This is a genomic window from Stenotrophomonas sp. YJH_SMC_43 (assembly GCF_059372535.1).
Map to the genome: position 1 here is coordinate 1,067,881 of NZ_JCAFVQ010000001.1, position 57,671 is coordinate 1,125,551.

The 57,671-nt window shown below is 66.1% G+C and carries 48 protein-coding genes (2 of these 48 only partly in view); 31 read left to right on the top strand and 17 right to left on the bottom strand.

The genetic code is table 11. The features are described 5' to 3' along the window. A protein-coding gene (locus AC5QAH_RS04980; protein ID WP_049455191.1) for a FadR/GntR family transcriptional regulator crosses the window boundary here: on the top strand, positions 1–156 show its end. It extends 588 nt beyond the left edge of the window; only the last 156 of its 744 coding nucleotides appear in the window; the start codon falls outside the window, past its left edge; its stop codon occupies positions 154–156. Between the two features lie 68 nt (positions 157–224). On the opposite strand, the gene AC5QAH_RS04985 is transcribed toward AC5QAH_RS04980, so the two are convergent. Beyond that, on the bottom strand, positions 225–1,151 hold the full coding sequence (locus AC5QAH_RS04985) for a hypothetical protein (RefSeq protein ID WP_053443073.1): 927 nt from the start codon (positions 1,149–1,151) through the stop codon (positions 225–227). 192 nt (positions 1,152–1,343) lie between these two features. On the opposite strand from AC5QAH_RS04985, the gene AC5QAH_RS04990 reads away from it, so the two are divergent. The 3 genes from AC5QAH_RS04990 (at position 1,344) to AC5QAH_RS05000 (ending at position 4,136) form a co-directional block, all read left to right on the top strand. Next, positions 1,344–1,496 (top strand): hypothetical protein, encoded by a 153-nt coding sequence (locus AC5QAH_RS04990; protein ID WP_162257677.1) that lies wholly within the window; start codon positions 1,344–1,346, stop codon positions 1,494–1,496. An 84-nt stretch (positions 1,497–1,580) separates the two neighbouring features. After that, the gene (locus AC5QAH_RS04995) at positions 1,581–2,282 is read left to right on the top strand and encodes a lasso peptide biosynthesis B2 protein (protein ID WP_164191251.1); all 702 of its coding nucleotides are present in this window, start codon (positions 1,581–1,583) and stop codon (positions 2,280–2,282) included. An 81-nt stretch (positions 2,283–2,363) separates the two neighbouring features. Continuing rightward, on the top strand, positions 2,364–4,136 hold the full coding sequence (locus AC5QAH_RS05000; RefSeq protein ID WP_495232139.1) for an asparagine synthase-related protein: 1,773 nt from the start codon (positions 2,364–2,366) through the stop codon (positions 4,134–4,136). Here the strand turns inward: AC5QAH_RS05000 and AC5QAH_RS05005 are convergent. From AC5QAH_RS05005 to AC5QAH_RS05020, 4 genes are all read right to left on the bottom strand, one after another. Beyond that, entirely contained in the window at positions 4,133–4,843 is a 711-nt protein-coding gene (locus AC5QAH_RS05005) for an ABC transporter ATP-binding protein (RefSeq protein ID WP_010485620.1), read from the bottom strand. The two genes, AC5QAH_RS05000 and AC5QAH_RS05005, sit on opposite strands and share 4 nt — an antisense overlap. Positions 4,844–4,855: 12 nt before the next feature. Continuing rightward, positions 4,856–6,214 carry an ABC transporter permease subunit gene (locus AC5QAH_RS05010; protein ID WP_495232140.1) on the bottom strand — a complete coding sequence of 453 codons (1,359 nt, stop codon included), beginning with the start codon at positions 6,212–6,214 and terminating at the stop codon, positions 4,856–4,858. Continuing rightward, positions 6,211–7,590 carry a DUF3526 domain-containing protein gene (locus AC5QAH_RS05015; RefSeq protein ID WP_495232141.1) on the bottom strand — a complete coding sequence of 460 codons (1,380 nt, stop codon included), beginning with the start codon at positions 7,588–7,590 and terminating at the stop codon, positions 6,211–6,213. The genes AC5QAH_RS05010 and AC5QAH_RS05015 overlap by 4 nt, the downstream gene beginning before the upstream one ends. A gap of 94 nt (positions 7,591–7,684) precedes the next feature. Continuing rightward, a complete protein-coding gene (locus tag AC5QAH_RS05020; protein WP_495232142.1) occupies positions 7,685–10,069 on the bottom strand; it encodes a TonB-dependent receptor plug domain-containing protein in 2,385 nt (794 codons plus the stop codon). A gap of 171 nt (positions 10,070–10,240) precedes the next feature. Here AC5QAH_RS05020 and AC5QAH_RS05025 point away from each other — a divergent pair, with 171 nt between their 5' ends. Beyond that, the gene (locus AC5QAH_RS05025; protein ID WP_495232143.1) at positions 10,241–11,890 is read left to right on the top strand and encodes an ABC transporter ATP-binding protein; all 1,650 of its coding nucleotides are present in this window, start codon (positions 10,241–10,243) and stop codon (positions 11,888–11,890) included. A gap of 137 nt (positions 11,891–12,027) precedes the next feature. Beyond that, positions 12,028–12,627: an NADPH-dependent FMN reductase gene (locus tag AC5QAH_RS05030; RefSeq protein WP_495232144.1), complete on the top strand. Its 600-nt coding sequence runs from the start codon at positions 12,028–12,030 to the stop codon at positions 12,625–12,627. Positions 12,628–12,646: 19 nt separating this feature from the next. Here AC5QAH_RS05030 and AC5QAH_RS05035 read toward each other — a convergent pair whose 3' ends face one another. Further along, a complete protein-coding gene (locus AC5QAH_RS05035; protein ID WP_241885136.1) occupies positions 12,647–14,293 on the bottom strand; it encodes a fatty acid--CoA ligase in 1,647 nt (548 codons plus the stop codon). A gap of 129 nt (positions 14,294–14,422) precedes the next feature. On the opposite strand from AC5QAH_RS05035, the gene AC5QAH_RS05040 reads away from it, so the two are divergent. Next, positions 14,423–15,097, top strand: a complete 675-nt coding sequence (locus AC5QAH_RS05040) for a response regulator (protein WP_197653989.1) — start codon at positions 14,423–14,425, stop codon at positions 15,095–15,097. Between the two features lie 4 nt (positions 15,098–15,101). Here AC5QAH_RS05040 and AC5QAH_RS05045 read toward each other — a convergent pair whose 3' ends face one another. Genes AC5QAH_RS05045 through AC5QAH_RS05060 form a run of 4 tightly spaced genes read right to left on the bottom strand, consistent with a single transcriptional unit; the run spans position 15,102 to position 22,026 of the window. Then, the gene (locus AC5QAH_RS05045; protein ID WP_241885135.1) at positions 15,102–18,431 is read right to left on the bottom strand and encodes a PAS-domain containing protein; all 3,330 of its coding nucleotides are present in this window, start codon (positions 18,429–18,431) and stop codon (positions 15,102–15,104) included. A 36-nt stretch (positions 18,432–18,467) separates the two neighbouring features. Continuing rightward, a complete protein-coding gene (locus tag AC5QAH_RS05050) occupies positions 18,468–18,944 on the bottom strand; it encodes a MaoC family dehydratase (RefSeq protein ID WP_495232145.1) in 477 nt (158 codons plus the stop codon). Then, on the bottom strand, positions 18,941–19,819 hold the full coding sequence (locus AC5QAH_RS05055; protein WP_241885133.1) for an alpha/beta fold hydrolase: 879 nt from the start codon (positions 19,817–19,819) through the stop codon (positions 18,941–18,943). Before AC5QAH_RS05055 ends, AC5QAH_RS05050 begins: the two co-directional genes overlap by 4 nt. A gap of 32 nt (positions 19,820–19,851) precedes the next feature. After that, positions 19,852–22,026 carry a TonB-dependent receptor gene (locus AC5QAH_RS05060; RefSeq protein WP_495232192.1) on the bottom strand — a complete coding sequence of 725 codons (2,175 nt, stop codon included), beginning with the start codon at positions 22,024–22,026 and terminating at the stop codon, positions 19,852–19,854. 221 nt (positions 22,027–22,247) lie between these two features. On the opposite strand from AC5QAH_RS05060, the gene AC5QAH_RS05065 reads away from it, so the two are divergent. From AC5QAH_RS05065 to AC5QAH_RS05080, 4 genes are all read left to right on the top strand, one after another. Further along, positions 22,248–23,252: an extracellular catalytic domain type 1 short-chain-length polyhydroxyalkanoate depolymerase gene (locus AC5QAH_RS05065; RefSeq protein WP_043395915.1), complete on the top strand. Its 1,005-nt coding sequence runs from the start codon at positions 22,248–22,250 to the stop codon at positions 23,250–23,252. Between the two features lie 130 nt (positions 23,253–23,382). Next, positions 23,383–23,694 (top strand): excalibur calcium-binding domain-containing protein, encoded by a 312-nt coding sequence (locus AC5QAH_RS05070; protein WP_100064738.1) that lies wholly within the window; start codon positions 23,383–23,385, stop codon positions 23,692–23,694. Between the two features lie 134 nt (positions 23,695–23,828). After that, a complete protein-coding gene (locus AC5QAH_RS05075; protein WP_019337731.1) occupies positions 23,829–24,644 on the top strand; it encodes a S1 family peptidase in 816 nt (271 codons plus the stop codon). Between the two features lie 78 nt (positions 24,645–24,722). After that, complete coding sequence (locus tag AC5QAH_RS05080; protein WP_495232146.1) at positions 24,723–25,292, top strand: hypothetical protein; 570 nt, start codon at positions 24,723–24,725, stop codon at positions 25,290–25,292. On the opposite strand, the gene AC5QAH_RS05085 is transcribed toward AC5QAH_RS05080, so the two are convergent. The 3 genes from AC5QAH_RS05085 to msuE are packed head-to-tail and all read right to left on the bottom strand — an operon-like array spanning position 25,249 to position 27,944. Next, on the bottom strand, positions 25,249–26,283 hold the full coding sequence (locus AC5QAH_RS05085) for a methionine synthase (RefSeq protein ID WP_010485652.1): 1,035 nt from the start codon (positions 26,281–26,283) through the stop codon (positions 25,249–25,251). The two genes, AC5QAH_RS05080 and AC5QAH_RS05085, sit on opposite strands and share 44 nt — an antisense overlap. A gap of 39 nt (positions 26,284–26,322) precedes the next feature. After that, entirely contained in the window at positions 26,323–27,300 is a 978-nt protein-coding gene (locus AC5QAH_RS05090) for a DUF1852 domain-containing protein (protein WP_010485654.1), read from the bottom strand. 56 nt (positions 27,301–27,356) lie between these two features. Beyond that, on the bottom strand, positions 27,357–27,944 hold the full coding sequence (msuE, locus tag AC5QAH_RS05095; protein ID WP_049409695.1) for an FMN reductase: 588 nt from the start codon (positions 27,942–27,944) through the stop codon (positions 27,357–27,359). Positions 27,945–28,019: 75 nt separating this feature from the next. On the opposite strand from msuE, the gene AC5QAH_RS05100 reads away from it, so the two are divergent. The 4 genes from AC5QAH_RS05100 (at position 28,020) to AC5QAH_RS05115 (ending at position 30,922) form a co-directional block, all read left to right on the top strand. Beyond that, positions 28,020–28,934: a LysR family transcriptional regulator gene (locus AC5QAH_RS05100; protein WP_010485658.1), complete on the top strand. Its 915-nt coding sequence runs from the start codon at positions 28,020–28,022 to the stop codon at positions 28,932–28,934. Further along, entirely contained in the window at positions 28,934–29,818 is an 885-nt protein-coding gene (locus tag AC5QAH_RS05105) for a methylenetetrahydrofolate reductase (protein WP_043395907.1), read from the top strand. Before AC5QAH_RS05100 ends, AC5QAH_RS05105 begins: the two co-directional genes overlap by 1 nt. A gap of 18 nt (positions 29,819–29,836) precedes the next feature. Further along, positions 29,837–30,433 (top strand): DUF6622 family protein, encoded by a 597-nt coding sequence (locus AC5QAH_RS05110; protein ID WP_329760415.1) that lies wholly within the window; start codon positions 29,837–29,839, stop codon positions 30,431–30,433. A 108-nt stretch (positions 30,434–30,541) separates the two neighbouring features. Next, positions 30,542–30,922 carry a hypothetical protein gene (locus AC5QAH_RS05115; RefSeq protein WP_019337724.1) on the top strand — a complete coding sequence of 127 codons (381 nt, stop codon included), beginning with the start codon at positions 30,542–30,544 and terminating at the stop codon, positions 30,920–30,922. A 61-nt stretch (positions 30,923–30,983) separates the two neighbouring features. Here AC5QAH_RS05115 and AC5QAH_RS05120 read toward each other — a convergent pair whose 3' ends face one another. Continuing rightward, positions 30,984–31,886: a LysR family transcriptional regulator gene (locus AC5QAH_RS05120; RefSeq protein WP_010485668.1), complete on the bottom strand. Its 903-nt coding sequence runs from the start codon at positions 31,884–31,886 to the stop codon at positions 30,984–30,986. Between the two features lie 109 nt (positions 31,887–31,995). On the opposite strand from AC5QAH_RS05120, the gene AC5QAH_RS05125 reads away from it, so the two are divergent. From AC5QAH_RS05125 to AC5QAH_RS05145, 5 genes are all read left to right on the top strand, one after another. Beyond that, positions 31,996–33,117, top strand: coding sequence for a 4-oxalomesaconate tautomerase (locus AC5QAH_RS05125; protein ID WP_049409699.1), 1,122 nt, complete (start codon positions 31,996–31,998; stop codon positions 33,115–33,117). 75 nt (positions 33,118–33,192) lie between these two features. Continuing rightward, positions 33,193–34,251, top strand: coding sequence for an ABC transporter substrate-binding protein (locus tag AC5QAH_RS05130; protein WP_049409879.1), 1,059 nt, complete (start codon positions 33,193–33,195; stop codon positions 34,249–34,251). Between the two features lie 14 nt (positions 34,252–34,265). Next, positions 34,266–35,099: an ABC transporter ATP-binding protein gene (locus AC5QAH_RS05135; RefSeq protein WP_005416613.1), complete on the top strand. Its 834-nt coding sequence runs from the start codon at positions 34,266–34,268 to the stop codon at positions 35,097–35,099. Next, the gene (locus AC5QAH_RS05140; protein ID WP_005409726.1) at positions 35,083–35,859 is read left to right on the top strand and encodes an ABC transporter permease; all 777 of its coding nucleotides are present in this window, start codon (positions 35,083–35,085) and stop codon (positions 35,857–35,859) included. The genes AC5QAH_RS05135 and AC5QAH_RS05140 overlap by 17 nt, the downstream gene beginning before the upstream one ends. A gap of 134 nt (positions 35,860–35,993) precedes the next feature. After that, on the top strand, positions 35,994–37,427 hold the full coding sequence (locus tag AC5QAH_RS05145; RefSeq protein WP_495232147.1) for an OprO/OprP family phosphate-selective porin: 1,434 nt from the start codon (positions 35,994–35,996) through the stop codon (positions 37,425–37,427). Between the two features lie 24 nt (positions 37,428–37,451). Here the strand turns inward: AC5QAH_RS05145 and AC5QAH_RS05150 are convergent, their stop codons facing one another. Further along, a complete protein-coding gene (locus tag AC5QAH_RS05150) occupies positions 37,452–38,699 on the bottom strand; it encodes an arsenic transporter (RefSeq protein ID WP_495232148.1) in 1,248 nt (415 codons plus the stop codon). 294 nt (positions 38,700–38,993) lie between these two features. Between AC5QAH_RS05150 and AC5QAH_RS05155 the strand changes: the two genes are divergently transcribed. Together AC5QAH_RS05155 and AC5QAH_RS05160 are read left to right on the top strand one after the other, a co-directional pair. Beyond that, positions 38,994–40,175, top strand: a complete 1,182-nt coding sequence (locus AC5QAH_RS05155; RefSeq protein WP_043395886.1) for a serine hydrolase domain-containing protein — start codon at positions 38,994–38,996, stop codon at positions 40,173–40,175. A gap of 106 nt (positions 40,176–40,281) precedes the next feature. Next, positions 40,282–40,494 (top strand): hypothetical protein, encoded by a 213-nt coding sequence (locus AC5QAH_RS05160; protein WP_010485683.1) that lies wholly within the window; start codon positions 40,282–40,284, stop codon positions 40,492–40,494. A 96-nt stretch (positions 40,495–40,590) separates the two neighbouring features. Here AC5QAH_RS05160 and AC5QAH_RS05165 read toward each other — a convergent pair whose 3' ends face one another. After that, positions 40,591–41,151: a fasciclin domain-containing protein gene (locus AC5QAH_RS05165; protein WP_313123403.1), complete on the bottom strand. Its 561-nt coding sequence runs from the start codon at positions 41,149–41,151 to the stop codon at positions 40,591–40,593. A gap of 423 nt (positions 41,152–41,574) precedes the next feature. On the opposite strand from AC5QAH_RS05165, the gene AC5QAH_RS05170 reads away from it, so the two are divergent. The 8 genes from AC5QAH_RS05170 to AC5QAH_RS05205 all read left to right on the top strand — a co-directional run bounded on the left by AC5QAH_RS05170 (position 41,575) and on the right by AC5QAH_RS05205 (position 55,206). After that, on the top strand, positions 41,575–44,703 hold the full coding sequence (locus AC5QAH_RS05170) for a TonB-dependent receptor (RefSeq protein ID WP_099559329.1): 3,129 nt from the start codon (positions 41,575–41,577) through the stop codon (positions 44,701–44,703). Positions 44,704–44,833: 130 nt separating this feature from the next. Further along, positions 44,834–45,592, top strand: a complete 759-nt coding sequence (locus tag AC5QAH_RS05175) for a SapC family protein (protein ID WP_043395877.1) — start codon at positions 44,834–44,836, stop codon at positions 45,590–45,592. Between the two features lie 3 nt (positions 45,593–45,595). Then, a complete protein-coding gene (locus AC5QAH_RS05180; protein ID WP_019337715.1) occupies positions 45,596–46,618 on the top strand; it encodes a cupin-like domain-containing protein in 1,023 nt (340 codons plus the stop codon). An 11-nt stretch (positions 46,619–46,629) separates the two neighbouring features. Further along, the gene (locus AC5QAH_RS05185) at positions 46,630–48,162 is read left to right on the top strand and encodes a tryptophan halogenase family protein (RefSeq protein ID WP_043451980.1); all 1,533 of its coding nucleotides are present in this window, start codon (positions 46,630–46,632) and stop codon (positions 48,160–48,162) included. A gap of 163 nt (positions 48,163–48,325) precedes the next feature. Further along, positions 48,326–49,819, top strand: coding sequence for a xylulokinase (gene xylB, locus AC5QAH_RS05190; protein WP_049455212.1), 1,494 nt, complete (start codon positions 48,326–48,328; stop codon positions 49,817–49,819). Between the two features lie 43 nt (positions 49,820–49,862). Continuing rightward, a complete protein-coding gene (gene xylA / locus AC5QAH_RS05195) occupies positions 49,863–51,197 on the top strand; it encodes a xylose isomerase (protein WP_049481186.1) in 1,335 nt (444 codons plus the stop codon). A gap of 44 nt (positions 51,198–51,241) precedes the next feature. Next, positions 51,242–52,651: a sugar porter family MFS transporter gene (locus AC5QAH_RS05200; RefSeq protein WP_010485699.1), complete on the top strand. Its 1,410-nt coding sequence runs from the start codon at positions 51,242–51,244 to the stop codon at positions 52,649–52,651. Beyond that, positions 52,648–55,206 (top strand): glycoside hydrolase family 3 protein, encoded by a 2,559-nt coding sequence (locus AC5QAH_RS05205; RefSeq protein ID WP_495232149.1) that lies wholly within the window; start codon positions 52,648–52,650, stop codon positions 55,204–55,206. The genes AC5QAH_RS05200 and AC5QAH_RS05205 overlap by 4 nt, the downstream gene beginning before the upstream one ends. 8 nt (positions 55,207–55,214) lie before the next feature. Here AC5QAH_RS05205 and AC5QAH_RS05210 read toward each other — a convergent pair whose 3' ends face one another. Further along, positions 55,215–56,273 carry a LacI family DNA-binding transcriptional regulator gene (locus AC5QAH_RS05210; protein WP_019337710.1) on the bottom strand — a complete coding sequence of 353 codons (1,059 nt, stop codon included), beginning with the start codon at positions 56,271–56,273 and terminating at the stop codon, positions 55,215–55,217. Between the two features lie 92 nt (positions 56,274–56,365). On the opposite strand from AC5QAH_RS05210, the gene AC5QAH_RS05215 reads away from it, so the two are divergent. Continuing rightward, positions 56,366–57,671, top strand: partial view of an alpha-glucuronidase family glycosyl hydrolase gene (locus tag AC5QAH_RS05215; RefSeq protein WP_495232150.1) — the 5' portion only. Its footprint extends 869 nt past the window's final position; 1,306 of the gene's 2,175 nt are visible here — the first part of the coding sequence; it begins with the start codon at positions 56,366–56,368; the stop codon falls past the right edge of the window.

Below are 57,671 nucleotides of genomic sequence, written 5' to 3' on the forward strand. Positions count from 1 at the left end.
GCGCGTGATCCGGTGGCCGCACGCAATGCGATGCGCCATCACTTCCAGCGCCTGTTCGAAGCCATGCTGCAGGCGACCGAAAGCCAGGCGCTGGAGGAGATTCGCCGCCGCACGCAGCAGGACCGCGAACGGTTCATGGCGACGACGCGTATCTGAAAGGCGTTCTGCGGGCGACGACCTGATGTGGCTGGCTACCGCCGTCGGGCGTGATGCCCACGGCCTTTCTACACCGCTGGAACCGTGATCCGCTGCAGATCCAGCTTGGCCCTGAGCGCATAGTGCTTGCGGGTGACCGGCACGGTGCAGGTCAGGCGTGGATCCAGGTAGTCCTTGAACATCGGCGGTCGCGAAGCGCCCAGATAGAACGGCCGATCCTGCTTCACCGCGGCGGGCAGCAACACGTCGGACAGATCGCTGTCGGACGCATCGGTCACCAGGCAGGGGGCATGGCGGAAGCCGAGCCTGCGCAGCAGGTACAGCCGGTGCGAGCCGTTGGTCAGGATGATCCGGCGGCCAATGCGTGTGGCGCTGATCAGGTTGTCACTGAAACCGAGATAGACGACAAGGGCGTGGCTGGCTGCGCCGAACGGCTCGTAACCGGCGATGGTGCGAGGGTCGATCGTCGCCACGTCGAGGAAGCGCAGGTCGTTGGACGCAGATGCGAACGTGTAGATGCCATCGGACTGGGTAAAGCGCACATCCGGATGTGCGTGGCGTCCACGTCGCGCCACCAGCTCCATGATCTCGCTTGCATCGGGTGACGCGGCCGTGGCCGCTGCAAGCTGATCGATGTGGCGCAGGTTGATGCACTCCTGGAAAACCACCAGCCGGTCGATCTCCACCATCTGCCAACTGCGGGGCACCACGCTCGTCATGCGGTGCATCGAGGGTTGGCGAAGCGCCTGCTCGGCCAGTGGCCGCATCTCTTCGGGCAGGTCGAGGACGTCCATGGCATCGGCGTCGTCTGCTTCGTCGTGATGAAGGTGACGCACGAGGGCGCGGGCATCCCGCCACTGCTCCACCAGCATCGCTTCATCAAAGCTTCCTGGTGGGCAACGCTCCCGGACGAAGCGGATGAACTTCGGCAGCGGAAACAGGCCCTTCAGCAGAAGGGTGGAATCAAGGCCATCGTCATTGATCTCGGTGGGCATCCATCTCGCTCTCTTGGGAGTCGCTGCAGCGGCGTCCGATCACGGTCGGCCGTCACACCAAAATAATATGTTATATCGTAACATTTGCGTGCCTTGGCGGCAATCGTCTTGAAACACGTGGGGCGAGGCTGGCCTGGCCGCTGTGCATCCACTGCATCGCGTGGGTGCATCCACTGACTAGAGGAGATGTTCATGAACGAACTGATTGAGCTGGGCGTAGTGGCTGGAGAGCAGAATCACGAAGATCCGAGTGAACTGATCGAGCTGGGCTCGGTGGTTTCCGAAACGAAGGCGCACAACCACGGCACGTTGTGGGATGGCGTCTTCCCGACCACCTCGCCCTGATCCATCGCACCCTGCATGACCTGCGGTGCATGCCCCCCGCATGCACCGCTCTGATGCCTGCAGCAGCATGAGATCACGCTCGCGATGGACCAGCCTGAAACCACCTACTTCCTTTCGAAGCACGCACATGTCTGTGTGACCGGTGACGCAATGGTCATTCTTGATCAGGCCTCCGGCAGCTATCTCTCCATCGATCGGCGCGGAGCGGCGGCGCTTGGCGGGCTGGTGCAGGACTGGCCCCTGGCTTCCGATGGAGCGCCGAGGCCGAGGATGCTGCAGTCGCTGCTTGATCGGCGCCTGATCACCCAGGATCCGCTGCGTGGCAAATCCGCAGCAAGTGCCGAAATCGCGTTGCCCCGGCACTGGGTGCGCGAGGGCGAGTCCCGAGGATGTCCGCCGATCACGGCCTGCGATGTGCGCCGCTTCCTGGCCTCGGTCACGCGCGCGGCCTGCAGCAGGACGTTCCTGCCTTTCAGCTACACGGTGTCGGCAGCCCGCAGGCGCGGTCAGGCCTCCGTGCCGGGCGAGGTGGATCTGCAGCAGCTGGCCCTCCTGGTCCGGGTGTTCGATTGGTTGCGACCGATCGCCTTCAGGAAGACCGATGAGTGCTTCCTCTACTGCCTGGCCATGCGTGAGTTCCTGTCGCGGTACGGCATCGTTCCCGCGTGGGTGTTCGCGGTGCGCACCCAGCCGTTCGCAGCGCATTGCTGGTTGCAGCACGGCGACCAGGTCCTGACCGACATCCCCTTCAATCTGCGCCGGATGACGCCCATCCTGGTGCTGTAGCCGGCTTGAGGCATGTACCGATACATCGCTCTGTTCTGGAACGAACATTCCGAATCCGCTCGTGCGCAGGCTTTGCAGGCCATGGAACGGATCGAAGCGGGCCGCCCCGGAATCGCCTGCGTGATGAAGGGCTGCGGCGGCGCCATCTATGCCCAGACCGACAACCCGGGCTACTTCGAGTACAGCCGGTCCGGTCCGCTGGTGGTACTCGGCAAGCTGTTCCACAAGGTGTTCGCCGCCGATACCGTTCCCGCACAGGCATTTCCCGATGCTGCATCGGCAGACAGCGCCTGCAGTACGCAGGGCAGGAGCCTGGTGGAGCAGTACTGGGGGCGCTACGTTGCCGTGGGCTACCAGCCGGATACCACCCGCTGGTTCGTGCTGCGCGATCCGACAGCGGAGATTCCGTGCTACATGACCACGGTCGATCAGTTGACGGTGGTCTTTTCGAACATGGAAGACTGCCTGCTGCTGGGAGTGGGTGACTTCAACGTCGACTGGTCGTTCCTGTCCTATTCGCTGCTGTTCCCGTTCCGTGACGGCCTGCAGACAGGCTTCGAGGAGGTCACCGCGCTCGAAGCGGGCGAGGCAGTGACGATCCGTGATGGCCGGCCGATCGGCCGGCACTACCAGTGGGATGTGGTGCGGCAGGCCAGTGAAGCGCCCATCGAAGATCTGGAGGAAGCCGTGCAACTGGCACGTGCAACGCTGCTGGGCTGTATCGGTGCGCTGGCGAGCCAGCATCGATGCATCCAGCTTCAGTTGTCCGGCGGGCTGGACTCCTCCATCGTCCTCGCCGGCCTGCTGCATGCGCCCTCCGCACCGGAGGTGAAGTGCGTCCATCACTACGATGCCGGCATTGGTGCCGATGAGCGCATGTTCGCGCGCATGGCCGTTGCCGGTGCCCGTGAATCCTCCGGAAGACGCTGCGAGTTCGTCGAGTACCTGCGGCAGCCGCACTGCTCGCTGGAAGAGATCATGGATTTCCCGCGAACCGCGCGTCCTGCGCATTGCTCGGGTTACCTGCTGCATCGGCGCGACGTGGATGTCGACGTGGACACGGTGCAGTTCACCGGTGTCGGCGGCGATGCGGTCTTCCTCCGCTTCAAGGGCAATGCCGCTGCCATCGACTATGCGTGGCGGCGTGGGATCGACCGTGACTTTTTCCGTGTCGCGTTCGAAACCGCGCAGTCGGGCGATTCGCTGTACGGGGTATTCAAGGATGCCTTCGTCCACGGCGTGCTCAAGAAGCCGGGCAACATCAATGGCCGCTGGGGCAACCCGTGCGAATGGGTGAAGGTGGATGCGTCCGAACAGGATGGCGTGCCGCCGGCCTGGCTGCGGCATGCACGCGCACAGGGGCACAGGCTCTCTCCGCACAAGCTGGCGCACATCGGCCGGATGATCTTCCCGACCAGCGTGCTCGATCCCTTCGAGGGCGCCGGACGCTGGCACGGCGTATCACCCATCAGCGCACAGCCTGTGGTGGAACTGTTCGCCCGCCTGCCGCTGCACCTGCTGATGGCCGGCGCGGAAGACCGGACGATCGCGCGTCGTGCACTGCAGGGCCTGCTGCCGCAGGCGCTGCTGTCGCGCAAGGTGAAGTCCTACCTCGACGATCACTCGGTGGCGGTCACCCAGCGGCATCAGCAGTTCATCAGGGGCCTGCTGGTGGATGGTCTGCTGGCGCGGCGGGGCTACATCGACAGCGCATCGGCCGACGCGGGCATCCGCAGGGTCAGCCCGGATCACTCATCCCAGGTGCTGGGCATCTTCGGTCCACAGGTCAACATCGAAGCCTGGCTCAGGCGCTGGATGGGCCGGCCAGGCGCGCCTGCGGCCGGCGTGGCCTAGGCGCTCCGGCTCATTTCCTCAAGGTAGAGGCTCTCCAGGTCATTGGCGGTGATCGTGCTGGCATCCAGTGTCCTGCACAGCCTGCCGGCTTGCATCAGCCCGATGGTCGTCGCCACTTCGCGGGCACGGAACAGATCGTGGGTGGCCATCAGGATCGCCGTGCCGCGGTCGCGCTGGCGCACGATCAGCTCGTGGAATTCGGCCGAAGCGGTCGGGTCCAGGCCGGACGTCGGCTCATCAAGGAGCAGCGCCCTGGCTTCCTTGATGATGGCCAGCGCGATGCCCACCTTCTGGCGCATGCCCTTGGAGTAAAGCCCGACGCGTCGCCCGAATGCCTCGGGCGCCAGCCCGGCAGACCTGAGCGCGTCCTTCAGCCGTGCGGGCGAACGCTGCTCCACCGCAGCCAGGCGCGCGAAGTAATCCAGGTTTTCATAGCCGGTCAGTTCGTCATACAGCGCCACGTTCTCCGGGATGTACAACAGGCGCCGGCGTACCTCCTGTGGCCGCTGCCAGGCACTGAGCCCATCAACCTCGGCGGATCCGGAGGTGGGTTCGAGGAAGCCCAGGAACAGCTTGATCGTGGTCGACTTGCCGGCCCCGTTGGCACCCAGCAGGCAGAAGATCTCGCCGGGAGCTACCGTGAAGCTCACATCATCCAGCGCCCGATGCGTGCCGTGTTCCTTGACCAGATGCGTTGCAGTCAGCATGAGTGGTGTACCTCAGGGGGTGGCCAGCCGACGCCGCATCGACCAGGCTGCGATCAGCAGAAGCAGGGTGGCGACCGCCAACGCGGCCAGGTCGATCATTACACCGCGTTGCAGGGCGCCCGCCGTGTCCTGGAATTCGAAACGGGGCAGGGCGTCGTACTCGGCCAGCGTCTGTGGCACGTCACGGTCCAGATAGGCCTTGTGCAGCTGCCGACGTGCGTGCCAGTACATGAGGACCTGCTGCTGGAACGCCAGCGCCCGGTCGGCGTCGGATCCGGCAAGGCGGTCCAGTGCATCCTGCACCGCGACCGACGGCAGTAGCAGGCGCGCCCGGTCGAGTGCCCGGCGTCGCACGTCCTCAGCCTCCGTATGCGCGGCGATCAAGGGCGCGATGGCCTGATCGGCCTGGACAAGATCGGCATAGGCCACGCGCACGGCGTCCGCAATGCGCGGTGCTGGCGAACGGGTGGCGGGGGAGGCTGCCGCGTGGCGCTGCTGCTGCTGGCGGGCAGTGCCGGCCAGCTGCGCCTTCAGTGCGGTCGCCAGTTGCATCTGCGAGGGCGGTGGAACCATCAGGTTCACCGCTGCCAGGACCAGTGATGGGGCCATGACAACGATCAGCAGCCACAGTGCGCCAGCGGCGATCGCGGCCTCGGTGGTGCGCCGGGCGAAGCAGCCGATAAGCACCGCCAGTGCCAGCCAGAAGCTGCCGTAGGCGAGCACGATCAGGGCAAGCACGGCCAGGCCGGAAGGGCGTATTGCGCCCGAGCCAGCGGCAACGGCAATGATGATCGCCAGCGCAGGCAGCAGCACGATGGCACCTCGGGCCAGGGCCTTCACCGCGATCAGCCGTCCTGCCGCGATGGGCTGTGACAACACCAACGCTGTGATGCCGCGCTCGCATTCGCGCGACCAGAGATCGAAGGTGGTCGCCAGGATGACCAAGGGCAGCAGAAACACAATGACGAAGGCCAGGTCGAATCGGCCAGCGGCCTGCACGGCAGGATTGCCGATGTCGGACCACACATGCCTGAGCAGCTGGGTACGGTCACCCAGCGCAACCACATCGGCGGTGTAGGGGTAGGCGTCCGCCTGTCCAATCGACAATGCCGCCATCGGGCCGGGAGGGAGCACCGGCTGGACGCGGGGCAGTACCGACGGCGCCTTGCCAACGAACCCCCGGCTGCGGTCCATGGCATCCTGTTCTTCCGCGTTGATCAGGCTGATGGCTGCCTCGCGCTGCCCGACCCACGCACTGCCATTCCATGCTGCATAGGCCGCCAGCACCACCAGCAGGCCAAGCAGCACCGGCAACGCCCGGTCACGAAGCAGGCGACGGATCTCATGCCCTGCGATCGACAGGCTGCTCATGGGGCACTCCCGAGATGCCGCGCCGACGTGAACACCAGCCCCAGGGCCAGCAGCACCCAGGCCAGCAGGATGGCGAAATTCACCGACTGTGCCGCGGCGATGTGGCCCAGCGGCGGTTGTTGCGGGCTGTACGCCACGGAGCGGGTAAGGGTCGCGATATCGGCCAGATGCTTGCTGCCGTTCGCGGCCTTGTGCTGTTTCACTTCCAGGTTGAGTGCCTGGATCAGCCGGTAGCGATAGTCTTCGACTCCGCGCAGGAACGCCAGTTGTGCAGGGAAGTCGGTGCGCGCCAGTGCCCGTGACGCGGCCTGCAGCGCGAGGGTGGGCGACAGCGCCGCGAAGGCGCGCTGCGTGATCGCCTGCCGCTGGTAGGTAGCGTAGATGCGTTCGAAGTGGCGGTTGTAGGTCTCGGTGGAATTGGCTTCGGCGAACTCCAGCGCCACGCCGCGGAAGTTGACCGGAAGATCGTCCACGTCCTTCACCTGATAGCGTGCCAGCATCTCTGCTTTCAGTGCATCCAGCCGCTTGTCCGCCGGGTCGTGGCCATCTGCGCCGTGCTCTGCGTCCTCGCTGACCGCCGCCCGGAACGCGGGGGCAGTAGGCGTGGGATACAGTGATTCGGCCAGTGCGGGGGCCACCCGCGGCGCGAGCAGGGTGGCTACCACCCAGAAGCCGAGCAGCACCACCAACGACGTGCGTGCTGCGCTGAAGCGCGCCGAGACGCCGATGGTCATGGCGCAGAACACCAGGAGATAGAGCGCATACGCCGCGAACATCGCAATCAGCGCCATGATGTCGGCCGTGCCGAGGGTGCGTCCGGCCATGCCGGGAACACTGACCACCAGCAGGGCGAGCACCAGCAGCAGCGATGCCGTTGCCAGCGCGATCAGCCGGCCGCCGATCAGGACGTGGGCCGATGCACCACTGCCGAGCTCCTGGCGGAGGGTTTCGCGGGCGACATCTCCGGAGAGGCTGGCGAATCCGGCAAGGATGATCAGCAGAGGCGCCACGACCTGCAGCGCCCATGCGGCGGAGAAGCCATCGAACCGGCTGAGCGCGGTGCCGGCGTCGATGGGTCGGTGCCGGGCCGGGTTCTGCGCATGGCCTTCGATGAACACCGAGGTGCCGACGAAATCCGTGATGCCCGGGTCGAGCGCCGCCAGCGGCCGCACCGGCGCGGGAATGGCGCGGCCGACGTGCGCGGCAGCATGCGGGTCGATCGTGCCCTGGCTGTCCCACAGCCCGGCCTCCTGCTCCGCTACGATCTGGCGCTCCTGGGCCTGCTGGGCCAGCCGTGCTGCGCCCGTGGTAACCGACGCTCCCGCAAGCAGCAGCAGGGTCAGCGCGAGCCACAACAGGCGCCGCTCGCGCCACATCAGCTTCAGCTGGGTCGCGGCAACGACCAGGGTCTGGCGCACGGCGGATGCGGGTCTGGAGAAGGTGGGGGAGGCATCGCTCATGGCGGGCGCCCTACCAGCGATGGGTCAATGTCATGGACAGGAATCGGCCGAGCGCCGTTGCATTGGTCGGGTCGAAACCGGTGTTGATGCTGTTGACGATGAAGGGCGGATTCCGGTCGAACAGGTTCTGCACGTTGAAGGCCAGCGAAGTGCCCTGTCCGGCACCGGCAGCACCGCTGAAGTCATACCTGAGATTGAGGTCGACCGTCGTCCACGAGCTGACATGGGGGTCGGCGCGGTTGGCGGGATCGCGATAGCTGTCCACGTAGTTCACGAACAGCCCGCCGGCAACCTGCCGGTGGCTCATGGCGAGGCCGCCGCGCACCTTCAGGTCGACCGGGAAGTACACCGCATTCACCGCGTCCACCTCGGGCGAGGTGGCGGTCACGCGGCGCTTGGAATCGATGATGTACTGGCCGGCAAGGTTCAACGCGATGCGGGTCTGGCCAGCGTCGAAATCGTAGGAGGCATTGAAATCGACGCCGCGCTGCGAAGTGAACGCGTTGTTGCGAAAGCGGTTGTCCAGGATGACTTCGCTGCTGGTTTCATCGGTTCCTGGTGCCAGGGCATAAGGGCCCACCCGCGATACGAACAGGCCCAGGCCGGAGGCACCCAGCTGGCGCGCCTGCTGGATCTGCTGCGGCGTCGGGTTGACGGTCAGCAGGTCCGCATAGGGCGCGGTGGACTGCAGGAACAGCGACGGGAAACTGCCGCCGAAACCGCTGCCGATCCGGTCGGCATACTCGATGTGATAGTAGTTCGCGTCGATCTTGAGGCCCGGCAGCGACGGGGGCGCGAACGAGACGCCGCCGGTCCAGGTCTTGGCACGTTCGGGCCCCAGATCCGGGTTTCCGTTGGAGAGCATCATCAGCACCGTGCTTCCGTTGGCCGCGCTCGGGTTGGGTACTTTGGCCACCACCACGGTGTTGTTCAGCTGCATGTCCTGGTAGACCGGCGCCCGGTAGGAGCGGCCGTAGCTGGTGCGGAATGAAAGTCCTTCCGTTGCTTCCCACAGCAGGCCGAGCTTGGGATTGAGGGTGGAACCAAAATCGCTGTAGTCGTCGTAGCGTGCGGCCGCAGTCAGCGACAGCCGACGAACGCCAGGCATGTCTGCCAGCAGCGGAATGTTGAGCTCAGCGAAAGCGGAACGGATCGTGCGCTGCAGATCCAGCGGCTTCTCAAGCCCGCGGTGGTCGAGCAGTTCATAGCCATCGCGGCGGTAGCCCGCACCGAATGCCGCGCGTACGCCGCCGGCCGGAAGATTGAACAGCTCGCCGTCGGCGATCACTTCCAGATAGCGCGATTCGGAGTTCGTATCCGTCGGCGGCGCGGTGCTGACCGAGCTGCCGGTGATGGTGGTTCTCTCGTAGGAGACGTCGCTCCTGCCGAATCCGGAATTCAGGCGGGCCTGCCACTGGCGCGGAAGCTCGAGAGTAAGCCCGGCGAACACATCGAACTGCCGCGTGTGCGGGAACAGGCGGGTCTCGTCGGCGGTGCCGGAAATGGTGGTGTCCATCTCGCGCTTGGCAAAGGAGCCGGTCAGGTTGAGCGTCAGCACATCACTGAGCGCCTGCACGCCGTCCAGATACAGGCTGTGCCGCTTCGAACCGGGATAGATGTCGTAGGGCTTGACCGTAACGTTCCGGGAAAAGTCCTTGTCGACGGCGGCGAGGTTGCCCTGCTTCAGGAACTCGTAGCTGGCCATCAGGTGGCCACCCTCCCACGACCAGCCGGCCGACTGCGAGGCCTGGTACTCGTCCATGTTGCCGCGGGTGACGCTGCCATAGCGCAGCGAGGTCTCATAGCCGGTGAAATCGCGGCGCAGGACGATGTTGACCACACCGCCGACGGCGTCGGTGCCGTAGATGGCAGAGGCGCCATCGGTGAGGATCTCCACGCGCTCGATGGCGCTCAGCGGAATCAGCGAGATGTCGACGTATTGGTAGCGGTTCGAGGAGGTCACGCGGTGGCCGTTGATCAGCGTCAGCGTGGTGCCCGTGCCGAGGCCACGCAGGTTGATGGCGGTGCCCTGGCCGAAGTTGTTGCCGGTATCGCGGTCGACGCCGAGGTTGCCGACGTTGGCGCCGTTGGCACCACCGCCGAAGTTCTGCGGCAGCTTCTCGAAGAGCTGCTGCAACGAGGCTACCCCGGTTCGATCAATGGCCTCCCGGTCGATCACGATGACCGGAGAGGCGCCGCCGCCAATGGCATCGCGGATATTGCTGCCAATGACCATCACCTTGTCCAGCGTGGCGGTATCGGATCGCCGGTCGCCCTGGGCAGTACTGCCCAGAGCGCTGGCATCCTGCGCCATTGCCGGCGCGTTGAGCTGCAGAGCAGCGGCCAGACTGACGACCACCAATGCCGCCGGCCTGGCAGTGGATGCGTTGTTCATGCCCCGGTCCATCGATCTCATCGGATGTTGGTCTGCGGCACGAGCCATCGCGCCTTCAATGGAGATGTTATATCATATCATTCAACGTGCGCGGCGATCTTGCTGTGCCGAGGGGCGAGGGCAGGCGCACCGCCACACACGAGTCACTGCACAGATGCCGGACCGACGCTGATGAGAATGTTCGCGCTGCCGCCGCCGGTCACCGAGATCCTCGCCGCGTACTGGAAGGCGGACCGCAGGCTGCTGCTGTTGATCGCCGCCATCGTCATGCTTTCCGGCCTGGCCACGGTGGCAGCGCCGTACCTGTTCTCGCGCCTGATCGACCGCATCAGCGCGGAAGGCATCCGTGAACTGGCGGGATGGTTCCTGCTCTACGCGGTGATGCTCGGCGCCGCCAGCATCCTGCAGAACACCGTGCAGTACCTGTCGTTCCTCAGTGGCGAGAACCTCGGTTTCATCACCAGCACCCGCTACTTCGCGCGCCTGCTGAAGAAGACCCACAGCTTCTTCCTGGATTACAACGCAGCCGAACTGCAGGTGGCCGGGGAGAAAGGCCGCAACGCGCTGAAGATCGTGGTGCAGCTCGGCCTGGTGGTGTTCATTCCCAGCGCACTGCAGATCCTGCTGACCCTGCTGACACTGGGCGCACTGATCAACCTGCAGATGGTGGCGATCGTGCTGGGCTATGGCTCTGTGGCCGTCACGCTCTCGGCCATCGCCACCCGGCGAGCACGGATCCATCGTGAGGCGGCGGTCGAGGCGGGCCAGCAGAATGCGCGCTTTGTCGGCAATGCGATGAACGCGATGGAGACGTTGCGCCAGTTCGGCGGCAGCGCGTGGATGATCCAGCGCTTCGAACAGAAGGCCCAGGAGGTGCGCGACAGTTGGCGTGCCTACGTGCTGCAGCGGATCGGCTTCATCGTGCTGCTCGGCATCGGCCTGGCGGTCGAGTTCATCGTCACCTTCGCACTGCTACTCCCACGCTACCAGAGTGGTGACCTGAGCGTCGGCGATATCGTGCTGTTCAACCTGCTGTTGCTGCAGCTCAACATGCCCTTTGAAATGATCGCGCGCTCGATTGATGACGTTGCCCGTTCGTGGACGCTGCTGACGCCGCTGTCGGCCCTGTGGGCGGCGCCCGAAGAACGGCAGGCGGCGAACGCCGGCCGATTCCGCGGAAAGTGCGGCCGGATCGAGTTCCAGCATGTCAGCCATCGCTACGGCAATGGCCGCGGCGTCCGGGATGCGTCCTTCCACGCCGGGCGCGGCGGCATCAACTTCCTGATGGGGGAGACCGGGGCAGGGAAGTCGACGCTGTTCAAGCTGGCACTGAAGTCGATCGAGCCCCAGCACGGTCGCATCCTGGTGGATGGCACCGACCTGGCCCACATCGACCGTGCCGCGTGGCACGCCGCCGTCGCCGTCGTTCCCCAGGATGTCATCCTGCTCAACGAGAGCCTGGCCGACAACATCCTGCTGGGGCGCCCGCGCGACGACACCCGGTTGCGTCACGTGACCCACAAGGCGTCGATCCTGGCCTTGATCGACGCGCTACCCGAAGGGTTTGAAACCAGCGTGGGCGAGCGTGGCCTGAAACTTTCCGGTGGCGAAAGGCAGCGTATCGCCATTGCCCGTGCACTTTATGGAGAGCCCACCATCCTGTTCCTGGATGAAGCCAGCTCGGCGCTGGACGAGGCGACCGAGCGCGAGATCATGGGCCATATCCGCGCGCTTGCCGGTGATGTCACGATCGTGGCCATCACCCATCGCCGCAGCGTGGTGACCGCAGCCGACCAGGTGATCGTGCTGGCCACGGGCTGACGGGACCTGGCGGACACCTGCACCTGCCGCTGGGGCGCGATGCTTCTGGGGTACGCTGTGCGCGACCGTTCCCGGTGCCTCCCGCGCTGTCGATGCCTGGCCCGTGACCCCGCACCGACTCATTCCAGGAATCCCGCATGTCCGACAACCCTCCACCGCTGAACATCCTGGCGTTTGCCGGCAGCCTGCGTGGCAACAGTTACAACCGGCGCCTGGTCAGGGCTGCAGCAGGCGCCGCGCCTGCGGGCCTGCTGCTGACCGTGCATGACACCATTGCCGATATTCCGCTGTTCGACGAAGACCTGGAAGCCGCCGACCCGGCCGGTCCTGCCGGGGTCAAGCGCCTGCGCGCGGCCATTGCAGCCGCTGACGGCGTGCTGATCGCCACGCCGGAGTACAGCCAGTCCCTGCCCGGCGTACTCAAGAACACGCTCGATTGGCTGTCCCGCGACGATGCCGAATACCGCACGGTCCTTTCGGCCAAGCCGGTGGCGATCATCGGCGCCACGCCGGGTCACTGGGGCACCAAACTGGCACAGTCGCAGCTGCGCCATACACTGACCGCCATGGGGGCATTGACCATGGCCTCGCCACAGCTCTACGTGGCCGAAGCTGCGGCAGCCTACGACAACGATGCGGACGATTTCGACGCGGCGACGCGCAAGCGCCTGCAGCGCTTCCTGGAGGGATTCCAGGCCTGGGTCCAGTTGCTGCAGGGCAGGGTATCGCGCGGTTGAGCCGTGCCGGCAGAGGGCGTCAGCGCCCGCCGGTGCCAGCGCCCGGATCATGCAGCCCGCGCAGTTTTTTTTTGTTGATCTTGCCCACGCTGGTCCGCTCGATCGCATCCACGAAGCTGACACACTCCGGAATCGCATAGCGTGAGATGTCTCCGGAACGGCTGCGCGCTGCGACAAGTTCGATGATCTCCGCCTCTGACACATCACGGCCGGGCTGCCTGACCACCAGTGGCAGCGGCCGTTCGCCCCATTTCGCATCGGCGATACCGATCACCGCGACTTCGCTGACTGCCGGGTGCAGCGCGATGATGTCTTCCAGCGCGAGCGAGGAGATCCATTCGCCACCGGTCTTGATCACGTCCTTGATGCGATCGGTGACGCGCAGGTAGCCACCTTCGTCGATGTTGCCGATGTCGCCGGTGTGCAGGTAGCCGCCCACCCACAATGCTGCCGAAGCGTCGGGATCGTGCAGGTAACCCTGGGTCAGCCAGGGTGCTCGTGCCACCACTTCGCCGGTGGCGACGCCATCGTGGACGACATCGCCCATGTCCGGGTCGACAATCCGCAGGTCCACCAGCGGCACCGGAATGCCGGCCTTGGTGCGCAATGAAAGCACCTCGTCGGCATCGGTCACGCTGTCCACGTCGATCTGGGCGATGGTGAGCAGAGGGCAGGTCTCGGACATGCCATAGCCGCCGAAGATGTCGATGCCCCGTGCCAGTGCACGCTGCGCCAGGGCACGGGGCAGGGCGGCACCGCCGATGATCACCTTCCAGCCCTCCAGGTCGGTCTGCGTCGCGTCCGGGTGCTCCAGCAGCATGTGCAGGATGGTTGGCACGCAGTGCGAGAAGGTGACCTTTTCGCGGGCGATCAACGCCAGCAGCTTCGCAGGCAGGTAGCGCCCCGGATAGACCTGCTTGATGCCCATCGCGGTAGCCACGTAGGGCAGGCCCCACGCGTGCACATGGAACATCGGGGTCATGGGCATGTAGACGTCGTCACGGTGCAGGCGGCCCTGGCGGGAGGCACCGCCGAGCGCGGCCATCGCCGCCAGCGAATGCAGCACCAGCTGCCGGTGGCTGAAATAGACCCCTTTGGGTAACCCGGTGGTTCCGGTGGTGTAGAACACCGTGGCACGGGCATTCTCGTCGAAGTCCGGGAAGCGGACGACCGGCGTAGCAGCGCGCAGGCCCGCTTCATACTCGGTGGCGAAGCCTGGCGGCAGCGGGCCATCGGCATCGTCCAGCAGAATGCGGGTGCGCAGGTCCGGCAGCTGCTCGTCGATGGCGTCCAGCAGCGGCAGGAACTCGCGGTTGGCCAGGATCGTCCGCGCGCCGCTGTGGTTCAGCGTGTACGCGATCTGCTCGGGGGCCAGGCGCACGTTCACCATCATCAGCACCGCACCGATCATCGGCACCGCGAAGTAGGCCTCCAGGTAGCGGTTGCTGTCCCAGTCCATCACCGCCACCGTGTCGCCGTGGCCGACTCCCAGCGAGGTCAGCAGGCCTGCCAGCTGGCCGATGCGCGCGTGCAGGGTGCGGTAATCGAACCGTACCTGGTCGCCGTAGACGATTTCCTGTCCAGGGCTCACTGCCAGCGGCATCAGCAGCAGCTGCTTGATCAGCAGTGGATAGGCATGGGCATCGGGAGTGGGGGCGGATGACATGGCATTTCCTCGTGGGCGGCGTTGCGGTCGCCGGCCTTCTCCGCCCCACACTAGCAAGCCCTTCCCGCTGTACCAGCGTACCTAGGTACCTGTTCCCGCGCGCACCCGATTTGATAATCTCGCCAGGACATGCCCACCCTGCTCATCGCCGATGATCACCCCTTGTTCCGTGCGGCACTGCATCGCGCGGCGGAAGAGGCGGTCGACGATCTGCAGATCAGCGAGGCTGATTCGCTGGACGGCGTGCTGGAGGTGATCGAGAACCAGTCGATCGACCTGATGCTGCTGGACCTGCACATGCCCGGCAACCATGGGCTGGCCGGGCTGGCCACGATCCGTGCCCTGCAGCCGGGCCTGGCGATCATCATCGTCTCCGCCAACGAGGAGCCGCAGGTCATCCGGCGTGCCATCGACCTCGGTGCCGCAGGCTACCTGCCCAAGAGCTCGGGCTTGAACGAACTGCAGTCCGCGCTGCAGTCCGTGCTGGAGGGTGAGCGCTGGATTCCAGCGTTGCTGCGCGAGCCGGTGGCGCGGGTGGCACCGTTCAGCAGGGATGCCGACCTGGCCGCACGCCTGGCCAGCCTGTCGGCACATCAGTACAAGGTGCTGGGGCTGGTGGCCGAGGGCCTGCTCAACAAGCAGATCGCCGACCGGTTGGGCGTACAGCTGCGCACGGTCAAGGCGCACATGACACGCATCATGGAGCGGCTGGGCGTGCGCAACCGCGCGCAGGCCATCCGCGTGCTGCACGAAATGGGGTTGGCCGATCCGTCCCGGCAGATCGAAGAGCTTCCCGAGCCCTGATGGGTCAGGGCGTGGCAGTGGCCGCCAGCAGGTGGTTGATCGCCCAGCGCAGCGCCAACGGCTTGAATGGCTTGTTGAGCAGGGACAGCCCAACGCCGCGCACCGCCTCGCGCGTATGGCTGCCGGTATCCGCGCTGAGGATCACCGTCGGCCGCGACCCATGCATGCCCACCATCCGCTTCCACAGCGTAACACCGGTATCGCCGTCATCCAGGTGATAGTCGAACAGCCACAGCGCCGCCTCGTTCGCTGAGGGCCCGATGTCATCGGCGCTGCCTGCCGCGATCACATCGCAACCCCAGGAATGCAGCAGCTGCCGCATCGCCTCCAGTGCGTCCGGGTCGTTGTCCACCACCAGTACACGAATTCCCTTCAGGGCGCTGCTGCCGCCCGTCGGTGGTGGACTGCGCGGGGTCACAGGGGGTGCTGCGCGTTGCACGCTGATCGAGAAGGCCGAGCCATGCCCGGGTACGCTGCGCAGGTGCAAGGGTGCATGCAGCAGGTCGGCGATGCGGTGCGCGATGGTCAAGCCCAGGCCCAGTCCTTGCCCGTTGCTGCGATCGATCCGGTGGAACTCCTCGAACACCACCGCCTGCTGCTCCGGAGCAATGCCGGGGCCGGTGTCATGCACGCCGATCATCAGTGCCTGCCCCTGGCGGCGCGCACCCAGCAAGACACCGCCATGGCGGGTGTAACGAATGGCGTTGGCCAGGAAGTTCTGCAGCACCCGGCGCAGCAGCAGCGGGTCGCTATGGACCCAGGCCTGGCTCCGCACGTGGCGGAACTGCAGGCCACGCGCCGCCGCCAGCACCGCGAACTCCTGCGCAAGCGGATCCAGCACGGTCGACAGCGCGAAGGGGCGCGGATCGGCCACCAGCCCACCGGCTTCCAGTCGCGAGATATCCAGCAGGCCGGACAGCAGGTCATCAGTGGAATCCAATGCGCCGCGGATCTGCCGCAGGAAACTGTCGAGGAACTCGGACTCGATGTGCTGCGACATCGCCTCGGTCAGCAACTGGGCCGCATGCAGGGGCTGGATGAGGTCATGGCCGACCGCCGTCAGGAAGCGCGTTTTTGCCGCGTTCGCGCGCTCGGCCTCCTGTACCGCCTGCTGCAGCCGCGCGGTGCGGTCCTGTACCCGGCGTTCCAGATTTTCATTGCTGCGCTTGAGCGCATCCTCCGCGCGGCGGAACGCCGTGACATCGGTGAAGGTGGCTACATAGCCGCCGCCCGGCATCGGGTTGCCGCGGATCTCGACGATGGTGTCATCGGGGAAGATCCGTTCGGACAGGTGCGGCGTGCCACGGCGCATATGCGCGACGCGGCGCTGCAATGCCTTGGTGGGCGTGTCGCCGGGGCCATCGCCGATCTTCAGCTGCCCCAGTGCCCATGCCGTGAGGTTGACCACCGGCTGCCCGACCTGCAGCAGCTCAGGCGGGAACTTGAACAGCGCGGCGTAGCGGCTGTTCCAGGCTACCAGCTGCAATTGCGCATCGACCACGCTGATGCCCTGGCTCATGTTCTCCAGCGCGGCTTCCAGCAGGCGCTGGTTGAAGCGCAGCACCTGGGTGGCCTCGCCGACGGCGCGGGTCACCGCATCCAGCGGCGCGGCGCCGCCTTCGCGTGCGGCTTCGACCAGAAGTCGTGCCATGCCTGCGCCGACCACGGCCGTCAGCTCACGCTCGACGGCGGTGACCCGGTCGTCATCCAGCATCTGCCCGGCGTGGCCCTCCAGCAGCTGGCGCGCACGCTCCTGGCCAAGGAAGCGTCCGGCGGTCCTGCGCAGGGACACCGCAGCCACCGCATCCCGCCTGCGCGGCAAGGACGGACGCACGGCCCGTGACACCAGGGCCACGGTCAGCAGGTTGACCGCCAGGCTGGCTCCCATGCTGATGGCGATATGGCCTGGCTGCACGCGCAGCGAGACCACCGCCAACCAGTGCAGCCCGTCGGCGCTGACCGACGGCGTCGCGGCCGGGATCACCATCGGCAGCAGTACCAGCCACAGCCAGGCCAACGAGCCCAGCACGATGCCGGCCATGATGGCCGCGGAGGGCGTACGTGGGCGATACACCGCCAGCAGCACAGCCGGTGCCAGCTGCGAGAGAGCGGTGAAGGACATCAGGCCGAAATCGCTGAGTGCCTCGGTGTCGCTCATCGCGCGGCTGTACAGCCACGACATCAGGAACACGGCGAGGATGCCGGCACGGCGGAACGCCAGCACGCGCGGGCGCAGATCGGCGTTGGCCACGCCGCCCCCGATGCCGCCGAGCAGGCGCGAACCGAACCCATGGTTGCCAAGCATGATCGACAGCGTCAGCCCGGACAGGATCATCATGCCGGTGGCCGCGCTCAGGCTGCCCAGATAGGCCAGCAGCGCCAGCAGATGATGGCCACCGGCCTGCGGCAGCGCCAGCACGTACAGGTCCGGTGATACCGAGGCCGGCAGCTGCGCGGCGCCGGCCAATGCCATCGGCACCGACGGCAGGCCGATCAGCAGCAGGTAGACCGGGAACATCCAGCGTGCCGTCTTCAGGTCCGAGGTCTGGCGAAGCTCGACCACGCCGACGTGGAACTGGTGCGGCAGGGTGAACGCGGAGATCGCCCCCAGCGCGACCATGGTGAGATAGTCCGGCACGATGGCCGGGGGTGGCAGCTGCGCCATCTTCTCCAGCAGCGGTGTGCCGGCCGTGTGCACGGACAGCGCCGCATACAGGCCAATGGCCAGCAGCGCCACCAGTTTCAACACCGATTCCAGGCCCAGCGCGACCACGATGCCGCGGTTGGGCTCGGTGGCCGAGGCCTTGCGTGCACCGAACAGCAGGGTGAACGCGGCCATCGTCAGCGCGAACCAGAACGACATGTCCAGCTGCGCACCGGCAGGCGCGAACCGATCACCCAGCAGGGCACCCAGCCCCTGGCTGACGGCTTTCAGCTGCAGTGCGATGTAGGGAATGATGCCGAACAGCGCCACCAGGGTGATGGTGAAGCCAAGACCACGATCGCCACGCAGTCGTGCAACGACCAGATCGGCGATGGTGGCACTGTTGTGCTGTTTGGCCAGCCGCCCCAGGCGGAGCAGGAACGGCAGGCCCAGGGCGAAGATCAGCGCCATGCCGGCCAGGGTCGGGGGAATCGGGAAGCCCCATTGCAGCCCCTGCGAGGCGGCGCCGTAGTAGGTCCACGCGGTGCAGTGCACGGCCAGCGACAGTGCATAGATGAGCGGCCATGCCTTCGAAAGCCGGTGCCCCCGGCGCTCGCCCCACAGCGCCACGCCAAACAGCAGTGCGGTCCATGCAATGCAGGCGAAGAGGACGATGGAGGGCGTCAACATCGCTCCAGTGTAGGGAGAGAAGCGGGCAGGGTGGTGCTAGGAGGCGATCACAATCAGTGACAGCTGCTCAGCGACCAGTGCCAGCTCGCCATCGGCCACCCGCTCAACGGCCTTGCGCTGGGTCAGCAGCCACTGGCCGGGATGGCGCGCATCCAGTGACACCAGCTGCGAGCGTACCCGCACCTCGGACCCGCTCGGCACCGGCGCCAGGAAGCGGACCTTGTTCAAGCCGTAGTTGAGCACATGGGCGATGCCGGGGAAGCCGGCGAGGGCGGCCACATCGTCCTCCACCATCAGCGAGAGCAGCAGGAAGCCGTGTGCGATGGTCTGCCCACCCGGCATCTGCGCCTGCGCCCGCGCCGGATCGACATGGATCCAGTTGTGGTCGCCGGTGGCGTCGGCAAAGGCATCGATACGCGTCTGGTCCACGCGGGTCACGCCACTCAGCCGCTCACTGGCGGCCCACTGCTGCAACGCCAGCAGGGCGGGAGGCAGGTCGCTGTCCGCACTCACGCCACACGCTCCAGCAAGGTCAGGATCGCGTCACGCGCCTCTGGCTCGGACAGCATCGGCGCGTGCCCCACATCGGGCACCTCCACCAGGCGGGCACTTTCCGAGGTGGCCGCCATCTGTCGCGCGACATCGGCTGGCAGGATGTCGGACAGCGCACCGCGCACCACCAGCACCGGCACCCGTGCGGTCAGCCCGCGAACCGCACGCCATAGCAGCGGACGCAACAGCCACAGCAGCCATGGCCGGGTGGTGCGGATCACCGCCGGGTCGTAGTCCAGTTCCAGCAGGCCATCGTTTCGTGGGCGGAAGGTGCGCACCGCCATCTGCCGCCAGTCGTCGGTGCTGAAGCGAGGGAACGCGGCCTTGCCGATGGATTCCACGTAAGCCGTGGCCTGCACCAGGTCCATCGGCGGGACCGGCTTGCCGGCGTACTTGCCGATCCGTGCCAGCGCCTCGCGTGGCACCTTGGGGCCGGCATCGTTGAGCACCGCGCCCGCGATCCGCTCGGGCGCGCGCGAGGCGAGGGTGATGGTCACCAGTACGCCCAGCGAGGTGCCGACGAACACCGCCTTGTCGATGTTCTGCGAGCGCAGCAGCGCGACCATGTCATCCGCATAGGCACGTGGGTTGTAGCTGGACGGGTCATATGCGCGTTCCGACCCTGCGCGACCGCGCAGGTCGACCGCGATCACGCGCCAGCCCTCGGCGGTGAGTACATCGGCCAGCGCGTCGAAATCGGCGCCATTGCGGGTCAGTCCTGGAATGCAGACCACCGTGCCACGCGCTGCCTGCCCCGCATCGGGTGCATGGTCGCGCGCGTGCAGGCGCAATCCATCATTGCTGTTCCAGTACAGGTCGTCGTAAGACTGCGTCATGCAGAAGCTTCCTGAAGATCGTAACGGATGCGCTAGAAATCGTACCGGACGCTGAGGCTATATTGGCGCGGCGGGCCATAGAAGCCAATCAGCGTGCCGACCGCCGGGATGTTGTAACCGGTGGTGCGGTATTCCTTGTCGGCCAGGTTGGTGCCCTGCAGCGAGAAGGTCCACGCATCATCCAGGCGCCAGATGACGCCGGCATTGACCAGCCCGTAACCCTGCTGTCGGATCACCGGGCTCAGGTCAGTGGTCGGCCAGACCTCGCTCTGATAGCTGTAGCTCACCCGTGCCGACAGGTTGCTGCCGTTGGCCAGGTCGGTGCGGTATTCCACGTTGACCGCACCGGAGAATTCCGGGGCATTGGTGAACTTCATCTGCCTGGCCACGTTGATGCCGCGGTCCATGTACTCGTCGTACTTGGTATCCAGCCACGCCAGGTTGCCGGAAATCAGCCAGTGCTGGCTGGGCAGGTACTGATACTCGACTTCCAGGCCTTTGACGGTACCGGCGCCGGCATTGGTGAAATCGCCGAAGAAGGAATCATCGATGCCGTCGCCATTGGTATCCAGGCCGGTGAACACCGACAGCTGGATGTCCTTGTACTTGTTGTAGAACGCCGACAGGTTCAGGAACAGGCGCTGGTCGAGGAAGGCCATCTTGCTGCCGACTTCGTAACTGTCCACGGTCTCGTCATCGAACGGCTCCGCCGAGCGCGGAACCGCCACCGCGTTGGCGCGGATGTTGTAGCCACCGGACTTGAAGCCACGCGTCGCCAGGCCATAGACCATGATGTCCGGGGTGATCTGGTAGTCCAGCGAGACCTTGGGCGAGACGTTCTTGAAGTTGGTCTTCTTGTCGAAATCGGCGGTCACCGCCACCGGCCGGATGAAGCCCGGGTCCGCGTAGAGGCGATTCAGCACGATCGCGCGTTTGTCCTCGTCGGTATAGCGGGCGCCGACATCGAGCTTCAGTCTGCTGGTCAGGTCGAAGGTCCAGTCCGCGTACAGCGCGATGCTGTCGGTCAGCACCTTGCCCTGGTTGTCGGCGAACTGCGCACTGAAGTAGTTGTTCTGGATCTGCCCGCCAGCTTCGCCGCTGAACTGGTACAGGCCGACCACGCCGCGCACCCGGCCGCCGGCATCGTAGTTCAACTGCACTTCGTTGCTGACCTGGTCGTCGTGGTAGGTGCCCCCCACGTCGGCGAGCTTGACCGGGGCGGTATCGAAGTCGATGTTGGCCTCGCTGTCCGATTCACGCTTGGCGACCACGTATTTCAGAGCGATGTCTTCGTTCGGCCGCCAGTTCACCGTGGCCGAGGCGCCCTTGCTCTCCACGTTGTTGAGGTTGCGCATGCCCGAGCGGATGTCATAGCGGCTGTCCATCGGCGGGTAGGCGCGCAGGAACGGATTGGGCGCCAGCATCTTCGAGCCGCGCATGCCGGACTGATCGTCGATCCAGTCCAGTGCGAACTGCACGTCGAAGTCATCGCCCGCATACGCGCCCAGGTTCAGGCGTGCCGCGTTGATCTGCTTGTCGCTGACCGGCTGGCCGTTGAAGGTGTTCTCGCCAAACCCGTCGTGGTTCATGCTGGCCACCGCCACACGGGCGCGCAGGCCGCTGTCGGCACCGCCGATCGGGCCGCCGATGGCCGCCTTCGCATCCAGCTGGCTGTAGTTGCCCACGGTGATCTGGGCGAAGCCCTCGGTCTGGGTGGGCAGGCCGCGCGAGATGTACTTGATCGCGCCGCCGATGGTGTTCTTGCCATACAGCGTGCCCTGCGGGCCGCGCAGCACCTCGATGCGCGAGACATCGAACACATCCAGCAGCGCACCCTGCGGACGCGCGATATAGACGTCGTCCAAGTAGATGCCCACGCCCGGATCGGCGCCCCAGGTGGGATCGGACTGGCCGATGCCACGGATGTAGGCGGTGACCGTGCTGCTGGCGCCGCGGGCAGCGTAGATGGTCAGGTTGGGCACCTGCGCATCCAGGTCGCTGATGTCCTGGACATTCATCTTGTCCAGCGCCTCGGAGGTAAACGCAGTGACGGCAACCGGCACCTCCTGCAGGGTTTCCTCGCGCTTGCGTGCGGTGACCTTGATGCTGTCCAGGTTGGTGGGTGATGCAGTCCTGCCCACCGTCGGCGTGGCCTGGGGCGCTTCCTGTGCCAGTACCGGCCCAGAGGCCAGCAGCGCGCCGATCATGAGACTCAAACAATTCCGTTTCATTCGGTCCTCCCCCAGGCAGGTGCTTGCAGATGGCCCATTGCCACCCCTGCAGCCAAGGCTAGCGGTGTCATCGGGCAGCGGCGACTGGACCTAGGTCCAGTCGGCAGCGGCCGCCGGATGCGGATACTGGGCGCGCCCCCAGCCGGAAGCGCATCCCGGTACCCCTTCATCCACGACTCACGCATGAGGATCTGGCCATGAAATCCGGAATCGATTCGATCAAGGTTGTACTGCTGATACTGTGCAGTTGGCTGGCGATGGCGGGCAGCGCCGTTGCCGCAGGCCCGGCCGGGCATTGGGACATTGGCCTGTACGGCAATCTGTTCGGCGCCCGCGAATACCAGGTGTGGGTGCCCGCCGGCTACGACGACACACAACCGCTGCCCCTGCTGCTAGTGCTGCACGGCTGCGTGACCGGGCCGAACCTGATGGGCGAGGCCTCGGGCTTCAACGATGTGGCCGACACCGAAGGCTTCATCGTGGTCTACCCGCGGCAGAACGTCACCTCCAATCCGGCCCGCTGCTGGAACTGGCAGCTGCCGATCAACCAGGCACGCGACAGTGGCGAGCCCTCGCTCCTGGCCGGCATCGTGGAAAAGGTGAAGGCGGCTTACAGCGTTGATCCGCATCGCGTGTACGTCACCGGCATTTCGGCGGGCGGCGCGATGACCTCGATCATGCTGGGCTGCTATTCGGACGTGTTCGCCGCAGGTGCCATCCATTCCGGTGGCATGTTCAAGGGCGCGACCACGATTTCCGGTAGCGCCTACGCACTGTTGGCTGGCAGCATCTACTCGCCGGACAGCAACGGTCGCCTGGCATGGCAGTGTTCGGGTTCGCCGTCGCCGCGACCGCTGCCGGTGCTGGTGTTCCATGGCAGCGCCGACCTCACCGTCAACCCGGTGAACGGGCAGCAGGCCGTGCGCCAGTTCCTGCAGACCAATGACCTGGCCGACGACGGCATGGACAACGATTCGGTGAAGTACGTGCCGACCAGCACCTATCACGGCCAGGTGCCGGGCGGCCGCGCGTATACCGTCGACACCTACGCGTACGGCGGCAGGACGCTGGTCCAGCACTATGTGGTGCAGGGCATGGGGCATGCCTGGAGCGGCAGCCAGTCGGGCCTGCCATTCACCGACCCGAAGGGGCCGGATGCCACGCTGATCACCTGGCTGTTCCTGAAGGACTACCAGCGCTGAGTGGTCGCCGCTGCAGCGTCAAGCCTGGCGGTCGAGACACCATGCTAGCCTTCCCTTTGGCAGGATTGCCTGACAGGGGGAAGGCATGGATACCCGGCGCCGAGATTCCATCGTATTGGCTGCATCCGGCATGCTCGCACTGGCACTGTCCGCCAATGTGCTCGCGCATCCGGGCGGGCTCGACAAGCAGGGTTGCCACGCCAACCGGAAAACGGGTGAGTATCACTGCCATCGAGGCGCTCCAGCTGCCCCTCGATACGTCGACACTCCGCGCAGCAGTTTCGCCCCCGCCCCCGCGCGCGGTTCCCGGGCATTTGCCAACTGCGCGGAGGCCCGCGCCGCCGGGGTTGCGCCGGTACGGCGTGGTGATCCGGGGTATGGCCCGCACCTCGATCGTGACAATGACGGCGTGGGCTGCGAACCCTATCGGGGCCGCAGGTAGGGCATGCCCCACCTGGCTTCAACTCCCGTTTCCCCGGGTTCGTCGGCCATCGCCGGGAGTGGTCGCACGATCTCCCCGTATTGCAGGGATATCCCCTAGGCTGTTGTGATCGAACTGCAAGGATGAAAGCAATCATGAAGCGCTGGATTTTCCTGGCATTGGCCACGCTCCCGTTCGCCGCCGGTGCCGTGGTCATCCGCGATGATGTTGACGATGCCAGGTACCGGATCGACGCATCGGTGTTCCCGGCACTGGCAGACATGCCGGGCGAGGGGCACGGCGTCCTGATCGCACCGCAGTGGGTGCTGACTGCCGGGCATGCCGCGCCGATGGAGGGGATGGATGCCACGATCACCATCGATGGGAAGGGCTACGGCGTCGAGCGTGTCTTCCTGCACCCCGGCTACCGGAGGATGCCCGAGGCGCTGGGCAAGGAAGCGATGGCAACCGGGAGCGCATCGAAAATCCATGCGTTTCTGGCAGCGTCGGACGACATTGCACTGATCAGACTTGCCGCCCCGGTGAGCGGTGTGCCGCCGGTCGCACTCTACCGTGGCGCCGACGAGGTCACGCAGGTCGCCTCCCTGATAGGGAAAGGCGCCACCGGCAACGGTGCCGTGGGGCTGGCGCCCGGCGGGCCGCATCGTACGACGCTGCGGCGAGCCTGCAACGCGATCACCGGCGGCAACACGCGCTATCTCTGGTACCGGTTCGATCCACCTCCGCAGGGCCTTCCCCTTGAGGGCGTGCTCGGCAACGGCGACAGCGGCGGCCCGCTGCTGATCAGTAAGGAAGGGACCTGGCAGCTGGTGGGCCTCGGCTCCTGGATCACCGCCGTTCCCGAGCATGCGCTAGAGGCGGGCTTCTATGGCCAGGTGGTTTACAACGTCCGCGTGTCCCGCTACCTCAACTGGATCGAAAGCATCATCGAGCGTGACGCGTCACGTTAATAGTGCATCCGGGCAGCCTTCCGCGCAGGTGTTCGCCCGGTCTCAAGTCATGCGACGGGTGTTCGTATCCTTTCCGCCATGGCCTCTTCGTTCAAATTTCCTGCGTGCGTGACCGCCTCCCGGCCATCCGGCTGGGCGCAGAGCGGTGAGCGCTGGGATCTGTGGTGGAACGGCCGTTCGGTGGCCAGTATCGTGCCGCATGCCGTGCTCGGGTTCCGCCTGTATCTGGACGCACGCAAGATGTCACAGGCCAAGGTCGTGTCCGCCGCCAGCGCCCGTCAGGCCAAGCGCTACGCCGAGCGCTGGTGTGCTGCACGGCTCTGCCCGCAGTTGCCTCTGCGCGATGCGGTGGCGCGGTTGGTGGCTGTTGCGCCCGGCGCGGGCGCCGTGCCCTCGCAGGTGCTGACGCGGGAGCAGCGGCAGCAGGCCCGGCGCCTGGCTGAAGCCGGGGCAGGGGAGATGGGGAGGATCAAGGAAGCGCTGACACCAAGGCCGCGCATGATGGCCGCCAGGCCCGAGGTGCAGGGACGAGGTGGAGCCTGGTCTGTACCCGGCCAGATTCCATCCTCCCCGCGCCGAAACGGGAACACATCTCCAGCCAGGGCTACACCGAAAGCTCCTCACGCACGATCCGGGCCCCTTCGCTGAGCGCACGCAGCTTGCCCCGTGCCACTTCACGGGCCAGCGGCGCCATGCCGCAGTTGGTGCTCGGGTAAAGCTTGTCGGCATCCACGAACTGCAGGGCCTTGCGCAGGGTGTTGGCTACTTCATCGGCGGTCTCCACCGTGCTGGAAGCCACGTCGATGGCGCCCACCATCACTTTCTTGCCACGCACCAGCTCGATCAGGTCGATCGGTACGTGCGAGTTGTGGCATTCCAGCGAGATGATGTCGAGGTTGGAGGTCTGCAGCTTGGGGAACGACTCTTCATACTGCCGCCATTCCGACCCCAGCGTCTGCTTCCAGTCGGTGTTGGCCTTGATGCCGTAGCCGTAGCAGATGTGCACGGCGGTCTCGCACTTCAGTCCTTCGATCGCACGCTCCAACGCGGCTACGCCCCAGTCGTTCACTTCGTCGAAGAACACGTTGAAGGCCGGCTCGTCGAACTGGATGATGTCCACGCCAGCGGCTTCCAGCTCCTTTGCTTCCTCGTTGAGGATCTTCGCGAATTCCCAGGCCAGCTTCTCACGGCTCTTGTAGTGCGCGTCGTACAGCGTGTCGATCATCGTCATCGGGCCAGGCAGTGCCCACTTGATCGGCTGCGTGGTCTGCCGGCGCAGGAACTTCGCATCCTCCACGAACACCGGCTTCGGACGGCTCACTGCGCCGACCACGGTCGGCACGCTGGCATCGTAGCGGTTGCGGATGCGCACGGTCTCGCGCTTCTCGAAATCAACGCCGCTGAGGTGTTCGATGAAGGTGGTGACGAAGTGCTGCCGGGTCTGCTCGCCGTCGCTGACGATATCGATGCCGGCATGCTGCTGTTCCTGCAGGGACAGGCGCAGGGCATCCTGCTTGCCTTCAGTCAGGCCTTTGTCCTGCAGCTTCCAGGGCGACCAGAGCTTTTCGGGTTCTGCCAGCCAGGACGGCTTGGGCAGGCTGCCGGCGGTGGAGGTAGGGAGCAGTTTCTTCGTCGACATTGCGTCTTGTTTCCTGGGGGCGAATGGAAAATCGATGGATCAACGGGCAGCCCACTGCTCAAGCACGGCGCGATACGGCTTGATGAAGTGTTCTTCGGTGAACTTGCCCTGCTTGACTGCCAGCTGGCTGCGCTCTTCGCGGTCGTAGACGATGCGGGTGGACGAATAGTCCTGGTGCTTCAGGCTGGGCTGGTAGACCTTGCCGGCCACAGAGTTGGCGTTGTAGATCTCCGGGCGGTAGATCTTCTGGAACGCTTCCATCGTGCTGATGGTGCCGATCAGTTCCAGATTCGAGTAATCCCCCAGCAGGTCGCCCTGGAAGTAGAAGGCAAGCGGCGCCACGCTGCCCGGTGGCATGAAGTAGCGCACCTGCAGGCCCATCTTGTCGAAATACTGGTCAGTGGGAGAGAACTCGCCCTGGCGGTATTCCACGCCCAGGATCGGATGGTGGTTCTCGGTGCGGTGGTAGGTCCTGCTGCTGGATACGCTGATGCAGATCACCGGCCCCTTGCTGAAGTTGGCACGGTAGGCGTCAGACTCCAGGAAGTGCTTGAACAGCTTGCCATGCAGGTCGCCAAAGCCTTCCGGAATACCGAAGGTGGCCTTGCCCTCGTTGCTGGCCGGCAGCACCACGCTGAAATCGTAGTCGCGCACGTAGGACGAGAAGTTGTTGCCGACGATACCCTCGGTACGCGCACCGGTCTGCGTGTCGACAATGGTTGGGCGCAGGACCTCGATCAACGGGAACGGATCACTGCCATCGCTGCCGTCGATGTGCATCTCCACCGAGATGATGTCCAGCTCGACCGCATAGCGATCCGCGCTCGGGTTGTCCCAGTGCGCCAGATCGTTGAAGCGGTTGTTGATCATGCTGATCGTGTTGCGCAGGTTCTCCTGCCGGGATGCGCCGCGCGCCAGATTGGCGAAATTGGTGGTGATGCGCGTGCCATCGGCGGGCTGGTAGTCCTCGTTGAAGGGGATGCGCGTGATGCTGAAGGTGAAGGTGTCGGTCGTCATGGGCGGCGTTCCGTGTTGCGGGGTGGCATCCGGATGCGGGCGAGGGCATCCGGCATTCAAAGCGCTGCGGCGGCCTCAAGGGCGGTGGCACGATGGCGGGGCAGCGCCAGCAGCGGCATGGCCCGCCGTACCGCCAGTCGCGCCCGCTCGATCAGGGCGTCGCTGTGCACGCGGCCGTCGGCGAAATCGCGATCGGTGGCGTAGACACCCAATGGCAGGGTGCGCGCCTGGAAGAAGCTGAAGAGCGGGCGCAGCTGATGGTCGATCACCAGCGAGTGGCGCTCGCTGCCACCGTTGGCGGCCAGAAGGATGGGGGTGTCGACCAGTGCGTCCTGGTGGATGAAGTCGAAGAAGTGCTTGAACAGCCCCGTGTACGAACCGCGGTAGACCGGCGTTGCCACCACCAGTACGTCGGCCTGTTCAACAGCAACCAGCTGCCGCTCCACAGCGTCGGGCAACTGTGAGCGCCACAGTGCGCCGGCCAGCTGCGGCGCCAGCTCGCCCAGTTCGATCAGGTGTTGCTCGCAATGGATGTCCTCGCCGATCAGGTCCAGCAGATGCTCGGCCAGCGTGGCGGCCCTGGAAGGGCGTTGCAATCCGCCGGAGACGGCGACGATTCGAAGGGGGTGGGCAGGTGAAAGCATGACCCGATCCTAGTCAGTGCCTTCCATGACGTAAAATGGTATTACTTCACCAATCCATGAGCGAGATTCATCGTCATGCTGGAACGGATCCACCTCAGCATCGTGCAGCAGGTCGAGCAGCAGGGCTCGCTCACCGCCGCGGCCGGCGTGCTCAACCTGACCCAGTCAGCCCTGAGCCACAGCATGAAAAAGCTGGAGCAGCAGCTCGGCACCGATGTGTGGCTGCGCGAAGGCCGCAGCCTGCGGCTGACCCAGGCCGGGCAATACCTGCTGGCAGTCGCCAACCGGGTGCTGCCGCAGCTGGACCTGGCCGAGGAACGACTGGGCCAGTTCGCCCAGGGCGAGCGCGGTGCGCTGCGCATCGGCATGGAATGCCATCCCTGCTACCAGTGGCTGCTGAAGATCGTCTCGCCGTATCTGGCCGCGTGGCCGGATGTGGATGTGGACGTCAAGCAGAAATTCCAGTTCGGCGGTATCGGCGCCTTGTTCGGCTACGAGATCGACCTGCTGGTCACCCCCGACCCGCTGCTGAAGCCAGGCCTGAAGTTCATTCCCGTGTTCGACTACGAGCAGGTGCTGGTGGTGGCCAGCAACCACGCCCTGGCCAAGGTGGACTACGTAAAGCCGCGCCAGCTCGGCCAGGAAGTGCTGATCAGCTACCCGGTGCCGTTCGAGCGTCTGGACATCTACAACCAGTTCCTGCTGCCGGCCGGCATCACGCCGCGGCGCCACAAGGCCATTGAAACCACCGACATCATGATGCAGATGGTGGCCAGCGGCCGCGGCGTGGCCGCCATGCCGCGCTGGCTGGTGGAGGAGTACGCCGCGCGCATGGACGTCGTGCCGGTGCGCCTGGGCGCCAAGGGCATTCCCAAGCAGATCTACCTGGGCGCGCGCGAGGCCGATACCGGTATCGACTACCTCCAGGCCTTCATCGAGCTGGCCCGTAACAGCTCGCCGCTTGCCGGCAATGTGGGCGGGGCGCGTTGATGTCGGCAGGCATGTCACTGCGGGCGGACGCCTTCATCAACGCCTTTTCACTGGAAGTCAGCGCGAAAGCCATGCCTGCGCTGCGCGCCGAGGCGGCCCGCATACCGCGCGGCACAATCATTTCCATTCCCTGGCTAGCCAGCGAGGACGACGACGCACGCCTGGCCGCCGCATGCGCGGTGCGCGAGCTCGGCTTCGAGCCGATGCCGCATCTCTCCGCCCGGCGTATCGGGTCACACGCAGCGCTTGAACGCTTCCTGGAACGTGCCGCCGGCGAAGCCGGGGTCGCGCGTTGCCTGCTGATCGCGGGTGACCTAGCCACGCCCATCGGACCATTTGCAGACAGCGCGTCGATCATCGAGACCGGTCTTCTGGAGCGACACGGTATCAAGGTCGCCGCCATCGGTGGGCATCCGGAAGGCCACCCGGTAATGAGCAGTGACGAACGCTGGCAGGCGCTTCAACACAAATGCCAGCGCATCGAAGCACGCGGCATGGCCCCCTTGATCGTCACCCAGTTCGCGTTCGATGCCGATACCGTGCTGACTTGGTTGGATGCACTGCGCACGCGTGGCATCACCGTTCCGGTGCTGGTCGGTGTGCCGGGTCCGGCCAGCATCACCCGCTTGCTGCGTTATGCGGCGATGTGCGGCGTAGGCGCCAGTGCATCGATGCTCGCCCGGTATGGCATCTCGATCGGCCGCCTGCTCGGAACGGCGGGGCCGGAGGTTTTCGTCGATCGCCTGGTGAAGGGCTTGACCAGCGCGCATGGCCAGGTCAGTCCGCACCTGTTCCCGTTCGGCGGTGTTGCGCCCTCGCTGGAGTGGATCGAGCAGTACCGGCAGCGTGTTCGCGGTGCGCGCGGCGTAATCCACGAAGACTGACAGCTGTCACTGGTCGCCATTGGGGCGGAAGCGAATAGTGAGCGCCAAGGCGAGGCCCCCTCGCCACCACTCACCCAGGGACCGCTCATGAACATACTCCAGAACCTCGCCTCGCAGACGCCGGTCTGGGTCTGGCTGCTCCTTGCTTTCCTGGTCACCCGTGGCATCGCCGCCACGAAGCCTGCAGAAACCTCGCTGCACAAACTGGCGATCGTGCCCGCGCTGTTCGCAGTCTGGGGCGCGTGGTCGATCAGTCATCGCTTCGGCGCGTCGCTGGCCGCCTGGAGCGAGTGGCTGGCCGGCATCGCAACGGGCGCGGCGCTTGCCTGGCTGCTGCTGAATCGCTTGAAGCTGACGCTGGACCGCAGCACCGGCAAGCTCTGGCGCAGCGCGGACTTCAGCCTGCTGCCGCTGCTGCTGGTCACCTTCCTGGTGAAGTACGGCTTCGAAGCCGCATTTGCGGTGTCGCCGTCGCTGTGCGCCCATGCCGGTTTCAGTGCCGCCTACCTGCTGCTGACAGGCGGATTCACCGGCATCTTCGTCGGCAAGTACGCCCGGTACCTGGCTTCGTTGCGGATGGAGGCGGCGGGCAAGGGACTGGAAACCGCAGGCTGATTGACCTGGTAGTGCCGGCCGCTGGCTGGCTTCCCCATGCAGCGTTGCGCGGGGCTGGCGCAGGCGTCACGATGCCCGCCACTGGCCAACACCGGAAACGCTGACGTCATGAAGACCACATCCTGGTTCTGGATCAACGTGGCCAGTCACTTCGGCATTGTCGCAGCCCTGGCTTGGCTGCCCGCCCGGTGGACGGGGCAACTTGTGGAAGCCCTGGCCGGGACTCAGCCGGCTATCGGCGACACCCGCCATTTGGCCTTCATAGGCTCCATGTTCGGCTTCTGCGTGACCGCACTGATCCTGATGGGGGTGTTGACTGTCACCGGCGAACTGCTGGGTTTCTCCAGGCCCTATGCGCGACGGTCGGAGGCCCAGAACGAAGCGCAGGCCGTCCACCGGAAGGTACTGCTGACTGCATTCGCCACGCTCTCATGGGTGGCCGTGGGATCGCTTGCAGGTATTGCGTCGATCTTCGCGGCCTCGTCATGAAGGGCGACCCTGTCAGCGCCCAGTGTGCCGGAACGGATGGGTGCGTGAACTGCGGGGCTGCTCACGCCTCCCCACGCCACTGGCTCATCAGCATCTGCAGGAATCGCTCCGCCGTGGGCGAGAGCAGGGCGCCGCGGCGGCGGACGATGCCGATCGTGCGTGACACCACCGGGTTGCCGATCGCGCGCGTCACCAGGGTGGGGTGATCCCCATCTGGCGTAGCCATCTTCGGCAGCACCGACACCCCGATGCCCGCCTCGACCATGCCCAGTGACGTCGACAGGTGGGTCACTTCGTAGTGCCAGCTCAACTTGAGGTTCTCGCGCGCCAGCGCACCATCCAGCAGCGTGCGGTTGCCGCTGGTGCGATGCACGGTGATCAACTGGTGCTCGGCCAGGTCGGCCCATTCCACCTTGCGCTTGCGCGCCAGCGGATGATCGCGACGGCACGCCAGCACGAACGGGTCCTCTGCCAGTACGTCGAAATCGAGATTCGGATCGTTGGCGCCCATGAAGTTGATGCCGAACTCCACTTCGCCACGTTCCACTGCCTGCAGACCCTCCGTGGCCGGGATATCCAGAATGCGGAAGCGCACGTTCGGGTGCGCTTCGTGGAAACGCGCCATCACGCTGGGCAGGAAGTAGAACGCCGCCGTCGGCAGGCAGGCGATGGTCACTGTCGCGCCGCGGGTGTCCTCGCGGCCGCGCAGCGAGAACAGTGATCCATCGAATTCCTCCAGCATGCGGCGCACCAGCGGCAGCAGGTTCTCGCCGACAGCGGTGGTACTGACGCTGCGCGTGGTGCGCTCCAGCAGCGGCGACCCCACCGCCTGTTCCAGTTTCTGGATACGCCGGCTGAGTGCTGGCTGGGAGACGTGCAGGATTTCCGCGGCGCGATGGAAGCTGCGGGTCTCCGACACCAGCAGGAACGCACGCAGATCCAGGATTTCGCAATTGATGCTCATCGGGTATCAATCATCCAAAAATCAGCAATTCACAGATCAATTGGGGTCATGCCAGTATCGAATCACAGAGGGGTCATTCATCCCCTACACGCATCAATCTAGCACACGTATGTCCAACGATCTGCTCAGCATTCCCTGCGTTCTCATGCGCGGCGGTACCTCCAAGGGCCCGTTCTTCCTGGCCAGCGACCTGCCGGCGGACACCGCCGAACGCGATCGCCTGCTGCTGGAAGTGATGGGGTCGGGTCATCCGCTGCAGATCGACGGCATCGGTGGTGGCAACGCACTGACCAGCAAGGTGGCCATCATCGACCGATCGAGCCGGGCAGATGCCGACGTGGACTATCTGTTCGCCCAGGTAAGGGTGGAGCAGCAGGTCGTGGACACGTCTCCCAACTGCGGCAACATGCTGGCGGCGGTGGGCCCGTATGCCATCGAGCGGGGGCTGGTGCAGGCTCAGGATCCGCAGACCGAGGTGCGCATCCACAACGTCAACACCGGCAAGCTGATCATCGCGACCGTGGAAACGCCGGGCGGTAACGTGGTCTACCGCGGCGATACGCGCATTGCCGGCGCGCCGGGCTCGGCTGCGCCGGTCAGGCTTTCCTTCCTTGATGCCGCGGGCGCCCGCACCGGCAAGCTGCTGCCCAGCGGGCACGCGCAGGAATCCATCGATGGCGTCCCGGTCAGCCTGGTGGACTGCGCCATGCCGATGATGTTGGTGCGTGCCCAAGACCTGGGCGTACGTGGTGATGCTTCGCCCGTCGAACTGAACGCGGACGCGGCGTTCATGCGCCGGCTGGAAGCGCTGCGCATCGAGGCAGGTGCCCGCATGGGCATCGCCGACGCCGGCAACAAGGTCATTCCGAAGCCGGTGCTGCTGTCGGCGCCGCAACAGGGGGGCGATCTGCAGGTGCGCTATTTCATGCCGCATCAATGCCACACCGCGCTGGCCATTACCGGTGCCGTTGGCCTGGCCACCGCCGCCGTTACGCCGGGCACGCTGGCCCACACTTTGGTCGGATGCCTGTCCGTTCCCGGCCGCATTACCCTCGAACATCCGAGCGGGGCCCTGGAGGTGGGCCTCAGTCGCAGCTCGGGCGATTCGCCGGTGATTGCCAGCGTGGTCCGCACCGCGCGCCGCTTGTTCGAGGGGCGCGTGTACGCGACTTCGCCCGCGCCCACCACGGCCAGTGCCACCCAAGCCCGCCAATGGACGTCAGCGGCATGATCTGAACCCGGACGGGCCGGCGTAGACACGCATGCCCGCCATTACAACGTAGATGCTTCACTCCTGGGAGGGATGATGTACAAGCAGTTCTTGATGGCCGCGCTGTGCGCGGCTGGTCTGGCCGCGGCCGGATGCAGCAACAGCGGGCGCACCGAAGGCGCATCCGCCGGCGGTGGTGACAATGCACCGGTACGCATCAGCGTCGGCTCCTACAACCTCAACAACCTGCCGTTCTTCATCGCCGACGCAAAGGGCTATTTCAAGGATGTCGGTCTCGAAGTGAAGACCGAGAACTTCGCCCAGGGCGGCTCCAAGGTACTGCAGGCGCTGGTGGCCAATTCCACCGACGTGGCCGTCGGCTTCTACGACCACACCATCCAGATGCAGGCCAAGGGCAAGGACGTGGTGGCCTTCGTGCTGCTCTCGCGCAACTCCGGCCTGGTGATGGCCGGCCGCGAGGATGCCACCTTCGATCCGGCCCGCCCGGAGACCATCAAGGGCCAGAAGGTCGGCATCACCGCACCGGGCTCATCGTCAGACTTCTTCGTCCGTCACTTCCTCGCCCAGCACGATATTCCGGCCGACAGCATCTCGCTGATCGGCGTCGGCTCGGGCGCCGCAGCGGTCGCCGCGCTGGAGCAGGGCAAGATCGACCTGCTGGTCAACTACGACCCGGCCGCCACCCTGATCACCGAGCGCAAGGTCGGGAAGATCCTCCTCGACGCGCGCAGCGATGACGGCGCCCGCCAGGTCTATGGCGGCCTGTACCCGACCTCGGTGATGTACGCCAACCAGAGCTTCCTGGACAAGCGACCGGAGGCGGCCGCGAAGATTGCCCGGGCCGAGCAGATGGCGCTGAAGTTCATCGCCGACAACAGCGCCGAGGAGATCGTCGCGGCCCTGCCGGACAGCTACGTCTCCGGCGACCGCGCCACCTATGCCCGCGCGGTGGAGAACGCCCGCGCGATCTTTACCCGGGACGGTCACTTCACGCCGGCCGACCTGGAAACCCCACTGAAGGTGCTGCGCGAGTTCAACACGGATGTGGCCAAGGCCAACATCGATCTGTCCAGGACCTACACCAATGCCTTCGTCGAGCGTGCCAACGCTGCGGCGCCGGCGGCCCAACCGTAAGCGGAGGTAACCCCATGGCCCTCAATGCCACCGTGCGCCAGCTCAACGGCGCGCCGCAGCTGGAGCCTGCACAGACCATGGTCGCCCTCAACAAGGTGACCATGTCCTTCGGCGAATTCACCGCCGTGCGTGATGTCGACATCCAGGTGGGTGACGGCGAGTTCCTTGCCATCGTCGGCCCGACCGGCTGCGGCAAGAGCACCATCCTCAATTCCGTGGCGGGTCTGCTGAAGCCGTCTTCCGGGCAGGTCAGCATCGACGGCCGCGCCGTCAGCGGCGTGCAGGAGTCGGTCGGCTACCTGTTCCAGCAGGATGCGCTGCTGCCGTGGAAGACGGCTTACCAGAATGTTGAACTCGGCCTGCGCTTCCGCGGCGTGCCCGAAGCCGAACGCAAGGCCAAGGCCAACGCGTGGCTGGCCAAGGTCGGCCTGGCCGGTTTCGAGCATCGCTACCCCCACCAGCTGTCCGGTGGCCAGCGCAAGCGTGTGCAGATGGCGCAGGCGCTGATCGTCGAGCCGAAGGTGATCCTGATGGATGAACCGTTCTCGGCGCTGGACATCCACACCCGGCACCTGATGCAGAACGAGCTGCTGCGCCTGTGGCAGGAGGACCGGCGCTCGGTGATCCTGATTACCCATGACCTGGAAGAAGCCATCGCGCTGGGGGATCGCGTGGTGGTGCTGTCCTCCGGCCCGGCGAGCCGCGTGGTGCGCAGTTTCGACGTGGATCTGGAACGGCCGCGCAATGTGGCCGAGATCAAGCTGGATGACCGTTTCACCGACCTGTACCGCGACATCTGGGCCTGCCTGCGCGGCGAAGTGGAGAAGAGCTATGCACGCCAAGACTGACAAGTTCATCCAGCTCGCGCTGGTGGTCGCCGTGTTCGGTGGCTGGGAAGGTGGCATCGCGCTGGGCGTGATCGATCCGTTCTTCTTCCCTTCGCCAACAGCGATCGTGCAGCAGGCCTGGACCTGGCTGTCCGATACCTCGTTCTACCAGCACGTCTACATCACCCTGACCGAAACCGCGCTGGGCTACATCATCGGCACCGGCCTGGGTGTGGCTGGCGGCGTGTGGCTGGGCCTGAGCCGACGCTCGGCGCGCATCCTCGACCCCTTCATCAAAGGCTTCAACGCAATTCCGCGCGTAGTGCTGGCGCCGATTTTCGTGTTGTGGCTGGGGCTGGGCCTGTGGTCGAAGGTGGCGCTGGCGGTCACCCTGGTGTTCTTCACCACGTTCTTCAATGCCATGCAGGGCGTGCGCGAGGTGAATCCGGTGGTGCTGGCCAATGCCCGCATCCTGGGTGCAAGCCGTAGCGACCTGCTGCGCCATGTCTACTTCCCTGCAGCAGCCAGCTGGATCCTGTCCTCGCTGCGCACCTCGGTGGGCTTCGCGGTGGTCGGCGCGATCATCGGTGAGTACCTTGGGGCCTCGGCGGGCCTGGGTTACCTGATCGCGCAGGCCGAGGGCAACTTCAATGCCGTGGGCGTGTTCGCCGGCATCATCATCCTGGCCGCCTTCGTGCTGGTCATCGACGCCCTGCTGGACGTGGTCGAGAACAAGCTGATCACCTGGCGTCCCAACGCCCAGGCACAGGCCACCAGCTGAACCGGCCGCGCTGAGCCGGCCCGCCGCGCCGCCGGACCGATCCGGCGGCGCGCACTTCCTCCCCCGATCTTCCCCCGCACCACCGCAACAGGCCAGCGCCGGGCCAGGGGGCCGGCTGGCCGGAGAGAGAGCCCATGAATCATTCCACCGTGCTGCCGCTGGCAGTGCTGCCGGTCGCGCTTGGCCTGCTGTTGGCCAGTGGCCATGTTGGCGCCCAGGCTGTTTCGTCCCCTCCCGCACCACTGAGCCAGGCCGAACTCTCACGCCTGGTGCAGCAGCAGGCGCTGCAGATCCAGCAGTTGGAGGCGCGCCTGCGTGCCGTGGAAGGCGGGCGCGGCACTTCCGGCGCGGCGGTCGCAACGCAGGCTCCCGCGCTGGACACCCGCATTGCCGCACTGGAATCCAGCCAGGCCAAGGCGCCCAAGGTCACTTGGTCCAAGGGCGCACCGGAATTCAGCAGTGCCGATGGCAGCGTGGTGTTCCGTCCGCGCGGACGCCTGTTCGTCGACGCATCCAGCACCGATGGGTCCTCAGTGAGTGACCGCAACATCTCCGGTACCGAGATCCGCTCGGTGCGGTTGGGCGCCGAAGGCCGCTACGGCATCCTCGGCTGGGCGGTGGAAGGTGACTTCGCCGACAACGCGGTGGCGTGGAAGTCGGTCTACGCCACCGTGGACCACCGCCTGTTCGGGCTGCCGGCCGACCTGACCGTGGGCAACCGCCTCAACGACCGGGGTATCGACGGCTCCAGCAGCACGTCCAACACGCCGTTCCAGGACCGCAACGTGGTCGGCACGCTGATGCTGCCGCAGCGCGGTCTGTTCGGTGTCGGCCTGACCGAGCGCGTGTACGGCAAGGACTGGCATGCCAGCCTGTCGGTGGCCGGCAACGATCTCAACAACACCGGCACCGACAACGACAGCCAGACCTGGGCCACGCGCGTGCATTGGAACCCGGTGGCCAACGATGCGGTCACGGTGCACCTGGGGGCCTGGGCCTTCCACGAGGAGATCGCCGCAGGCGCCAGCGGCGTCGTCCGCAGTTCGGCCATCGCCGGGCACTTCAACGACCTGGTCAAGATCGCGCCGGGCACATTGCTGGGCGCCGAGCGCAGCACGGCCCATGGCGCGGAACTGGCAGGCTTCTTCGGGCCGGCCTGGGCGACCGGCGAATGGGGTACGCGCAACCTGCGCGGGGCCGACGCCAGCGGGCGCTACGATCTGGACCACCAGGCCTGGGCGATTTCGGCTGGCTGGTTCCTGGCCGGTGCAAGGCCGGCCTATTCGGGCAAGGCCGGCACCTGGGGCCGGGTCAAGGTGGCCGATCCTGTCACCCGCGGCGGCGCCGGGGCTTGGGAACTGAAAGGGCGCTACGAGGACGTGGACTATGCCGAGCTGCCCAGTGGCGGTACAGGCCACGCGTGGACGCTGGGTGCGAACTGGTATCTCAACGACTTCAGCCGCGTGATGTTCGAGGCGATCCGTTGGCAGACCCGCAACCGCAGCGGCACCGGCCAGGGCAGGGATGAAGGCACCACCTTCAATACCCGCCTGCAGGTGGCCTTCTAGAAGCGCATGCCGCTCGCGCGCCGATCAGAGCAGCAGCAATGCTCCGATCAACGCCGGCGGCATCACCAGCGCGCCGACACGCAGGAAGTCGAGCGCGCTGACATGCTCGCCCTCGCGGCGCAGCGCCACCAGCCACAGCATCGTCGCCAGCGAACCGGTGACCGACAGGTTGGGCCCCAGATCCACGCCGACCAGCAATGCGGCACGGGTCTGCGCCGGCAGGTCGGCCATCTGCCCCAGCGAACCGGCGGCCAGGCCGACCGGCAGATTGTTGGCCACGTTGCTCAGCAGCGCAGCCGCGCCACCGGCCAGCCAGCTGGCCTGGCGGGGAGACGCTTGCGCCACGGCCTGCAGCGCGCTGGCCGCGGTCTGGATGACACCGGTCTGCGCCACCGCTTCCACCAGCACGAACAGTCCCGCCACCAGCGGCAGCACGCCCCAGGACACGTGGCGCAGCAGTGGCAGCGGGCTGCGCCGCTGACGGATCGCCACCACCGCCACACTCAGCGTGCCCGCGCAGAACGTGGTCAGGCCCAATGGCCCGTTCAAGGCGGACGTGACCAGCAACACGGTGCCGGTGAACAGCACGCCCAGTGCGCTCAGCCGGCCGCCGTCGGTCAACGGGCGATGCACCGGCGCGGCCACCAGCGGCTGGGCGATCTCGCGCCGGTGCGCCCAGCGCAGGACCAGGTAGGTGGCACCGATCGCCGCCGCCGACGGCAGCGCGAACTGCGCCAGCCACTGCAGCAGCGGCGGCATGTGCTGGCCGTACACCACCAGGTTGGCCGGATTGGAAATAGGCAGCACGAAGCTGGCCGCATTGGCGATGAATGCACAGACGAACAGGTAGGGCAGGGGATTGGTGCGCGCCGCCTTGCAGGCGGCGTAGACCGCCGGGGTCAGCACCACGGCCGTTGCATCGTTGGACAGGAACACCGTCACCAGCGTGCCGACCAGGAATACCAGGTCGAACAGGCGTCGCCCGGACCCGCCCGCATGCCGGACCGCGTACAACGCCACCCAATCGAACAGGCCTTCGCGCCGCGCCAGTTCGGCCAGCATCATCATGCCGACCAGGAAGAGGTAGACGTCGCGGCCTTCGGCCACCGCGCCCCATGCGGTGTGCAGCGACACCGCGCCCAGCAACGGCAAGAGGGCGGCAGCGCACAACGCCCACACATATTCGGGGATGCGGAAAGGACGGAACAGCAGGCCGATGGTGGCAACGGCGACCGCTGCCCAGATCACGAGGGGGGCTTGGGGGGCGAGCATGGAGTGGGGCTTCAGCGGCACCGGCAGCGACCCCGGCGCAGGGGGTCCTGGCGCGCGCGATCAGCGGATGGGCGGCCGCTGCAATCATCGCAGGTTCCGGGTCGCCGCATCATACCGTGCGGCGCGGCATGGCGACCGCTGCAGTCGACCGCGCTGCAGGTGGGCCGGGGCGGCGCCCAGCCCACCTTCAGCACTCAAGCGCGGCATGACTTCAGGCACTGCAGTTTGACTACACATGTAGTCAAACTGCACACACGCTCATTGGACGAGATGGCGATGCCAAGATCCTGCTGGTTGTCCTGCGCCCTGGCCCTGGTGTTCGGCATCGCCGGGCCCACCCAAGCGGCGACGCGTGCCGAAGCCCTTGCCGCGATCGAGCGCAACGCGCGCGCCGCGCATTCCGATGCGGTCCTGGTGATGCACGACCGGGAAACGCTGCTTGAGCTGAAGCCCGCCGCGGGGCAGGAATCGGTTCACCTGATGTCGGCCACCAAGTCGGTCGTCGCGCTCGCCATTGCGTTGCTGCTGGACGAAGGAAAGCTGGCTTCGATCGATACGCCGGTCAGCCAGATCTATCCCGAATGGAAGCAGGGCAGGAAGAGCGCCATTACCGTGCGCATGCTGCTGGACCATACCTCGGGCCTGCAGAACGTGGCGAACGCGGGCGAAGAGCTGGAAGGGGCCCCGGACCTGGTCAGGCTGGCACTGGCCGCCGAGCTGAGCGATGCCCCGGGTACCGTGTTCTCCTACAACAACAAGGCCACCAACCTGCTGCCCGGTATTGTCGAGCGCCTGGCAGGCGAGCCGCTGGATGCCTATGTGGACGCGCGCCTGTTCAAGCCCCTGGGCATTGCCCACTACACCTGGATGAAGGATGAGGCAGGCACCCCGCTGGGCATGGCCGGGCTGTCCCTGCGCGCGGCCGATCTTGCCGCCATCGGGCAACTGTTGCTGGAAGGAGGCGTGGCGCCGGATGGCAAACGTCTCCTGAGTGAGCAGTCGGTCGCGTTGATGACGACCGAAAGCGCCCGTGCGCCAGATGTCGGGCTGCTGTGGTGGCGGGTACCGGCCTGGGAACGCTACCAGCTCAAGCCCCGGCTACAGGATCTGCTGGTGCAAAGGAGGGTGGACGACGACGTGCAGCGCGCACTGCAGGCCAGTGCAGGGCGTGCATTCGAAAGCCGCAGCGCGCTGGTGGCCTTCCTTGCCGATCAGTTGGGCGCGGACTGGTCGCAGCGTTACGGCAGCCAGATCTCCGGACGAGGGCTGAAGCTTGCCGATCTCTACGACATCACACGTGGGCCGGTCGTCGGCTTCGCCGCCAACGGCTACCTGGGCCAATACATGATGATCATCCCGGAACAGCGTGTCGTCGCAGTGCGCCTGATCCACCGGCGCGAGAGCCACAGCGCTCCACAGGACGACTATCCCTCCTTCTTCGCCGATGTCCTGCAGTTGGCGCGGACACTGCAATAGGCCCTGTCGCCATCATGTCCACGCGCGCTGAACATCTTCCTGGAGCGTTCTTCACTGTCGTGCCGCCTAAAGTGGGATGACATCTTGGCCGCACACCTACTGAAGCATGTTTGATTATCAGGACTGGACCTTCCACGCCAATGGCCGAACGGTAGTGGCGCGGGTAGCGCTGGACGGTGAAGGTGGCGGCACCATCAACCGCTACCAGCTGGTGCCGGGACCGGCACAGTCGGGGTTGTGCATCAAGGTCGCCTCCCAGGACGAGGCCGCCCAGAAACTGGAGGCCGAAGTGACGAAGCTGCTGGGACCGGTGTGGTAGCCACTGCGCCATGCCGGCCGGGCATCCGCATGCTGACGGCGGAATGACCGGCCCGGGCAACGGGCATCGCGCCGGATGCCCGTTGCATGAGGACGCTTACTTGGGCATCAGCACGGTGTCGACCACGTGGATGACGCCGTTGGACTGGCTGACATCTGCAACGCTGATGCCTGCCTTGCCACCCTCTGCATCGATCACCCAGAGCTTGCCATCGTGGAGCGCCACGGTGAGAGGCTCACCCTGTACGGTCTTCAGGGTGGCCTTGCCGCCGTGCTTGCGGGCATCGGCCAGAAGCTGGGCCGAACTGTAGCTGCCCGGGACGACGTGGTAGGTCAGGATCCGGGTCAACCGTGCCTTGTTTTCCGGCTTCACCAGCGTATCGACAGTGCCTGCAGGCAGTTTTTCGAAGGCCGCATTGGTGGGCGCGAAAACAGTGAAGGGCCCGGTGCCGTTGAGGGTGTCGACCAGGCCGGCTGCTTTGACCGCTGCAACGAGCGTGGTGTGATCCTTGGAATTGACGGCGTTCTCGACGATGGTCCTGGTGGGGTACATTTCTGCCCCGCCCACGATGACGGTGTCGGCGGCGAAAACTGAGGAGCCGGACGAAACGAGTACGGCGAAGCCGACTGCGGCGGCGATGCGCTGAAGAGCGTTCACGGTGCGTTCCTTTCTGGATGACCCGCAAGCGCGGGCATCTTTCCTACGGCGGGCGAGCGTGACCGGATGCAGCAACGGCCGAGTCAGCAGCTGTTTCGCGCGCTGCCGGTTTTGCTGCGCTGCATGGTGACAACGGCGAACCTCGGTGATTACTCTCCGCTGCAACGCGATGGTAGCGCTACCAGTCGGACGGGGATCCAGGGTCCGGGAGGCTGCCTTCTTTGCCGCGTGTTTGTCCTGGCAGGCTTGAAAAGCAAGTGTAAGTCGCGGCGTGCCCGAGCACCCGTGCTGTTCGGTTTGGAATGCGGGCCACGCCCGTGCGTGCCCCTGGGAGGGGGCGGTACATCCATTCGATCGTATGTCAGAGGGGACTTTCATGAGCACCTGCAGTTTCCGTGGCACCCCGGGCCCGAGGTCCGGTTCATGAGCCGCGCGTTGGCGAAGTTCCGGTCCCGGGCCATGTTCACCTTCGTGGGTGGTGCCCTGGTCATCAATCCCGCCTTTGCGCAGGACGCCGCACCGGCGACCGGGCAGCAGCCGCAGAGCCAGTCGCAACCCACCCAGCTTGATGCAGTGCAGGTCACGGGCATACGCAACAGCCTGAGCCAGGCCATGGATATCAAGCGCGACTCGGCGGGCGTGGTCGATGCGATCAGCGCCGAGGACATCGGCAAGTTCCCCGATACCAATCTTGCCGAGTCGTTGCAGCGCATCACCGGCATCTCCATCGAGCGCCGTGACGGCGAGGGCGCGCAGGTGACCGCGCGTGGCTTCGGTCCGCAGTTCAACATGGTCACGCTCAACGGTCGGCAGATGCCGGGCGCGGACGCGTTCGGTGCCTCCGGACAGGTGGCCATCGGCGGTGTCGACGGCGGCACACGCGCCTTCAATTTCGCGCAACTGGCCGCCGAGGCCATCAATGGCATCGAGGTCTACAAGACCAGCCAGGCACAGGTGCCCAGCGGTGGCATCGGCGCGACGATCAATATCCTGACCTCGCGCCCGCTCGATCACGCCGGCATCGTGGCCAACGCCGGGGCGAAGCTGGTCTCCGACCAGAGCCAGCCGTTCGACAATGACCTGACACCGGAGCTGTCGGGCATCTTCAGCTACAGCAATCCGGAAAAGACCTTTGGCGTCAGCCTCAGCGCGAGCCAGCAGAAGCGCAAGGGTGGCTCGGTGCAGGCCACGGAGAACTACTGGAACGTGCAGCCGTGGACAGGGTCGATGCCGGGCAACCCGACCGTGGTCAATGCTCCGGCCGTCGGCCAGCTTTACGCGCGGCCCAACGACCTGCGCTACGCGTTCTCCGAATTCGAACGCGAACGCGTCAACGGCCAGGCCGTGCTGCAGTTCGCACCGACGGACAGCCTGACCCTGACCGTGGATTACACCTACTCGACCAACGAAATCACCGAGAATCGCGGCGAGCAGGGCATGTGGCTGCAGAACAGCAACTACACCAACGTCGAGTTCGACACCAGTGGCGCCGTCGCGACGCCGGTATACATCCGTGAAATCGCCGGCACCAAGGATTTCGGCCTGGAACAGCAGCGCAGCATGCAGGAATACAAGCTGGGTTCGCTGGGTTTCAATGCCGTCTGGAATGTCAGCGACCGCTTCAAGCTCAGCTTCGATGCGCACAACTCGAAGAACGAGAGCCGCCCGAATGACCCGCTCACCGGCGGTGGTTCGATCTTCATGAGCATCGCCGGCACCAACAACTGCACCCGTGGCCCGCATTGCGGTGGCTCCTGGGTGCAGGAGTTGAACTTCAACAATGGCCTGCCGGTTGGCACCCAGGTCTGGTATCCCAGCACCGCCGATGCGGTCGCCGGGACCAATGGCGTGGTCAATCCGGGCTTCCAGGAAGGCGAGGTTGGCACGCAGGTGCTGCGCGTCAACGCGCAGACCCAGATCAGCAAGATCAAGCAGGCGCGCGTCGATGGCGAATGGAACTTCGACCACGGCCGCTTCCAGTTCGGCGTGGACACCAACAAGTCCACCACCCACCGCATCCAGGCCGCCGAGGCCTACTCCACCCTGGGTGACTGGGGCGTGGCCAACGTGGACCGGGATACCGCCGCGGGCCTGATGGACCTGCTTCAACCGGTCAGCATCGTCGGCTTGTTCGACGACTACAGTGCAAACAGCTGGCCGGCCTGGCGCGGCAATGCCGGGCAGCTCGCGCAATGGGCGTCGCGCGAGTACGGCGTTGGCCTGGGTGTGAACCCGCAACGCGCGGCCGACAATTTCGTGGAAGAGAAGACCAAGGCGGCGTACTTCCAGGTAGAGCTGGACGGGGAACTGGGCGGCATGCGCACCAACACGCGCCTGGGCGTGCGCTATGAAACCACCGACGTGGTGTCGACCTCGGTCATTGCCGTTCCCGAGTCCATCGAGTGGCAGGCCAACAACGATTTCCGCATCGTGCTGTCCGATGAGCAGCAGCCCTTCACGGAAAAGGCGCGGTACAGCTACATCCTGCCCAACCTTGATTTCAGCATCGACCTCACCGAGGAACTGAAGGGCCGTGTGTCGTTCGGCAAAAGCATCGCCCGCGCGCCGTACGGCAATCTCTATGCAGGACCCGGGGCCCAGCAACCGTTCGGCTCGGTGCTGATCGATCCCTCGTCCCGCGCCAGCGGCAATTCCCAGAACCCGAGCCTGAAGCCGCTGGAATCGGACAACCTCGACCTGGGGCTGGAGTGGTACTTCGCCGATGCCAGCTATGTGTCATTGACCTACTGGAACAAGTCGGTCAGCAACTTCATCGGCAACACCGTCGTCCAGGAAAGCCTGTACGGCCTCACCGACCCGACCTCCGGGCCGGATGCGCGGGCGGCGTTGGACTTCCTGACCAGCGGCGCCTGCGTCGCCCAGGTCGGGCCGGCCAACGCGGCCGCCTGCTCGGCCAACGACACCTCGCTGTTCACCGCACTGGCGTTGCTGCGCAACAATCCTGCCGGCCTGGGCGCCTACAACGGAACCGATGCGCAGGTCCTGGCCACCGAAGCGGCCTACGATCTGTATGGGCAGGCCAACGATCCGCTGTACCAGTTCAACGTCAATCGCCCGATCAACCAGAACAAGTCCAAGCTGCACGGCTGGGAGCTGGGCGGGCAGTACTTCTTCGGTGACACCGGGTTCGGCGTACTGGCCAACTACACGGTGGTAAAAGGTGATGTCGGCTACAACAACGGCGGCGATCCGGGTATCGACCAGTTCTCGCTCACCGGCCTGAGCGACACCGCCAACGCCATGCTGATGTACGAGAAGTACGGGTGGTCGGTGCGACTGGCATGGAACTGGCGCGATCAGTACCTGATCCTGGCCAACCAGGGCTCCAGCCGCAATCCGTACTATGTGGAGCCGTACGAGCAGTGGGATCTCAGCGTCAACTACGCGCTCGATGACCACTGGTCCTTCAGCCTGGAGGCGATCAACCTGACCGGTGAGGATGTGCGGTGGCGCTCGCGCACGTCGCAGATGATCGTCAAGCTGGCAGACCAGAGCCCGCGCTACATGCTGGGCGTCCGCTACAAGTTCTGAGCCTGGTTGCCGACGCGTCCGGCACGGCACTGCTGCCCGCCAGCGGTGCCGTGCCGGGACGGTGTCGCCGCACCTGTCGCGCCTGCGCTACCCTGCTGTCCAGCCACCCCGCGCTGGACTGGATATCCTGATGGCCCGCTATGAAATGCTCAACAACATCGCGCATCGGGACCTGAAGGTCGCCACCGGCTTCGGGCCGCAGTTCGGCGATGCGGTGGGCATGGTGCCGGCCTATCCCAGCGAGTTCGCTGAACTGCAGCGTGAGTATCCGATCTTCCTGCGCAGGGAAACCGGGACGGAAGCGTGGCAGTCCGTGGCCCTGCTGGGTTTCGAACAACACGAGAACCTGTTCCTGCAGGACGGGCGCTGGAATGCCTCCTACCTGCCTGGCGCGGCCGCCAAAGGGCCGTTCCTGATCGGGTTCCAGGAGCACTACGTGGATGGCGTGCTCACCCAGGATGCGGTGATGCACGTGGACCTGGACCATCCGCGCGTCACCGCCGGCGCCGGTGAGCCGGTGTTCCTGCCGCAGGGCGGCAACACGCCCTACCTGGACCACATCGCCGGCGTGCTGCGCGGCATCCACGAGGGGAGTGCCTTCGCGGCCAATATGTTCACGATGCTCGACGACTGCGGGCTCATCCAGCCGGTGACGCTTGATGTGCAGCTCGCGCCGCATCACCGCGTGGGCGTGAGCGGATTGCACGGCATTGACCGCGAGCGCCTGGCGGCGCTGGACAGTTCACGCCTGGCTGCGTTGAACCGCGCCGGTTACCTGGAAGGTGCATACCTGATGCTTGCCTCGCTGCATAACATGCGCCGCCTGATCGCCGAGAAGCAGCGCCGTCTCCGCGTCCAGGACGGCACCACGCAGGCGGTCAGGAACTGACCGGTGCAAGCCAGCCTGCCGATGCGGATCCTGGAAGGCATCGATCCTGCCGCGTTGCCATTGGCTGACCTGGTGGACGCCGGTGAGCCGGTCGTACTGCGCGGCATCGCCAGCGGTTGGCCACTGGTCCAGGCCGGACTGGGCGGCGTGCACGACGCGATGGTGTACCTGTGCAGCGTCGATGCGGGTGCGCCCATCCAGTACTCGTTCGGCGGCCCCGAGATCGCAGGCCGCCCGTTCTACAGCGCGGACTTCACCCGGCTGAACTTCGAAGTGCGGCGTGGCCTGCTGGCCCAGGTGCTGGAAGAGATCGCCACGACGCTGCATGCGCCGCGGCCGCCAACCTATTACGTGGCCTCGCTGCCGATCGAGCGGGCCCTGCTGCCGGCATTCGCGCAGGCCAACGACGCCGGGCTGGCGAAGCAGGGCATCGACGCCACCGCCAGCATCTGGATCGGCAACCGGGTGACGGCCTCGTGCCATTTCGACACACCCGACAACCTCGCCTGCTGCGCGGTGGGGCAGCGCGAGTTCACGCTGTTCCCGCCCGCCCAGATCGACAACCTCTATCCGGGTCCGCTCGATCCCACGCCGGGTGGACAGGTGGTCAGCGTGGTGGACTTCGAACACCCCGACTTCGGTCGGCATCCACGCTTCCGCGACGCGCTGGCGCATGCACGCAGGGCGGTACTTGGGCCGGGCGATGCGATCTTCATTCCCAGCATGTGGTGGCACCATGTACGCAGCCTGGAACCGTTCAACGTGCTGGTGAACTACTGGTGGCGAAGCTCGCCGGCCTGGCTGGGGGCGCCTCTGGCGGCGCTACAGCACGCGATGTGGTCCGTGCGCGACCTGCCAGCGCGTGAGAAGCAGGCCTGGGAAGGGCTCTTCCGATACTACGTATTCGGCCCCGGCGAGCGCGCCGGGCAGCACCTGCCTGACACGGCGCGCGGGGATCTGGCACCGTTCGACGAGCAGCGCGCCCGCCGCATGCGCGCGATGCTGCTGGGCAGGCTCAACCGTTGAGAGAGGGCACCGTGTTGGATACCGAGAGCACGCCTGCAGGGCGCATCCGTAAAGTGGTCATTGCCGGTGGCGGTACAGCGGGATGGCTGGCCGGCTGCGCGCTGGCGCATCAGTTCCGTGACCAACTGCAGATCACGCTGGTCGAGTCCGAGCAGATCGGCACGGTCGGCGTCGGTGAGTCCACCGTGCCGCCGATCCGCACCTTCCATCGCTTCCTGCAGATCGACGAGCAGGAGTTCCTGCGCGCGGTGGCCGGTACCTTCAAGCTGTCGATCTCGTTCGAGAACTGGCGGCTGCCGGGGGATCGCTTCTTCCATCCGTTCGGCACCATCGGCCATGGCACCTGGGCGGCTCCCTTCCATCACTTCTGGCTGGACAGCCTGCGCCGCGGCATGCCCTCGGACCTGGGCGACTTCTGCCTGGAGAGCATCGCCTCGCGTGGCGACCGCTTCTCGCTGCACACCCAGCCGCAGGCCAGCTATGCATATCATTTCGATGCCAGCCTGTATGCGCGGTTCCTGCGCCACAGGGCCGAGGCCCACGGCCTGCGCCGGATCGAAGGCAGGATCGCCCTGGTCAGGCAGCACGCACACGACGGCTCGGTGCAGGCGCTGGTGCTGGACGACGGCCAGGTGATCGAGGGCGATCTGTTCATCGACTGCACCGGGTTCCGTGGCCTGCTGATCGAGCAGGCGCTGGGCACCGGCTACGAGGACTGGCACGAATGGCTTCCGTGCGATCGGGCCGTGGCGGTGCAGACCGAAGCGGTGGCGCCGCCGGTTCCCTATACCCGCGCGATCGCCCACGAAGCGGGGTGGCGCTGGCACATCGCGCTGCAGCACCGCGTTGGCTGCGGGCTGGTGTATGACAGCCGCCACCTGTCCGATGACGAGGCCGCAGCGAAGCTGCTGCGCGATGCCGGGGCCCCACCTTTGCGCGATCCATGGAAGGTGCCGTTCCGCAGCGGGCGCCGGCTGAAGGCCTGGAACGGGAACGTGGTGTCGCTCGGGCTGGCCAGCGGTTTCATCGAGCCACTGGAGTCGACCAGCATCCATCTGACGATCAGCGCGGTGGTGCGCCTGATCCAGTTGTTCCCGTTCGACGGCATCCGTGCGTCGCTGGTGAAGCTGTACAACGATGTCAGCCGCCAGGAAATGGAGCACGTGCGCGACTTCATCATCCTGCACTATCACGCAACGCAGCGCACCGAACCGATGTGGAAGGCGTGTCGCGAAATGCGCGTGCCCGAATCGCTGCAGCAGCGGCTGCAGGCGTGGCGCGAGCGCGCACACGCCTGGCAGGACCCCGGCGAGCTGTTCCGCGTGGAATCGTGGACCAGCGTGCTGCTCGGGCAGGGCATCGCGCCCGGTCCTGCCCACCCGCTGGCGCGGGCAGTGAGCGACGCCGATCTGCGCACCCTGTTGAAGGGCATCCAGCAGCCGGTGCAGCAGGCCGCCGCGCAGATGCCGGCGCAGGCGGAGTTCATCGCGCAGTACTGCAGGTCCGGCGTGGACGTGTGGCGTTCGACGGCAGCAAGCGCGTAGCAGGGTTTTGCGTTGCAGCACGCTTTTTCCGCTGCGGCTGGTTACAGTGCGGCAACACCGCGGGCGATGACGCGCGCGGTGGCAACGAGGGGGCCGGACACCACGCCCCCTTTTTAAGTCCACGGAATGTTAGCGCTACCTTTCTTGATCGGAGGCGGTTTCGATGGGTCTGGTTGCAGGGATCGATGCAGGGACGCAGAGCCTGAAGGTGCTGGTCTATGACCCGCGGAAGCAGGCGGTTGTGGCCTCGGCCAGCGCGCCGCTCGTGCTGGACAGCGGTGCCGATGGCAGCCGTGAACAGGCGCCGGCCGACTGGGTGTCGGCCCTGCGCGACTGCTTTGCCCGGATCGATCCCTCGCTGCGCGCACGCATCGTTGCGCTGGCGGTATCGGGCCAGCAGCATGGGTTCGTGCCGGTTGACGATGCTGGCGAGGTACTGGCACCGGCCAAGCTGTGGTGCGACACCAGCACCTCGGCCGAGTGCATCCAGATCATGGACGCCGTGGGCGGGTTGCAACGGACCATCGCGTTGGCGGGCAACCCGATCCTGGCCGGCTACACAGCGTCCAAGCTGCCCTGGACCCGGGTCCACCGTACCGACGCCTACGCGCGGATGGCGACCATCCTGCTGCCACACGACTATCTGAACTTCGTGCTGACGGGGCAGCGGTTCTGCGAGCTTGGCGATGCGTCTGGAACCGGTTGGCTGGACGTGCGCACACGCACCTGGTCGCAGCAGCTGCTGCGCGCAACCGACCCTGATCGTGATCTTGCCGCCTGCCTGCCGCCCATCGCATCACCCGATGCGCTGTTCGATATCGCGCCTGCTGCGGCAGCCGCGCTGGGGCTGCCGACGGCGGTGAAGGTGGCCGTTGGCGGCGGCGACAACATGATGGCGGCGATTGGCACCGGCTGCGTCAAGGAAGGTCGGCTGGCGATGAGCCTGGGAACCTCCGGAACGCTGTTTGCCTACTCCGGATCGCCGGTGATCGATACCGACGGCGCCTGGGCAGCGTTCTGCTCGTCGACGGGGGGCTGGCTCCCGCTGATCTGCACCATGAACTGCACCGTGGCGACCGAACAGGTGGCCCGTGCCTTCGGCTTCAGCACTCGCGACGGCGATGCGCACCTGCGCGCGACGCCACCGGGAGCAGGCGGGCTGGTGATGCTGCCGTTCCTCAATGGCGAACGTACCCCTGACCTGCCGCTGGGCAAGGGCGTGCTGGCTGGCCTGGACACCGCCAATTTCACCCCGGCGCATGTGTACCGCGCCGCCATGGAGGGCGCGACCTACAGCCTGAAGTACGGCTACGACGCCTTTGTCCGCGCAGGCATGCAGTTCGATCGCATCGTGCTCACCGGCGGTGGCAGCAACAGCGCTGCCTGGCGTCAGCTGGTGGCTGATGTGTTCGGCCTGCCGGTGGACGTCCCGGTGCAGGCCGAAGGTGCGGCATTTGGAGCGGCGCTACAGGCGTTGTGGGCGTTCGCCAGGGCGCAGGGAGACGCCACCCCGATCAGCGACATCACCGCGCGCCACGTCACCGTCGATCCCGCGCTGTCCGCACGGCCGGATCCGGACCGCAGCGAAGCCTATGCACGGGCCTACGCACGCTTCCTCAGCCATCTTGATGCCATCACGCCGCTACAGCGCGGCTGATGGCTCCTCCACGACACCCCGTACAACGACAGGAGCACGCACCATGAGCACGCAGCCCTTCATCGGCGCCAAGGAGTACTTCCCCGGCGTCGGCCGCATTCCGTTCGAGGGCAGGGGCTCGGACAATCCGCTTGCCTTCAAGGTCTACGATGCCAACCGGGTCATCGGCGGCAAGACCATGCAGGAGCATCTGCGCTTCGCCGTGTGTTACTGGCACACCTTCTGCAATGCCGGGCACGATCCGTTCGGCCCGGGCACCCGGCAATTCCCGTGGGAGGCATCGTCACCGCTGGCCACGGCCGAGGCAAAGGTGGACGCAGCGTTCGAGTTCTTCACGAAGCTGGGCGTGCCGTACTGGTGCTTCCACGACATCGACCTGGCGCCGGATGCCGATGACATCGGCCAGTACCAGAAGAACCTCGCGCACATGGTGGGCCTGGCCAAGGCGCGCCAGGAGGCCACCGGCGTCAAGCTGCTGTGGGGCACGGCCAACCTGTTCTCGCACCCGCGCTACATGAACGGTGCATCGACGAATCCCGATTTCGCGGTAGTCGCGCGTGCAGCCGTGCAGGTCAAGGCTGCACTGGAAGCGACGGTCGAGCTGGGCGGCGAGCATTACGTGTTCTGGGGCGGACGCGAGGGCTATGCGTCGCTGGCCAATACCCAGATGAAGCGCGAGATCGAGCACTTCGCACGCTTCCTGACCATGGCCCGCGACTACGGCCGCAGCATTGGCCTGAAGGGCAACTTCCTGATCGAGCCCAAGCCGATGGAGCCGATGAAGCACCAATACGACTTCGACAGTGCCACGGTGGTGGGTTTCCTGAAGGAGCATGGGCTGGACAAGGACTTCAAGCTCAACATCGAGGCCAACCACGCCACGTTGTCCGGGCACACCTTCGAGCACGATCTGCAGGTCGCGTCCGATCACGGCCTGCTGGGCAGCATCGACGCCAACCGCGGCAACGCGCAGAACGGCTGGGACACCGACCAGTTCCCCAGCGATCTGTACGACACCGTCGGCGCGATGCTGGTCGTGCTGCGCCAGGGTGGGCTGGAGGGCGGGTTGAACTTCGATGCGAAGGTGCGCCGCGAGTCGACCGACCTGGAGGATCTGTTCATTGCCCACATTGGCGGCATGGACGCGTTCGCACGCGGCCTGGAGGTTGCCCATGCACTGCTGACCGAGTCGCCCTGGGAGCAATGGCGCAAGGAGCGCTACGCAAGTTTCGACAGCGGTGCCGGCCAGGATTTCGAGCGTGGCACGCTCAGCCTGCCGGACCTGGCGGCACTGGCCTCCCGGCTCGGCGAACCGCGCCAGGCCAGCGGCAAGCAGGAGCGTTACGAAAACCTGCTCAACCAATACCTGCTGCGCTGAGCGCGGCAGGCGAAGGGCGCAACGGTGCACTCAAGGGGACGGGGATGAACCAGGCAGCAGGCAGCGGTGAAAACACACGACTGATCGTACTGATCAGCGTGGTAGCAACGATTGGCGGTTTTCTGTTCGGCTTCGACAGCGGTGTGATCAATGGCACCCAGGATGGCCTGCACCAGGCGTTCCGGTCCGGCGAATGGATGCAGGGGTTCGAGATCGCGTCGATGCTGCTGGGCTGTGCGGTGGGCGCATTCAGTGCTGGACGGCTGGCCGACCGCCTGGGCCGTCGCAACGTGCTGATCCTTTCGGCAGTGATGTTCCTGCTGTCGGCGCTCGGTGCCGGGGCGGCGGTCTCGTCAGGCTGGTTCATTGCGGCGCGGGTGGTGGGCGGATTCGCGGTAGGCGCGGCCAGTGTGATCTCGCCGGCCTACATTGCCGAGGTCGCTCCGGCCCGCTATCGCGGCCGCCTGGCTACGGTGCAGCAGATCGCCATCATCACCGGGCTCACCGCTGCCTTCCTGTCCAACTACCTGCTGGCGGCTGCAGCGGGCGCGTCGACCGAACCGCTGTGGGGTGGGCAGGCCGCCTGGCGCTGGATGTTCTGGATGCAGGCCGCGCCATCGCTGCTGTTCCTGCTGCTGTTGCTGACCATTCCTGAGAGCCCGCGCTACCTGGTGGTGAAGCGGCGCAAGGACGATGCACTGCGGGTGCTGACCCGGCTGCTGGGCAGCGACAAGGCCCGCGCCACGCTCGAGGAGATCGATGCCTCGTTGTCCAACGACCATCATCGCCCTCGACTGTCCGACCTGAAGAGCCGGGCGACCGGGCGGATCCGCCCGATTGTCTGGGTCGGCGTCGGGCTGGCCTGCTTCCAGCAGCTGGTCGGCATCAACGTGGTGTTCTATTACGGCGCCGTGCTGTGGCAGGCGGTCGGCTTTTCCGAAAACGACGCGCTGCTGATCAACGTGCTGTCCGGCGCGCTGAGCATCGGTGCCTGCGTGGTCACGGTACTGCTGATTGACCGGATCGGCCGCAAGCCCCTGCTGTGGTTCGGCTCGGCAGGGATGTCGCTGTCGCTTGCACTGGTGGTGGTGGCCTTTGCCAGCGGTTCGCTGGCGGACGGGCACCTGCAGCTGCCCGGTCGCATGGGCACGCTGGCGCTGGTGGCGGCCAATGCCTACGTCGTGTTCTTCAATCTGTCCTGGGGGCCGGTGATGTGGGTGATGCTGGGCGAGATGTTCCCGAACCAGATCCGCGGTTCGGCACTGGCGGTCGCTGGCGCAGCGCAATGGACCTCCAACTTCGTGGTCACGGTGACGTTCCCGATGCTGCTGGCCGCGGCAGGGCTGGCAGCCACCTACGGCATCTACCTGGTGGCTGCCGTGATCTCGGTGATTTTCGTGGTCCGGCATGTGCACGAGACCAAGGGCAAGGAACTGGAGCAGATGGAAGGATGAGCGCCATGACATCGCAGGCCTTGGTAATCCGCAGCGGCGCGTTGGTCGCCGCACTGATGCTGGGATTGCTCGGCTGCCGCGGCCAGGACCGGGCTGCCGCCACCGCAGCTACCGACAATGATCCCTGGCCGAAGGTCGCCTGGCCGCTGGCCGCGGATCCGGCACTGGAGAAGCGCATCACCGACCTGATGGCCGGCATGACGGTGGAGGAAAAGGTCGGCCAGCTGGTGCAGGGCGACATCGCCAGCGTCACCCCCGACGACGTGCGCCGCTACCGCCTCGGCTCGATCCTGGCCGGAGGCAACTCCGATCCCGGCGGCCGCTATGACGCCTCGCCGGCCGAATGGCTGGCGCTGGCCGACGCGTTCTACGACGCCTCCATGGATACGTCCAAAGGCGGCAAGCCCATCCCTCTGCTGTTCGGCATCGATGCCGTGCACGGGCAGAGCAACATCATGGGTGCCACGTTGTTCCCGCACAACATCGGGCTGGGCGCCACGCGCAATCCGGAGCTGCTGCGGCAGATCGGTGGCATCACCGCGCTGGAGACCCGCGTCACCGGCATGGAGTGGACGTTCGCGCCGACCGTTGCGGTACCCCAGGATGATCGCTGGGGCCGAACCTACGAGGGCTACTCGGAATCGCCCGAGGTGGTGGCCAGCTACGCGGGCGCCATGGTGGAGGGATTGCAGGGCAGGGTGGGAACACCGGAGTTCCTCGATGGCCGCCATGTAATCGCCTCGGTGAAGCACTTCCTGGGCGATGGGGGCACCACTGACGGCAAGGACCAGGGCGAGACCCGTATCAGCGAGTCAGATCTGGTGCGCATCCACGCGGCCGGATACCCGCCGGCAATCTCCGCCGGCGCGCAGACCGCAATGGCGTCGTTCAACAGCGTCAACGGTGAAAAGATGCATGGGCACCGGCATTACCTCACCGATGTGCTCAAGGGCCGCATGAACTTCGGTGGCTTCGTGGTGGGTGACTGGAATGGTCATGGACAGGTCAAGGGCTGCACCACCACAGACTGCCCGGCCACCATCATCGCGGGCCTGGACATGGCGATGGCTTCGGACAGCTGGAAGGGCTTCTACGAGACGACGCTGGCTGCGGTCAAGGACGGCCGGATCACGACGCAGCGGCTGGACGATGCAGTGCGCCGGATCCTGCGGGTCAAGTTCCGGCTTGGGCTGTTCGAGGCCGGCAGGCCATCCACGCGGGCCGTCGGCGGGCAGTTCGCACTGATCGGCGCGCCGGCACATCGCGCGGTCGCCCGGCAGGCCGTGCGCGAATCGCTGGTCCTGTTGAAAAACCAGGACCACGTCCTGCCGCTGTCTCCGAAGCAGCGGATCCTCGTGGCCGGCGACGGTGCCAACGATGTCGGCAAGCAGGCGGGCGGCTGGACGCTCAACTGGCAGGGCACCGGCACCACCCGCAAGGACTTCCCCAATGCGGACACGATCTACGAGGGCATCGCGCGCCAGGCCAGCGCGGCGGGTGGTGAAGCCGTGCTTGCCGTTGACGGTCGCTATGCAGTGAAGCCCGATGTGGCGGTGGTGGTGTTTGGCGAAGACCCCTATGCCGAGTTCCAGGGAGACCGGCCGACGCTGGCGTACAAGCCCGGCAACGAAACGGACCTGGCGCTGCTCAAGCGGCTCAAGGCCGAAGGCATACCGGTTGTTGCGGTTTTCCTGAGCGGGCGGCCGCTCTGGGTGAACCGGGAAATCAATGCCGCCGATGCCTTCGTGGCTGCATGGCTGCCGGGCTCGGAAGGCGCCGGCATTGCCGATGTACTGCTGCGCGGAAGCGATGGCCGCGTGCAGCACGATTTCAAGGGCAAGCTCAGTTTCAGCTGGCCGTGCACCGCCACCCAGTACGCCAACAACGTTGGCCAGAAGGACTACGATCCGTTGTTTGCATTCGGCTTCGGCCTGACCTACGCCGACAACGGCGACCTGGCCGCGCTGCCGGAGGCATCGGGCGTGACTGGCAACGAGGGCGCGACCGGCGTCTACTTCGCGCGTGGTGACGCAGGCCCTGGCATGGCGCTGCGACTCGAGGATGCCGCTGGCCAGGGCCTGACCGTGACCCGCGTACCGGACGCATTGCCAGATGACCGGCTGAAGATCACCGGCGTGGATCATCTGGCGCAGGAGGATGGGCGACGCCTGGCCTGGTCGGGCAAGGGCGAGGCCGTCGCTGCACTGCAGTCGCACACGGCGGTGGACCTGCAGCGCGAATCCAACGGCGACCTGATGCTGCTGACCACGCTGCGGGTCGACGCTGCGCCGCAGGGTGAGGTGTGGCTGTCGGTCGGTTGCGGCGCGGGCTGCTCGGCACGCATCGCCATCGGGTCGTCGCTGGCGGCGCTTCCACAAGGCCAGTGGAAGCGTGTTGGCGTGCCGCTGAAGTGCCTGGCCAAGGCGGGCGCCAAGCTGGACGCGATCGACCGACCGTGGTCGGTGGTGACGGGCGATGCGATGACGATCTCCGTGTCACGCGTCGCGCTGGGTGCGCTGAACGAAGCCGAGGTCACCCTCGGATGCGGAGCATGATGCCTGCGCTACCGCCGCCGGGGCGGCGCGGCGACCGAATCGCGTGCGATCAGCCGATGCGGCATCACATGATCGCGCAGCACCGTTGCGTCCGCCGCCGGACGGCGGATGGTGCGCAGCAGGATGTCGACGGCCGCGTTGGCCATCGAGGCGATGGGCTGGTGGATCGTGGTCAGTTCCGGCCACACGGTGGTGGCGGCCGAGGTGTCATCGAAACCCACGACCGACAGGTCGCGCGGCACTTCCAGCCCGCGCCGATGCGCCACCGAGATGGCGGCGGCGCCCATGTCGTCGTTGCTGGCGAAAATCGCGGTCGGTGGCCGGCGTTGGGACAGCAGCTTCTCGGCCGCAGCCAGGCCGGACCGGTAGGTGTAGTCACCGTGCTGGACCAGGCCGGGGTCCACCGCCAGCCCGGCCTCGCGCAGGGCGGTGACGAAGCCGTCGTAGCGGAGCGCACTTGCGCTCAGGTCATCGCGCCCACGGATGAAGCCGATGCGGGTGTGTCCCTGCCGGAGCAGGTGATCGGTCATTTCCCTGCCCGCACTGAAATCGTCGATGCGGACGCAGGACAGGGCCTCGCTCAGGCGCCCCGATGCGATGGCCACCACCGGAATGCCAGCCTTGACCAGTTCGCTTACGGCGGCCTGCGATTCGCACAGGGGCGGCGGCAGGATCACCCCGTCGACGCGTCCGGCGAGCGCGCGCGCCGCCCTGCGTTCGGATTCGGCATCCAGGTTGTCCCAGTAGTCGATGACCAGCTGGATGGCGGAACTGGAGGCGACGCGCAGCAGGCCCACCAGCAGTTCACGCAGGTAGGCGCCGCTGGGGTTGGTGTAGATCAGCGCAATGCGCGTGTGCTGTGCGGCGGCCAGCGAACTGGCGGCAAGATTGGGCGTATAGCCCAGCTCACGCACGGCGCGCAGCACGCGCTCGCGGGTGACGTCGCGCACCTTGCCCTGGTTGATCACCCGCGACACGGTCATCGGCGAAACGCCGGCAAGGGCCGCAACCTCGTCGATCGTCACGCCTGCGGTTCTGCGGCGAACCGATTTCTTCGGCTTGTCCAATGCACGATCCCTTTGTTCTTGGTGGCGCTGCCGCGCGGGTGCGAAGGACGATGATGCGCTGTCCCGGGCCCGGACGTAGTCTACAAAGGCGCATGTTAACGCCGTTGTTGCGCGCTGTCGGCACGCAGCTGTGGGCCCTGCTCGTGCTGCTGGCCTGTGTTGGCGGAGCACGGGCGGAGGATGGCTATGCGCTGTGGATGCGCTACCAGCCGGTTGCCGCAACGGTCGCTGCCGATTACCGGCGGCAACTGGCCGAAGTGGTGGCCCCGGATTGCACGCCGATGCAGCGCGCTACCCGCGACGAGCTTGCGCGCAGCCTTTCTGGATTGCTGGGAACGGCCCCGCCAATGCGAACGGCAATCACTACTGACCATGCCCTGGTGCTGGGTACGCCGCAGTCTTCGGCGCTGGTTGCCGCGTTCGGCAACGAGATCGCCACGTTGGGCGACGAGGGCTTCCTGATCCGGCAGGTCCGGACCGGGGGGCGCGATGTGCTGCTGGTGGCGGCACGCCAGGATGTCGGCGTGCTGTACGGCACCTTCCATCTGCTGCGCCTGCTGCAGCGTGGCACGTCGCTGCGGGGGCTGGAGGTGCGTGAGTCGCCTCGGGTCGCACTGCGTCTGCTCAACCATTGGGACAACCTGGATCGTTACGTCGAGCGTGGCTATGCAGGCAGCTCGCTCTGGGACTGGCAGACGTTGCCGCAGTGGCGTGACCCGCGCTACACCGACTACGCCCGTGCCAACGCCTCGCTCGGCATCAACGGCACCGTCCTCAACAACGTCAATGCCAGTGCGATGAGCCTGTCGCCGGCCTATCTGGCCAAGGCCGCCGCGCTGGCCGACCTGTTCCGCCCCTATGGCATCCGGGTCTACCTGAGCGCGCGCTTCAGTGCACCCATCGAACTCGGCGGCCTGGCAACGGCTGATCCCCTGGATCCGGCTGTGCGGCGCTGGTGGCGCGACAAGGTCGATGAGATCCATGCGCGCATTCCGGATTTTGGCGGCTTCCTGGTCAAGGCGAACTCCGAAGGGCAACCCGGCCCGCAGGATTACGGTCGTTCCCATGCCGACGGCGCCAACCTGCTGGCCGACGCGCTGGCGCCCTACAAAGGTGTGGTGATGTGGCGGGCCTTCGTGTATTCGCACGAGGTTCCCGAAGATCGCGCCAAGCAGGCATACAGCGAGTTTGTCGGGCTGGACGGCGCCTTCCGCCCCAACGTGATCGTGCAGGTGAAGAACGGCCCCATCGACTTCCAGCCGCGCGAGCCGTTCCATCCGCTGTTCGGCGCGATGCCACGCACGCCGCTGATGATGGAACTGCAGATCACCAAGGAGTACCTGGGTTTTGCGACGCACCTGGTGTACCTGGGAACGCTCTACGAGGAAGTGCTGCAGG

Coding starts and splice junctions, on each gene's coding strand:
- AC5QAH_RS04990 (WP_162257677.1), top strand. CDS start 1,344: ATGAACGAACTGATTGAGCTGGGCGTAGTGGCTGGAGAGCAGAATCAC.
- AC5QAH_RS05130 (WP_049409879.1), top strand. CDS start 33,193: ATGTACAAGCAGTTCTTGATGGCCGCGCTGTGCGCGGCTGGTCTGGCC.
- AC5QAH_RS05170 (WP_099559329.1), top strand. CDS start 41,575: ATGAGCCGCGCGTTGGCGAAGTTCCGGTCCCGGGCCATGTTCACCTTC.
- AC5QAH_RS05025 (WP_495232143.1), top strand. CDS start 10,241: ATGAGAATGTTCGCGCTGCCGCCGCCGGTCACCGAGATCCTCGCCGCG.
- xylA (WP_049481186.1), top strand. CDS start 49,863: ATGAGCACGCAGCCCTTCATCGGCGCCAAGGAGTACTTCCCCGGCGTC.
- AC5QAH_RS05145 (WP_495232147.1), top strand. CDS start 35,994: ATGAATCATTCCACCGTGCTGCCGCTGGCAGTGCTGCCGGTCGCGCTT.
- AC5QAH_RS04985 (WP_053443073.1), bottom strand. CDS start 1,151: ATGCCCACCGAGATCAATGACGATGGCCTTGATTCCACCCTTCTGCTG.
- AC5QAH_RS05055 (WP_241885133.1), bottom strand. CDS start 19,819: ATGACGCAGTCTTACGACGACCTGTACTGGAACAGCAATGATGGATTG.
- AC5QAH_RS05125 (WP_049409699.1), top strand. CDS start 31,996: ATGTCCAACGATCTGCTCAGCATTCCCTGCGTTCTCATGCGCGGCGGT.
- AC5QAH_RS05115 (WP_019337724.1), top strand. CDS start 30,542: ATGAAGACCACATCCTGGTTCTGGATCAACGTGGCCAGTCACTTCGGC.
- AC5QAH_RS05040 (WP_197653989.1), top strand. CDS start 14,423: ATGCCCACCCTGCTCATCGCCGATGATCACCCCTTGTTCCGTGCGGCA.
- msuE (WP_049409695.1), bottom strand. CDS start 27,944: ATGCTTTCACCTGCCCACCCCCTTCGAATCGTCGCCGTCTCCGGCGGA.
- AC5QAH_RS05035 (WP_241885136.1), bottom strand. CDS start 14,293: ATGTCATCCGCCCCCACTCCCGATGCCCATGCCTATCCACTGCTGATC.
- AC5QAH_RS05120 (WP_010485668.1), bottom strand. CDS start 31,886: ATGAGCATCAATTGCGAAATCCTGGATCTGCGTGCGTTCCTGCTGGTG.
- AC5QAH_RS05205 (WP_495232149.1), top strand. CDS start 52,648: ATGAGCGCCATGACATCGCAGGCCTTGGTAATCCGCAGCGGCGCGTTG.
- AC5QAH_RS05175 (WP_043395877.1), top strand. CDS start 44,834: ATGGCCCGCTATGAAATGCTCAACAACATCGCGCATCGGGACCTGAAG.
- AC5QAH_RS05015 (WP_495232141.1), bottom strand. CDS start 7,590: ATGTGGCGCGAGCGGCGCCTGTTGTGGCTCGCGCTGACCCTGCTGCTG.
- AC5QAH_RS05020 (WP_495232142.1), bottom strand. CDS start 10,069: ATGAACAACGCATCCACTGCCAGGCCGGCGGCATTGGTGGTCGTCAGT.
- AC5QAH_RS05060 (WP_495232192.1), bottom strand. CDS start 22,026: ATGATCGGCGCGCTGCTGGCCTCTGGGCCGGTACTGGCACAGGAAGCG.
- AC5QAH_RS05105 (WP_043395907.1), top strand. CDS start 28,934: ATGTCGGCAGGCATGTCACTGCGGGCGGACGCCTTCATCAACGCCTTT.
- AC5QAH_RS05160 (WP_010485683.1), top strand. CDS start 40,282: ATGTTTGATTATCAGGACTGGACCTTCCACGCCAATGGCCGAACGGTA.
- AC5QAH_RS05140 (WP_005409726.1), top strand. CDS start 35,083: ATGCACGCCAAGACTGACAAGTTCATCCAGCTCGCGCTGGTGGTCGCC.
- AC5QAH_RS05090 (WP_010485654.1), bottom strand. CDS start 27,300: ATGACGACCGACACCTTCACCTTCAGCATCACGCGCATCCCCTTCAAC.
- AC5QAH_RS05150 (WP_495232148.1), bottom strand. CDS start 38,699: ATGCTCGCCCCCCAAGCCCCCCTCGTGATCTGGGCAGCGGTCGCCGTT.
- AC5QAH_RS05075 (WP_019337731.1), top strand. CDS start 23,829: ATGAAGCGCTGGATTTTCCTGGCATTGGCCACGCTCCCGTTCGCCGCC.
- AC5QAH_RS05080 (WP_495232146.1), top strand. CDS start 24,723: ATGGCCTCTTCGTTCAAATTTCCTGCGTGCGTGACCGCCTCCCGGCCA.
- AC5QAH_RS04995 (WP_164191251.1), top strand. CDS start 1,581: ATGGACCAGCCTGAAACCACCTACTTCCTTTCGAAGCACGCACATGTC.
- xylB (WP_049455212.1), top strand. CDS start 48,326: ATGGGTCTGGTTGCAGGGATCGATGCAGGGACGCAGAGCCTGAAGGTG.
- AC5QAH_RS05005 (WP_010485620.1), bottom strand. CDS start 4,843: ATGCTGACTGCAACGCATCTGGTCAAGGAACACGGCACGCATCGGGCG.
- AC5QAH_RS05065 (WP_043395915.1), top strand. CDS start 22,248: ATGAAATCCGGAATCGATTCGATCAAGGTTGTACTGCTGATACTGTGC.
- AC5QAH_RS05000 (WP_495232139.1), top strand. CDS start 2,364: ATGGAACGGATCGAAGCGGGCCGCCCCGGAATCGCCTGCGTGATGAAG.
- AC5QAH_RS05135 (WP_005416613.1), top strand. CDS start 34,266: ATGGCCCTCAATGCCACCGTGCGCCAGCTCAACGGCGCGCCGCAGCTG.
- AC5QAH_RS05085 (WP_010485652.1), bottom strand. CDS start 26,283: ATGTCGACGAAGAAACTGCTCCCTACCTCCACCGCCGGCAGCCTGCCC.
- AC5QAH_RS05070 (WP_100064738.1), top strand. CDS start 23,383: ATGCTCGCACTGGCACTGTCCGCCAATGTGCTCGCGCATCCGGGCGGG.
- AC5QAH_RS05030 (WP_495232144.1), top strand. CDS start 12,028: ATGTCCGACAACCCTCCACCGCTGAACATCCTGGCGTTTGCCGGCAGC.
- AC5QAH_RS05100 (WP_010485658.1), top strand. CDS start 28,020: ATGCTGGAACGGATCCACCTCAGCATCGTGCAGCAGGTCGAGCAGCAG.
- AC5QAH_RS05200 (WP_010485699.1), top strand. CDS start 51,242: ATGAACCAGGCAGCAGGCAGCGGTGAAAACACACGACTGATCGTACTG.
- AC5QAH_RS05045 (WP_241885135.1), bottom strand. CDS start 18,431: ATGTTGACGCCCTCCATCGTCCTCTTCGCCTGCATTGCATGGACCGCA.
- AC5QAH_RS05010 (WP_495232140.1), bottom strand. CDS start 6,214: ATGAGCAGCCTGTCGATCGCAGGGCATGAGATCCGTCGCCTGCTTCGT.